The sequence below is a fragment of the Thermobifida halotolerans genome (assembly GCF_003574835.2).
Classification (GTDB): domain Bacteria; phylum Actinomycetota; class Actinomycetes; order Streptosporangiales; family Streptosporangiaceae; genus Thermobifida; species Thermobifida halotolerans.
On the sequence record NZ_CP063196.1, the window covers coordinates 4,416,900 to 4,474,570 of the forward strand.

At 68.0% G+C, this 57,671-nt stretch carries 48 protein-coding genes and 1 tRNA gene (2 of these 49 cut by a window edge); 26 read left to right on the forward strand and 23 right to left on the reverse strand.

The annotated features are described in order from the left end of the window. The 3 genes in view from NI17_RS19785 to NI17_RS19795 are tightly spaced (at most 53 nt apart) and all read left to right on the forward strand, a layout consistent with a single transcriptional unit that may run on beyond the window. Positions 1-104: the final stretch of a class I SAM-dependent methyltransferase gene (locus NI17_RS19785; RefSeq protein WP_068693904.1), read on the forward strand. 640 nt of this gene lie to the left of the window's left edge; the window shows 104 of its 744 coding nt (coding positions 641-744); the start codon falls outside the window, past its left edge; the stop codon is at positions 102-104. After that, entirely contained in the window at positions 101-1,645 is a 1,545-nt protein-coding gene (locus tag NI17_RS19790) for an FAD-dependent oxidoreductase (RefSeq protein WP_068693868.1), read from the forward strand. Before NI17_RS19785 ends, NI17_RS19790 begins: the two co-directional genes overlap by 4 nt. A 53-nt stretch (positions 1,646-1,698) precedes the next feature. Next, entirely contained in the window at positions 1,699-3,054 is a 1,356-nt protein-coding gene (locus tag NI17_RS19795; RefSeq protein WP_068693866.1) for an MATE family efflux transporter, read from the forward strand. A 21-nt stretch (positions 3,055-3,075) separates the two neighbouring features. Here NI17_RS19795 and NI17_RS19800 read toward each other — a convergent pair whose 3' ends face one another. The 7 genes from NI17_RS19800 to NI17_RS19830 all read right to left on the reverse strand — a co-directional run bounded on the left by NI17_RS19800 (position 3,076) and on the right by NI17_RS19830 (position 10,127). Beyond that, on the reverse strand, positions 3,076-3,852 hold the full coding sequence (locus NI17_RS19800; protein ID WP_199860201.1) for a peptidoglycan recognition protein family protein: 777 nt from the start codon (positions 3,850-3,852) through the stop codon (positions 3,076-3,078). A 289-nt stretch (positions 3,853-4,141) separates the two neighbouring features. After that, positions 4,142-4,588: a 50S ribosomal protein L9 gene (gene rplI, locus NI17_RS19805; RefSeq protein WP_068693862.1), complete on the reverse strand. Its 447-nt coding sequence runs from the start codon at positions 4,586-4,588 to the stop codon at positions 4,142-4,144. 25 nt (positions 4,589-4,613) lie between these two features. Continuing rightward, complete coding sequence (rpsR, locus tag NI17_RS19810; protein WP_068693860.1) at positions 4,614-4,850, reverse strand: 30S ribosomal protein S18; 237 nt, start codon at positions 4,848-4,850, stop codon at positions 4,614-4,616. Positions 4,851-4,912: 62 nt separating this feature from the next. Next, positions 4,913-5,485, reverse strand: a complete 573-nt coding sequence (locus NI17_RS19815) for a single-stranded DNA-binding protein (protein ID WP_068693858.1) — start codon at positions 5,483-5,485, stop codon at positions 4,913-4,915. Positions 5,486-5,546: 61 nt separating this feature from the next. Continuing rightward, on the reverse strand, positions 5,547-5,837 hold the full coding sequence (gene rpsF, locus NI17_RS19820) for a 30S ribosomal protein S6 (protein ID WP_068693856.1): 291 nt from the start codon (positions 5,835-5,837) through the stop codon (positions 5,547-5,549). A gap of 121 nt (positions 5,838-5,958) precedes the next feature. Beyond that, the gene (locus NI17_RS19825) at positions 5,959-7,329 is read right to left on the reverse strand and encodes a glycosyltransferase family 87 protein (RefSeq protein ID WP_119268187.1); all 1,371 of its coding nucleotides are present in this window, start codon (positions 7,327-7,329) and stop codon (positions 5,959-5,961) included. After that, positions 7,326-10,127 (reverse strand): transglycosylase domain-containing protein, encoded by a 2,802-nt coding sequence (locus tag NI17_RS19830; RefSeq protein ID WP_243597552.1) that lies wholly within the window; start codon positions 10,125-10,127, stop codon positions 7,326-7,328. The genes NI17_RS19825 and NI17_RS19830 overlap by 4 nt, the downstream gene beginning before the upstream one ends. Before the next feature lie 748 nt (positions 10,128-10,875). Here NI17_RS19830 and NI17_RS19835 point away from each other — a divergent pair. The 5 genes from NI17_RS19835 to NI17_RS19855 all read left to right on the forward strand — a co-directional run bounded on the left by NI17_RS19835 (position 10,876) and on the right by NI17_RS19855 (position 15,836). Beyond that, positions 10,876-11,451: a PadR family transcriptional regulator gene (locus NI17_RS19835; RefSeq protein ID WP_068693854.1), complete on the forward strand. Its 576-nt coding sequence runs from the start codon at positions 10,876-10,878 to the stop codon at positions 11,449-11,451. 93 nt (positions 11,452-11,544) lie between these two features. Next, on the forward strand, positions 11,545-12,624 hold the full coding sequence (locus NI17_RS19840; RefSeq protein ID WP_199860200.1) for an inositol-3-phosphate synthase: 1,080 nt from the start codon (positions 11,545-11,547) through the stop codon (positions 12,622-12,624). Positions 12,625-12,923: 299 nt separating this feature from the next. Further along, a complete protein-coding gene (locus tag NI17_RS19845; RefSeq protein WP_068693850.1) occupies positions 12,924-13,634 on the forward strand; it encodes a hypothetical protein in 711 nt (236 codons plus the stop codon). Between the two features lie 18 nt (positions 13,635-13,652). Beyond that, positions 13,653-14,957 carry an MFS transporter gene (locus NI17_RS19850; RefSeq protein ID WP_068693847.1) on the forward strand — a complete coding sequence of 435 codons (1,305 nt, stop codon included), beginning with the start codon at positions 13,653-13,655 and terminating at the stop codon, positions 14,955-14,957. Between the two features lie 66 nt (positions 14,958-15,023). Continuing rightward, entirely contained in the window at positions 15,024-15,836 is an 813-nt protein-coding gene (locus tag NI17_RS19855) for a hypothetical protein (protein ID WP_068693845.1), read from the forward strand. 33 nt (positions 15,837-15,869) lie between these two features. Here the strand turns inward: NI17_RS19855 and NI17_RS19860 are convergent, their stop codons facing one another. The 8 genes from NI17_RS19860 to NI17_RS19895 all read right to left on the reverse strand — a co-directional run bounded on the left by NI17_RS19860 (position 15,870) and on the right by NI17_RS19895 (position 23,737). Next, on the reverse strand, positions 15,870-17,096 hold the full coding sequence (locus tag NI17_RS19860) for a styrene monooxygenase/indole monooxygenase family protein (RefSeq protein ID WP_119268205.1): 1,227 nt from the start codon (positions 17,094-17,096) through the stop codon (positions 15,870-15,872). A gap of 43 nt (positions 17,097-17,139) precedes the next feature. Beyond that, complete coding sequence (locus tag NI17_RS19865; RefSeq protein WP_147417023.1) at positions 17,140-18,372, reverse strand: styrene monooxygenase/indole monooxygenase family protein; 1,233 nt, start codon at positions 18,370-18,372, stop codon at positions 17,140-17,142. A gap of 25 nt (positions 18,373-18,397) precedes the next feature. Next, a complete protein-coding gene (locus NI17_RS19870; protein WP_068693594.1) occupies positions 18,398-18,727 on the reverse strand; it encodes a hypothetical protein in 330 nt (109 codons plus the stop codon). A 16-nt stretch (positions 18,728-18,743) separates the two neighbouring features. After that, on the reverse strand, positions 18,744-19,340 hold the full coding sequence (locus tag NI17_RS19875) for a GTP-binding protein (protein WP_068693592.1): 597 nt from the start codon (positions 19,338-19,340) through the stop codon (positions 18,744-18,746). Then, complete coding sequence (locus NI17_RS19880) at positions 19,315-19,680, reverse strand: DUF742 domain-containing protein (RefSeq protein ID WP_068693590.1); 366 nt, start codon at positions 19,678-19,680, stop codon at positions 19,315-19,317. The genes NI17_RS19875 and NI17_RS19880 overlap by 26 nt, the downstream gene beginning before the upstream one ends. Positions 19,681-19,718: 38 nt before the next feature. Continuing rightward, positions 19,719-20,141: a roadblock/LC7 domain-containing protein gene (locus NI17_RS19885; RefSeq protein WP_068693588.1), complete on the reverse strand. Its 423-nt coding sequence runs from the start codon at positions 20,139-20,141 to the stop codon at positions 19,719-19,721. Next, positions 20,138-21,262, reverse strand: a complete 1,125-nt coding sequence (locus NI17_RS19890; protein WP_119268207.1) for a sensor histidine kinase — start codon at positions 21,260-21,262, stop codon at positions 20,138-20,140. Before NI17_RS19890 ends, NI17_RS19885 begins: the two co-directional genes overlap by 4 nt. A 996-nt stretch (positions 21,263-22,258) precedes the next feature. Next, positions 22,259-23,737: a CCA tRNA nucleotidyltransferase gene (locus tag NI17_RS19895; protein WP_068693586.1), complete on the reverse strand. Its 1,479-nt coding sequence runs from the start codon at positions 23,735-23,737 to the stop codon at positions 22,259-22,261. A 386-nt stretch (positions 23,738-24,123) separates the two neighbouring features. Between NI17_RS19895 and NI17_RS19900 the strand changes: the two genes are divergently transcribed. The 8 genes from NI17_RS19900 (at position 24,124) to trxA (ending at position 35,194) form a co-directional block, all read left to right on the forward strand. Continuing rightward, the gene (locus NI17_RS19900; protein ID WP_234402114.1) at positions 24,124-26,556 is read left to right on the forward strand and encodes a DUF6049 family protein; all 2,433 of its coding nucleotides are present in this window, start codon (positions 24,124-24,126) and stop codon (positions 26,554-26,556) included. A 111-nt stretch (positions 26,557-26,667) separates the two neighbouring features. After that, complete coding sequence (murJ, locus tag NI17_RS19905) at positions 26,668-28,395, forward strand: murein biosynthesis integral membrane protein MurJ (RefSeq protein ID WP_068693582.1); 1,728 nt, start codon at positions 26,668-26,670, stop codon at positions 28,393-28,395. A gap of 208 nt (positions 28,396-28,603) precedes the next feature. After that, complete coding sequence (murJ, locus tag NI17_RS19910; RefSeq protein ID WP_234402113.1) at positions 28,604-30,439, forward strand: murein biosynthesis integral membrane protein MurJ; 1,836 nt, start codon at positions 28,604-28,606, stop codon at positions 30,437-30,439. A 241-nt stretch (positions 30,440-30,680) separates the two neighbouring features. Then, positions 30,681-32,204, forward strand: coding sequence for a protein kinase family protein (locus NI17_RS19915; RefSeq protein ID WP_068693581.1), 1,524 nt, complete (start codon positions 30,681-30,683; stop codon positions 32,202-32,204). Beyond that, on the forward strand, positions 32,201-32,830 hold the full coding sequence (gene sigM / locus NI17_RS19920) for an RNA polymerase sigma factor SigM (RefSeq protein ID WP_199860174.1): 630 nt from the start codon (positions 32,201-32,203) through the stop codon (positions 32,828-32,830). Before NI17_RS19915 ends, sigM begins: the two co-directional genes overlap by 4 nt. Continuing rightward, positions 32,827-33,693, forward strand: coding sequence for an anti-sigma factor family protein (locus NI17_RS19925; protein WP_068693578.1), 867 nt, complete (start codon positions 32,827-32,829; stop codon positions 33,691-33,693). The genes sigM and NI17_RS19925 overlap by 4 nt, the downstream gene beginning before the upstream one ends. Before the next feature lie 179 nt (positions 33,694-33,872). Next, positions 33,873-34,805, forward strand: coding sequence for a thioredoxin-disulfide reductase (gene trxB, locus NI17_RS19930; protein WP_068693576.1), 933 nt, complete (start codon positions 33,873-33,875; stop codon positions 34,803-34,805). Positions 34,806-34,870: 65 nt separating this feature from the next. After that, positions 34,871-35,194 (forward strand): thioredoxin, encoded by a 324-nt coding sequence (gene trxA, locus NI17_RS19935; RefSeq protein WP_068693574.1) that lies wholly within the window; start codon positions 34,871-34,873, stop codon positions 35,192-35,194. Positions 35,195-35,415: 221 nt separating this feature from the next. On the opposite strand, the gene NI17_RS19940 is transcribed toward trxA, so the two are convergent. The 8 genes from NI17_RS19940 to rpmH form a co-directional block, all read right to left on the reverse strand. Continuing rightward, positions 35,416-36,375: a ParB/RepB/Spo0J family partition protein gene (locus NI17_RS19940; RefSeq protein ID WP_068693572.1), complete on the reverse strand. Its 960-nt coding sequence runs from the start codon at positions 36,373-36,375 to the stop codon at positions 35,416-35,418. A gap of 34 nt (positions 36,376-36,409) precedes the next feature. Beyond that, positions 36,410-37,243 carry a ParA family protein gene (locus NI17_RS19945; protein ID WP_234402119.1) on the reverse strand — a complete coding sequence of 278 codons (834 nt, stop codon included), beginning with the start codon at positions 37,241-37,243 and terminating at the stop codon, positions 36,410-36,412. A gap of 212 nt (positions 37,244-37,455) precedes the next feature. Then, positions 37,456-38,169, reverse strand: a complete 714-nt coding sequence (rsmG, locus tag NI17_RS19950; protein ID WP_068693570.1) for a 16S rRNA (guanine(527)-N(7))-methyltransferase RsmG — start codon at positions 38,167-38,169, stop codon at positions 37,456-37,458. Between the two features lie 251 nt (positions 38,170-38,420). Next, positions 38,421-38,915, reverse strand: coding sequence for a Jag family protein (locus NI17_RS19955; protein ID WP_199860175.1), 495 nt, complete (start codon positions 38,913-38,915; stop codon positions 38,421-38,423). A 175-nt stretch (positions 38,916-39,090) separates the two neighbouring features. Continuing rightward, positions 39,091-40,017 (reverse strand): membrane protein insertase YidC, encoded by a 927-nt coding sequence (gene yidC, locus NI17_RS19960; RefSeq protein ID WP_068693566.1) that lies wholly within the window; start codon positions 40,015-40,017, stop codon positions 39,091-39,093. Between the two features lie 26 nt (positions 40,018-40,043). After that, complete coding sequence (gene yidD, locus NI17_RS19965; RefSeq protein WP_068693564.1) at positions 40,044-40,361, reverse strand: membrane protein insertion efficiency factor YidD; 318 nt, start codon at positions 40,359-40,361, stop codon at positions 40,044-40,046. Next, entirely contained in the window at positions 40,358-40,801 is a 444-nt protein-coding gene (gene rnpA, locus NI17_RS19970) for a ribonuclease P protein component (RefSeq protein WP_084012825.1), read from the reverse strand. Before rnpA ends, yidD begins: the two co-directional genes overlap by 4 nt. An 84-nt stretch (positions 40,802-40,885) precedes the next feature. Beyond that, positions 40,886-41,029 (reverse strand): 50S ribosomal protein L34, encoded by a 144-nt coding sequence (gene rpmH / locus NI17_RS19975; RefSeq protein ID WP_083947952.1) that lies wholly within the window; start codon positions 41,027-41,029, stop codon positions 40,886-40,888. A gap of 798 nt (positions 41,030-41,827) precedes the next feature. Here rpmH and dnaA point away from each other — a divergent pair. The 10 genes from dnaA to NI17_RS20030 form a co-directional block, all read left to right on the forward strand. After that, positions 41,828-43,651 carry a chromosomal replication initiator protein DnaA gene (gene dnaA / locus NI17_RS19985; RefSeq protein WP_068693562.1) on the forward strand — a complete coding sequence of 608 codons (1,824 nt, stop codon included), beginning with the start codon at positions 41,828-41,830 and terminating at the stop codon, positions 43,649-43,651. Positions 43,652-44,422: 771 nt separating this feature from the next. After that, positions 44,423-45,565: a DNA polymerase III subunit beta gene (dnaN, locus tag NI17_RS19990; protein WP_068693561.1), complete on the forward strand. Its 1,143-nt coding sequence runs from the start codon at positions 44,423-44,425 to the stop codon at positions 45,563-45,565. Positions 45,566-45,628: 63 nt separating this feature from the next. Beyond that, positions 45,629-46,510, forward strand: a complete 882-nt coding sequence (gnd, locus tag NI17_RS19995; RefSeq protein ID WP_068693559.1) for a phosphogluconate dehydrogenase (NAD(+)-dependent, decarboxylating) — start codon at positions 45,629-45,631, stop codon at positions 46,508-46,510. A gap of 103 nt (positions 46,511-46,613) precedes the next feature. After that, positions 46,614-47,750 (forward strand): DNA replication/repair protein RecF, encoded by a 1,137-nt coding sequence (gene recF / locus NI17_RS20000; RefSeq protein WP_068693557.1) that lies wholly within the window; start codon positions 46,614-46,616, stop codon positions 47,748-47,750. After that, positions 47,740-48,261: a DciA family protein gene (locus tag NI17_RS20005; protein WP_068693596.1), complete on the forward strand. Its 522-nt coding sequence runs from the start codon at positions 47,740-47,742 to the stop codon at positions 48,259-48,261. Before recF ends, NI17_RS20005 begins: the two co-directional genes overlap by 11 nt. A 367-nt stretch (positions 48,262-48,628) precedes the next feature. Then, positions 48,629-50,566: a DNA topoisomerase (ATP-hydrolyzing) subunit B gene (gene gyrB / locus NI17_RS20010; RefSeq protein ID WP_084012824.1), complete on the forward strand. Its 1,938-nt coding sequence runs from the start codon at positions 48,629-48,631 to the stop codon at positions 50,564-50,566. Positions 50,567-50,623: 57 nt separating this feature from the next. Then, a complete protein-coding gene (gene gyrA / locus NI17_RS20015) occupies positions 50,624-53,152 on the forward strand; it encodes a DNA gyrase subunit A (protein ID WP_068693553.1) in 2,529 nt (842 codons plus the stop codon). 454 nt (positions 53,153-53,606) lie between these two features. Continuing rightward, a complete protein-coding gene (locus tag NI17_RS20020) occupies positions 53,607-54,038 on the forward strand; it encodes a DUF3566 domain-containing protein (RefSeq protein ID WP_234402112.1) in 432 nt (143 codons plus the stop codon). 164 nt (positions 54,039-54,202) lie between these two features. Then, a tRNA-Ile gene (locus NI17_RS20025) sits at positions 54,203-54,276 on the forward strand. Positions 54,277-55,338: 1,062 nt separating this feature from the next. Continuing rightward, positions 55,339-57,671, forward strand: the 5' portion of a protein-coding gene (locus NI17_RS20030) for a CRISPR-associated helicase/endonuclease Cas3 (RefSeq protein ID WP_068693549.1). It continues 586 nt past the right edge of the window; only the first 2,333 of its 2,919 coding nucleotides appear in the window; its start codon is at positions 55,339-55,341; its stop codon lies beyond the right edge, outside the window.

Consider the following 57,671-nt stretch of genomic DNA (forward strand, 5'->3'; position numbering starts at 1 on the left):
TCGGACTGCGGGAGGTCCGGGTGCTGCCCATGACCGGCTGGCAGACCGGGATCACACACACCTTCCTCGGCCGCCGCGCCCACGCGGGGGAGGACGTCTCATGAGGCCGCGCCCGCCCGGCCGCGATCCACGTGCCCGGTTTCTCGCCCCGCCACCGCCCACCGGGACGCCCCCGGACAGACGTCCCCACGTCGCCGTCGTCGGCGGTGGCATCGCGGGCCTGTCGGCTGCCACGGCACTGGCCGAACGCGGGACTGCCGTCACCGTCTTCGAACGCGACACCACCCTCGGCGGGCGGCTCTCCGGATGGGACACCGTCCTCGCCGACGGCTCCACCGTCACCATGAGCCGCGGCTTCCACGCCTTCTTCCGCCAGTACTACAACCTGCGTGCTCTCCTGCGCCGCGCCGATCCCGGACTGGACACGCTCGTCCCCCTGACGGACTATCCGCTCACGCACGCGGGCGGCGCCGTCGACGGATTCGCCGGGCTTCCCGCCGCCCCGCCGTGGAACGCGTTCGCCTTCGTCGCGCGCAGTCCCAGCTTCCGCTGGCGCGACCTCGCCGACGTCAACCTCGTCGCGGCCCTGGCCCTGCTGGACGTGCGCGTCCCCGACGTCTACCGGCGGTTCGACCACGTCGACGCGCTCGACTTCCTGGACCGACTGCGCTTTCCCGAATCGGCGCGGCACCTGGCACTGGAGGTGTTCTCCCGGAGTTTCTTCGCCGACCCGCGCGCGCTGTCGGCCGCCGAACTGCTGACCATGTTCCACATCTACTTCCTCGGCTCCTCCGAGGGACTGCTGTTCGACGTGCCGAACGCGCCGTTTCCCCGGGCGCTGTGGCAGCCGCTCGCCGCCCACCTGCGCTCCCTCGGCGTCCGCGTGCGTGTCGGAACACCGGTCGACCGGGTCGACGTGGGACACGGACGTCGCCACCGCGTCCACACGCCTGACGGAGCGTCCGAGCACGACGCGGTTGTCCTGGCCACCGACCTGCCCGGACTGCGCGCACTGGTCGCCGCCTCACCCGCGCTCGGCGGTCCCGCCTGGCGTCAGCGGGTGGCACAGCGCCCCAGCGCACCGCCCTTCCTGGTCTGCCGACTGTGGCTGGACCGTCCGGTGCGCGCCGACCGCCCCGCTTTCCTCGGCACCAGCGGGTACCCCACCCTCGACAACATCAGCGTCCTGGAGCGCTACGAGGACACATCGGCGGCCTGGGCGGCGCGCACCGGCGGCTCCGTCGTCGAACTGCACGCCTACGCGTTGCCGTGGAACGCCGAGGAGTCCGTGGAACGGGACCGACTCGTCGCGCAACTGCGGCGGGTCTACCCGGAGACGGCGGCGGCGCGTGTGGTCGACGAACGCCGCGAACTGCGTGCCGACTGCCCGCTGTTTCCGCCGGGCGACTTCACCGGGCGGCTCACGATCGCCACCCCCGACCCGTTCCTGGTGGTCGCGGGGGATCATGTCCGCGTCGACCTGCCCGTGGCGCTCATGGAGCGCGCCGCGACCAGTGGCCTGCTCTCCGCCAACACCCTGCTCGGCAGGTGGGGGATGCCGGGGCATGCGGTGTGGAGCGTGCCCGCCCGTGGACGGCTTCCCCTGGCCCGCCGCCTGCTGCCCGCACCGCGCCGGACGGCGTGACACCCCGCCCCGCCGGTCCACCGGTGCGCCGCAGGAGGTAGCGTGACCGGGTCATGGCACGTCCGATCAGCGCCGCACCGTTTCGGCACCCCCGGGACCGGGAGATCTTCCGGCTCGCTGTCCCCACCTTCTTCGCCCTGGTGTCGGAACCGCTGCTCCTGCTCACCGACTCGGCGGTGGTGGGGCGGCTCGGGACCGAGGCCCTCGGCGGGCTGGGGGTGGCCGGGCAGGTCCTGCTGACCTTCGCGAACCTGTGCATCTTTCTTGCCTACGGCACCACCGCCGCCGTCTCGCGCCGGTTCGGTGCGGGACAGCTCGCCCTGGGCGTCAGGCACGGTGTCGACGGACTGTGGCTGGCGCTCCTCATCGCCGCGGTCGGCATCGTCGTGGGCTGGCCGCTGGCTCCCGCGCTGGTCGACTTGTTGGGGGCCTCCGCGGCGGTCTCCCCGTACGCGCTCACCTACCTGCGGATCAGCCTGCTCAGCCTCCCCGGTCTGCTGGTCGTCATGGCGGGCACCGGTGTGCTGCGCGGCCTGCAGAACGCCCGTGTCCCGCTGCTGGTGGCGGTCGGCGCGAACCTCGGCAACATCGTGCTGTGCGTGCTGTTCGTGTGGGTCCTGGGCTGGGGTGTCGCCGGTTCGGCGTGGGCCACGGTGATCGCGCAGAGCGGAGGCGCGGCCGTGTACCTGGCGGTGGTGGGCCGGGCGGCACGGCGGCACGGCGTCTCGCTCGCCCCCACCCTCTCCGGTGTACGTGACGCCGCCGCCTCGGGCTTCGCGCTGTTCGTGCGGACGGTGTCGCTCCGGGTCGTGCTGGTGGTCATGACCGCGGTCGCGGCCCGGCTCGGCGACGCCGAGATCGCCGCGCACCAGGTGGTGTCCCAACTGTGGTCACTGCTGGTCTTCGCGATGGACGCCATCGCGATCGCGGGGCAGTCGATCATCGGACGCTACCTGGGCGCATCCGATGTTCCCGGCGCCCGTGAGACCACGCGCCGGATGGTGGAGTGGGGCGTGATGCTGGGCGCGGTGTTCACCGTGCTCGTCCTGGCGGTACGCCCCTGGGCGTGGATTCCGTTCACCGAGGCGCCGCAGGTGCGCGACCTGATCGTGGCCGCCCTGCTCGTCGTGGCGCTGCTCCAGCCGGTGAGCGGAGTCGTGATGGTTCTCGACGGCATCCTGATGGGCGCCGGTGACCAGCGGTACCTGGCCTGGGCGAGCCTGTGGACGATGCTGGTCTTCCTGCCGTTCGCGGCTCTGGTTCCGATGGCGGCGTCCCCGGGGTCCCCGAGCGGTCTGGTGCTGCTGTGGTCGGCTTTCGCCGTGTGGATGCTGGCCCGCGGAGTTTCACTGGGCGTGCGTGCCGCCGGAACCGCGTGGTTGGTGACCGGGGCCGGCGCGCCACGCTGACCCTGGTGTGCCGGGACCCGGTCAGTCCCTGAGGCGGGCCGACGCCATCAGGTCCGTTCCGTCCTGGACGGGTCCGTGGTAGTGCCTCATCGCCACCTCCCCCGTGGGAACGTCCGGAAACGACGGGATGTTCTCCTCCGGAATGTCGGGGACGCGGGGTGCGTGACGGCTGATCCTGGCCAGCCGCCGTCTCAGGACGGCCAGCAGGGCTGTCGTGTCCTCCCGCAGCCGGGGCAGGGCCTCGTACAGTCTGTCGCCGGGGCAGTTGGTGGCGTTGAAGTCGCGGTGGCCCACGATCGCCCTCCGCGGATCCAGGTCGTAGCACAGGCACAGCCAGGCGCACACGCTGACCAGAGCCTCCAGTAACGTGTCGGGAGGCGTGGCCGTCATGTAGTCGCCCTCGTTCTCGATGCCGACGGTGTGCGAGTTGTGGTTGGCCACGTGCGCCCCCAGCAGGTGCCTGCCGTCGAGGATGGCGGGCAGTGTGTTGTCCCGGCCCTCCATGACAACCCCGCCGCGGCTGATGGTGAACTGCTGACCGGCGTCGTTCCAGCCGTTGTGGTGCATGTGGTAGCGCTGGATCGACCGTGACAGCGCGAACGCCCGTTCCGTGGAGTAGTCGGTGACGTTGGGGGTGGCCGTGTGGTGCACCACGATGTGGTCCGGTCTGCGGTCCAGTATCCGACCGGTTCTCCAGGGTTTTCGGGCGCCCCAGTCCGCACGGGTGTACACGGGGGGCTGGCTCTCCGCCAGAGCGTCACGCGCTGTCGCCAGACCGAACACCCCTCCCAGAAGCATCCCTCCTGCGGCGAACGCGGCCCCACGGACCACGCTCCGCCTGTCCAGTCCCGTCCGTCCGGCGCACCGCTCGTGAGTCGACACCGAGAATCTGACCTTTCGCCTGGGCTGTTCCGTCCAGGAGTCAAGATAAGTGACTCACTGTAGTCAAATTCACACTTTAAGTAGTGATGGCGTGTCGTCAAGGAACGGTCAAACATCCGGATCCGCGCCCGGAAACCACGGGTCGCACACGGCGGAGGCCCCGACCCGCCGAAGCGGGTCGGGGCCTCCGGATTCGGATGTCAGCTCAGGCGCCGACAATCTCAAGAGAGACGGGGGCGTTGACCTCGGGGTGGAGGCGGACCTCCACCGTGTGGTCGCCCACCGACTTGATCGGGTTGCGGATCTGGATCCGGCGCTTGTCGACCTGGGGGCCGCCCGCGGCCTTGATGGCGTCGGCCACGTCCGTGGCGGTCACCGAGCCGAACAGGCGTCCGTTGTCGCCGGAACGCTGCGTCAGCCGCACCTTGAGGGCGCTGAGCTGGCCGGCGATCTGCTTGGCCTCGTCCAGGTTGCGGATCTCCCGGACGTCGCGGGCACGACGGATCGAGTCGATCTGCTTCTGGCCGCCGCGCGTCCACCTGATGGCGAACCCGCGCGGCAGCAGGTAGTTGCGGCCGTAGCCGTCCTTCACCTCGACGACGTCACCGGGGGCGCCGAGGCCGTCGACCTCATGGGTCAGAATCAGCTTCACGTCATTACCTCCTCGTCGGCCCCGGTCAGCGAGCGGTGCTGGTGTAGGGCAGCAGCGCCATCTCGCGGGCGTTCTTCACCGCCGTGGCGACGTCACGCTGGTGCTGCGTGCAGTTGCCGGTGACCCGGCGGGCGCGGATCTTGCCACGGTCGGAGATGAACTTGCGCAGGAGAGTGGTGTCCTTGTAGTCGATGTAGGTCATCTTCTCCTGGCAGAACACGCAAACCTTCTTCTTGGGTTTGCGGACTGGCGGCTTCGCCATCGTGGTGCTCCTTTGTCAAGAGCCCCGCAGGTCGCGGGGATGGTCGCTGAAACGAAAAATACCTAGAACGGCGGTTCGTCGGAGTAGCCTCCGCCGCCACCGAATCCTCCTCCGCCGCCGCCACCGGTGGCCCACGGGTCGTCCGCGGGAGGGCCGGACCGGGCGCCCTGGTTGCCGCCGTAGCCGCCACCCTGGCCGCCGTAGCCGCCGCCCTGCGGGGCGCCGCCGTAGCCGCCACCGCCGCCGAAACCGCCGCCCTGACCGCCCTGGCGCTGCGTCTTGGTCACCTTGGCGGTGGCGTTGCGCAGCGCGGGGCCGACCTCTTCGACGTCGACCTCGAAGACGGTGCGCTTCTCGCCTTCCTTGGTCTCGTACGAGCGCTGCTTGAGTCGCCCCTGCACGATGACGCGCATGCCGCGCTGCAGACTCTCGGCCACGTTCTCCGCGTACTGACGCCAGACCGAGCAGGTCAGGAACAGCGACTCGCCGTCCCGCCACTCGCCCGACTGACGATCGAAGACACGCGGGGTGGAGGCCACACGGAAGTTCGCGACCGCGGCCCCGCTCGGGGTGAATCGCAGCTCAGGGTCGTCGACCAGATTGCCGACGAGCGTGATCTGGGTTTCGCCTGCCATTGCTTGGCTCCGGATTCCTAGAAGGCGTGGGCGACGGGTGTGGTGCTGCGGCCGGAGAGGGTCAGTGGGCCTCGGGACGCAGAACCTTGGTGCGCAGGATGGCTTCGGTCAGGTTGAGCTGACGGTCGAGTTCCTTGACCGTGGCGGGCTCGGCGGTGAGGTCGACGACGGCGTAGATGCCCTCGGAGTTCTTGGCGATGTCGTAGGCGAGCCGACGCTTGCCCCAGACGTCCACCTTCTCCACGGAGCCGCCCTCGTCGCGGACGACCGACAGGAACTGTTCGAGCGACGGGGAGACCGTGCGCTCGTCAAGGCTCGGGTCGAGGATGATCATGACTTCGTAACGACGCATGGGCGTGCGTACCTCTCCTCTGGACTGTCGCGGCCATGGTCTTTCCATGGCAGGAGGGCGAGAGCCCGCGGCGCGAGCCGTGCTCGCGAGGGCTCCGATAGCCGAACAAAGGTCAAGGTTATCAGTTGTCAAGCTCGGAAACGCCGGTCATCGCGGAATCCACAGCAACCACGGCGCACACCCCGAGCAGGGAGACCAGCCTCCCGAAGGTGACAACCGCGTAGGCGGTCAGTCCGATTCCGACCCCCGCGTCGGGGTTCTGGTAGAACCACAGATAGTGCCAGATGCCGACGATGTACCCGATCTCGGCCAACTGCCAGATTCCGACCAGGGCGACCGCCACCGGCTGGAGTGCCCGGCGGCGCGGCCAGGCCAGCATCGCCAGCGGCAGCAGCCACAGCACGAACTGCGGCGACCACACCTTGTTCGTGACCAGGAAAGCCGCCACGACCAGGAAGAGCAGTTGCTCCACCGGAGGACGTCCCGGCGCGAACAGGATGAGCAGGGCGATCCCGACACAGGCCAGCAGCAGCGTCCCGGTGCCCACCAGGTTCACCCTGTCCAGGTCGGCGTAGGGGAACAGGTCGAACGCGCCGAGCACGTAGTAGACCGACCCCCAGTCGGCCCCCCGTTCCCGGCTGAAGGTGAAGAACTCGACCCACCCCTCCGGGCTGGCCAGATAGACGGGAAGGTTCACCGCCCCCCAGGCCAGCAACGCCCCCGCCAGTGGTGTCGCGAACCGGACGACCGCGTCCCGGCCGGCCCCGTCACGCACCAGGTCGCGGACCATGAACACGAAGAGCGGACCGAAGAACAGGAAGGGGTAGAACTTGGCGGCCACCGCCAGACCGATCAGCGCGCCCGCCGCCCACAGCCGGTTCCTGGCGTAGCAGGCGAGTCCGCCGACGGCGAGCGCCACCGCCAACAGATCCCAGTTGATGGCGAAGGTCAACACCGCGGCCGGTACCAGTGCCACGAAGACCCCGGCGAACAGCGCGGCCCGGAGGTCGAAGGGGCGCCGTGCCGGGACGACGCCGCCGCGGCCCACCAGCCAGCCGGTGCACACGACGGTGACGACCAGGCACACACCCATCACCGCGGCGGTGGCGTCGAAGTAGCCGTAGCCGCGGGCCAGCGGGTCGGGAAGCCACGACACCGCCCGGGCCAGCAGGTGCATGAGGACACCGGTGAGCACCGGGTACTCGACCGGCTTGTCCACATAGGGGACGGTTCCGGCGTCCAGTTCGTCCCGGTAGTAGAGCGCGAAGACGTCGCTGTAGCACAGCGCCGGGTACTGGCTGCCGTCCAGCCAGGCCCCACCGAACCGGCACCGGACCTTGCCCAGGTAGCCCAGCACAGCCCCGGTGAGTCCGATCCCGACGAGCCACGCCCAGACGGCGGGACCGGGAGAGGACACGGCGGGGGCGCCGACGGTCCGACCGTCGGCGCCCCCGGTTCCGGCCGTGCCGGAGCGCTGCGGGGAGGAGGTCACTCCTCGTCCCGGTAGTAGATCTGGTTGTTGCCCCAGCCGTTACCGGTCCTGATGGGCTCCTCCTCGTCGTCGTCATCGTCGTCGCCCGACGGGTCACCCGGCTCCTGGCCGCCCGGCTCATCCTCGTCCTGACACTCCGGCAGCCACCACTGGACGTCGCAGTCCGGCTCGTTGCCCTGTCCCGGCGGGGTGAACGACGGCGTGGCGGGCTGGGTCGGCTCCGTACTCGGGGTGGACTCGACCTCCTCCGGTTCCTCCGAGGCCGAGGGCTCCGGAGACGGGGTCGGCGCGTGGTTGCGCACCTCACCCCCGTAGACCGGCGGGGGGAACTCCTCGGCGGGAACGTCCTCCAGCACCCTGGTCATGTACGCCTTCCACAGCCGGGAGGGCATCTGACCACCGTAGATACTGGACTCGCCGGGAAGCACCAGCGGTTGGCCGTCGGTGCGGTGCAGGCCGACCGCGGTGGAGTACTGCGGCACGAAGCCCACGAACCACGCGGACACGGCGTTGTTGGAGGTACCGGTCTTGCCCGCCATCGGACGGCCGTCGTCCAGTCGGGCGTTGTGGTTGTCGGTGATCACCTGCTGCATCGCGTAGGTGGCGTCGGCCGCGGTGTCCGCGCCGAACGCCTGCCTTCCTCCGGCCTCCAGGATCTCGGCGTCTTTGGGCACCAGTTCCTCGCCGGTCTCGGTGTCCACGATCTTGGTGATCATGTGCTGGGGCATGTGGTACCCGCCGTTGGCGAAGGTCGCGAATCCGCCCGCCTGGTCGACCGCGGCGACCGACATGGTGCCCAGCGCGATGTTGGGGCCGACTTCGGCGGTCTCGGCCTGCTTCTCCGGGATACCCGCGGCCAGGGCGGTGTCGATCACCGCCTGCGGGCCGACCTCGATGGCCAACTGCACGTAACTGGTGTTGATCGAGTCCTTGGTGGACTGGATCAGGTCGACCGGACCGTAGCTGCGGTTGCTGTCGTTGTTGACCGGCTGGGCCAGACCCGGGAACTCCTTGGGGCTGTCGCCGTCGTAGGTGCTCTTGAGGCTGATCCCCTGCTCCAGAGCCGTGGCCAGCACGTAGGGCTTGAACGCCGACCCCGCCTGCTGGCGCTGCACCAGCGACTGGTTGGCGTACTGGGTGGGGTCCGGCCCGCCGTAGAACGCCTTGATCTCACCGGTGGCGGTGTCGACCGTGGCGATGCCGAACTGGGTCTCCGCGGGGATCTCCTGTCCGCTGCTGTTCAGGGTCTGCGCCTTCTGCTCCTCGACGACCTCTTCGGCGTACTTCATCCACTGCTCGTTGAGGGAGGTGGTGACCGTGTAGCCGCCCCGCGCGATCTGGTCGGGGGTCAGGCCGTAGCGGGCCTCCATCTCGCTGCGGACCGCCTCCTGGATGTAACCCCGGTAGCCCGCGTAGTTGTCGTCGTTCTCCATCGGCAGCGGCTCGGGGAACTCCAGCGCGTCGGCCTCCTCCTGGGTGAGCCCGCGCTCGGGGTCCTCCGCGTTCATCTCGACCAGGCCCTTGACCGTGTACTCCCAGCGCTCCTGGAGGATCTCGTACATCTCCGAACCGGGAACCGCGGTGCCGAAGTTGCCGGGCTGCTGGATGACCGTGCCGATGAAGGCGCCTTCGGCGGCGTCGAGTTCGCTGACGTCCTTGCCGAAGTACCCCTGGGCGGCGGCCTGCACCCCGATGCCGCGCCCGAAGTAGATGGTGTTGAGGTACTGCTCGAGGATCTGGTTCTTGCTCAGGTTCTGCTCGACCTTGAACGCGATCAGGATCTCGTTGAACTTGCGGACGGCCCGGTCGATGGCGGACGTCTCGTTGGTGGTCAGCGAGTCGTAGTAGTTGCGGGCCATCTGCTGGGTGATGGTCGAGCCGCCGCCCTGGGTGCCGCCGAAGAGGACACCGCGCGCGATGCCGATGGGGTTGATCGCGTTGTCCTCGTAGAAGCTGCGGTGCTCGGCGGCCAGCACACCGTCGACCACTGTCTGGGGCACCTGGTCGATGGTGACCGGGACGCGGCTGGTCTCGCCGAACTTGGTGGCCTCGGTGGTCCCGTCCTCGAAGTAGACGACGTTCGCCGCGAGTTCCGCGTCGGCCTTCGCCTCCAGCTCGGCGGGGGAGGGCGCCATCGAGTAGGCGACACCGATTCCGACCGCGCCGAGGATGAACAGCACGGCCGTGGTGATGAGCGCGGGCTTCCACGTCTTGGCGAAGAAGCGCTTGACGGGTCCCCGCTCGTCGTACTCGTCCTCGTCGTCCCGGGCGCGGCGGCGGCCGCCGGCGGCTCCGGAGCGGGCGGCGTTCGCACGGCGGCGACCGCTGTAGCCCTCGTCGTCGGCGCGGCGGCGGCGTGCCGGGCGCTCGTCGTCGGGACGGTCGTCGCCTCGGGCGCGCCGACGGCCCCCGGTTCCTCCGGCGCTCTCCAGCGCGGCCGTCTCCGCGGCGGCACGCCGCCGCGGCCGGTCCCCGTGGTCGTCGCCCCGGGCGCGACGACGCGGCCGCTCGTCGTGGTCGTCGCCGGCCCTCGACCGACGCGGCCGGTCCTCGTAGTCGTCCCTGGCCCGCGACCGACGCGGCCGCTCGTCGAAATCGTCCTGCGGCGCACGGGAGCGGCGTGGGCGCTCGTCAGCCCAGAAACCGTCGTCTTCGCGCGGCCTACGGCGGCTCGCCGCGGCGCGTTCGTCCGCGGCGTAGCCGTCGCGGCTACGCCTACCGCCGTTGCCGCGCGATCCACCGGCCGAGCCGTCGGCCCGGCGGCGACCGCCAGCACTCCGTCGTCTTTCGGTACTCACGCGTCCTCGTTCGTCTGTTGAAGGCCGACCGGCCTGGCGACTTCTTGGGGTGGAGGCAGTGGCCGCCCCCGGACCGCGGGGACACCGCGCTCCGTTCTCCCGCCTCCAGCCGTCGCCCGTGAACTCGGCCCGTGGCCGAAGGCGTTCGCGGGACGGGATCGAACCGGCTGCTGCCTGACCTCCTGTCGCTGACTGATCGGGGGGAGACTTCAGGACGACCGCGCTCGTGAACCGCTCGTACCGGCTACGAGCCGGCGGCCGTCACGGGTGGGGGTCCCGCGACGACCACGTGGTCGTTCCTCGTTTCGGCCGCTCACGTCTGCCGCGTGTGAGCGGTGGACCAGCCGCACCACCGATGTGTGGCTGACACCGGCACCGCAGAAAACGGCATGCGGTAGTCCTACTGGGGCGAACGTTACGTTAGGACGGTAACGCCGTATAGCACAACCCACGGGTGAGAGTACCCGGCCACGCCGAGTGGTGCATCGTTTTCCACAACCAGAGCGTGATCCGGAATGAGCGCCCCCCGTTGTCGGACGCCACGTCAGCCGCGTGGTTCTCGGCCGCCCGTGTCGGGCGGTTCCGCCTCCGAACAGACCCTCGACCACTGCCTGGGGGCTTGTCCGCCAGCCTGATATATCAACCAGATACACTCATAACTGCCCAAAGCATGTTGATGCGTGTACCTCTCCCCTTCGGGGTAGAGGATTTCACCATGTCTGACACACAGCCAGGGCGGGGGTGAGGGATGGGCGCGCGCCGGACGAGGGTGCTGGAACTCGCGGTACTGGGACTGCTGTACGAGACCCCACTGCACGGTTACGAGCTGCGCAAGCGACTCAACTCCGAACTCGGCTTCTTCCGCGCCTTCTCCTACGGATCGCTGTATCCGTGCCTGAAGGAGATGCTGCGCAGGGGACATATCTCACAGCACCCCGAGGACGCCGAGTACGGCCGACGCTCCCGGATCGTCTACCGGCTCACCGACGCCGGACACGAACGCCTGCACGGGATGCTCGCCGACGTCACGCCGGCGACCTGTGACGACGAGTGCTTCGGGGTGTACTTCGCACTGTTCGGGCACGCCAGATCAGAGCTCCGACTGCGCATTCTGCACGGCCGCCGTGACCGGCTGCGCTCCCGGTTGGAGGACCTGCGCACCCGCCTGGCGCGCACTCCCGGAACCGCCGACGACTACATGCGGGAGCTGCACCGCCACGACGCCGAGTCCGTGGAACGGGAGATCCGCTGGCTCGACGATCTCATCGCACGGGAGCAGCACCGCGCCGTCGTCTCCCCAGCGCAACCGGAACGGTCCGGGTGATCCTCTTCAGCCACCACCGCCGCACGCGGCACCCCGCAACGGGCATGCCCCGCGCACCAAGAGATTCGGAATCGACAGAAGGAGACCACTGCCATGGGTTCGGTACGCGTAGCCGTCGTGGGCGTGGGCAACTGTGCCGCCTCGCTCGTCCAGGGCGTCCATTACTACCGGGATGCCGATCCGACGTCCCGCGTGCCAGGCCTCATGCACGTGGAGTTCGGGCCGTACCACATCCGGGACATCGAGTTCGTCGCGGCGTTCGACGTGGACGCCAAGAAGGTCGGCCAGGACCTGGCGGCGGCGATCACGGCGAGTGAGAACAACACGATCAAGATCTGCGACGTCCCGCCGACCGGGGTGATGGTGCAGCGCGGTCCCACCTTCGACGGACTGGGCAGGTACTACCGGCAGACCATCGAGGAGTCCACCGAGGACGCCGTCGACGTGGTCGCGGCGCTCAAGGCCGCCCAGGCCGACGTTCTGGTGTCCTACCTCCCGGTGGGTTCGGAGGAGGCGGACCGCTTCTACGCCCAGTGCGCCATCGACGCGGGCGTGGCGTTCGTCAACGCCCTCCCTGTGTTCATCGCCTCCGACCCGGTGTGGGCGAAGAAGTTCGCCGACGCGGGCGTTCCCATCGTGGGCGACGACATCAAGTCGCAGGTGGGGGCGACCATCACGCACCGGGTGCTGTCGAAGCTGTTCGAGGACCGCGGAGTGATCGTGGACCGCACCTACCAGCTCAACTTCGGCGGCAACATGGACTTTCTGAACATGCTGGAGCGGGAGCGGCTGGAGTCGAAGAAGATCTCCAAGACCCAGTCGGTCACCTCCCAGATCCCGCGCGAACTCAACGCCCGGTCGGTGCACATCGGACCGTCGGACCACGTGCCGTGGCTGGACGACCGCAAGTGGGCGTACGTGCGCCTGGAGGGCCGTGCCTTCGGTGACGTTCCGCTGAACCTGGAGTACAAGCTGGAGGTGTGGGACTCGCCCAACTCGGCGGGGATCATCATCGACGCCGTGCGCGCCGCCAAGATCGCCAAGGACCGCGGCATCGGCGGCCCGATCCTGTCCGCGTCCTCCTACTTCATGAAGTCCCCGCCGGTGCAGTACTCCGACTCCGAGGCGCACGCCGCCGTGGAGAAGTTCATCACGGGTGAGGTCGAGCGCTGAGTCGGACACCGTCCGCGACGGCGTGACGCCGGGGTGAGTGGTCGCCCCGGCGTCAGTTTTTTTCGCCGGAAAAACCGAAATCTTCTTCGGAACCAAAATCGGACCCGTGCCATCTCATCAGGCGCAGGAAACCAGGAGACAGCAAGGTGTCAGTACCGTCACACTCCGCCATGTCCTCGAAATCCGAGGATTAACCGGAGAAACAGCGCAGGGTCTTTTCCTACCCACTGTGACCAGCGCCTTCCTGGTTTCAGGCGCTGCCCACAACGGGGCTTTCACTTGGAAGGGACGGCACGTCCGTGAACTATTCCCAACAACCTCCCTTTGCGCCGGGCCAGGGACCACAGTGGCAGGACGGCGGTTACCCCCCTCAGTACTCTCCCGTTCCTCCTCCGCCACCGCGCCGGAGTTCGGCGGGGATCGTCCTGCTCGCCGTCGGCGGTGTCGTCATCATCGGCCTGATCGTGGCGATCGTCATGGTGTTCGCCCTGGGCGGCAACCGCTCGGGCGGCGGCCAGGTGGCCGACTCCCCACGTCCCCAGGAGAGCACCTCCGAGCAGGCCCCGGACGTCCTCCAGGACGACTCCGAGTGGATTCCCGAGGAGATCCCCGAAGACGTCTCCGAGACCCCGAACGAGGAGCTGACCACCGGTGAGTTCCCCGGGGACATGGACGGCAGCTGGACGGGAACCATGACGCAGTACGACCCGGACGGCTACGTGGTGTCCACCTGGAACCTGGACGTCCACATGGTCGCCGGGGAGAGCCTCGGCGGAGCCGACCTGTACATGGACAACGGCATGACGTGCCGGTGGGACATCCTGACCACCTCGAACACCGAGGACACCGCCGACCTGGAGTACTTCACCATGGACGACGGCGACGGCACCTGCACCCCGTTCGGCTACCTCCACTTCATCGTGGACGGCGACAACCTGTACGTCGGCGTGGCCACCGAATGGGACAACGGCATGATCAGCACTGCGGACGGTGTGCTGACCAGGTACTGACCGGCCTACCCTGTTCGGGTGTCCTTCCACGGTGATCTGCGCGAGGTGCTGCGCGGCCCCCGGTTCCGCAGACTCTTCGGCACCCGGTTGGTCTCGCAGTTCTCCGACGGCGTCTACCAGGCCGGACTGGCCGGGTACGTCTTCTTCAGCCCCGAACAGCACACGACGGCAGGAGCGGTGGCGGCGGCCTTCGCCGTTCTGCTCCTGCCGTTCTCCATTGTGGGACCGTTCGCCGGAGTGTTCATCGACCGTTGGGCACGACGCCAGGTCCTCCTGTTGTCCTCCCTGGTCAAAGCGGGTTTCGCGGCGGCCACGGCCGGACTGGTGGCAGTCGGGTCGGACGGGGCGCCGTTCCTGCTCGCGGCGCTGCTGCTGCTGAGCGTCAACCGGTTCTTCCTCGCCGCGCTGTCGGCCGCACTGCCGCACGTGGTGTCGCGGGACCGACTGGTCATGGCCAACGCGGTCACTCCCACCTGCGGCACGGTGGCCGCGTTCCTCGGTGCGGGTGCGGGCGCGGGACTGCGCCTGGTGGGCGGGGACGGCTCCGGCGGCACCGCGCTGATCCTGTTCGGTGCGGCTGTCGGCTTCGCCCTGGCCGGACTGGTCGCCACGACGCTCGGCCGCACCGAACTGGGCCCGGACCTGGCCGCCGCACCTCCCCGGGTGCGGGCGGCGCTGAGCGGCGTCGTGGCAGGTCTGGCCGACGGCGCCCGGCACATCTGGCGGCGCGGTCCCGCCAGGGACGGCCTGGCCACGATCGCCGGGCACCGGTTCCTGTTCGGCGTCTCCACGATCATGACGCTGCTGCTGTACAACAACACCTTCACCGAGGGCGGTGTGGCCGGATTCGCCTCGTTCAGCGTGACGATGGCGGCCTCCGCCGTGGGTTTCCTGGTCGGCGCGGTCGCCACCCCGTGGGCACGGGAGCGGATGCGCGCACGGACGTGGATCGCCGCGCTGCTGACCGCCGGAGCGGGGGCGCTGCTGGTGTTCGGGCTTCCCTTCGACGCCACGGTGTTTCCCGTGGCGGGCTTCGCCCTGGGCGTGGTCTCCCAGGGGGTCAAGGTCACGGTTGACACGCTGGTCCAACGGCACATCGACGACGCCTACCGGGGCCGGGTCTTCTCCGTCTACGACATGCTCTTCAACGCCGCGTTCGTCGCCGCCGCGGCCGTCGCCGCGCTGACGGTTCCCCCGTCGGGGGTGTCGGTTCCGGTGGTGTTGGCGATGGCCGTCGGATACGGGGGGATGGCTCTGTGCTGGACTGTCCCGGAACGGAGGGGGACGGCCTCGGAGCAGGAATCCTCGGTTCCCGCCGAATAACCGCCAAAGGTTGTCAGGTTCGGTGTGGATGATTGCAGGTGTCGCGAGTCCACAGGAGGAGTTCCCATGTCCGCTCCCGATCGGCCGAACCAGCACACCGGCACGGTTGCCGGTGTTCCCTACGTGGCTCTGCCGCCCGAGGGCGGCACCGGGGCCGCACCCCTGATCGTCGTCTGGCACATGGTGGACGCGCCGCGTTCGGCCGAGGAGATGGCCGCCACGCTGCCGTTGACGGGGTCGGGCGCCTGGCGGGTGTTCGTGGACCTGCCACTGCACGGAGCGCGCACCCCCGACGACGTCGAGGCCGTCATGGGGGAGGCGCTCACCGATCCGCTGCTGAATCTGCACGTGCCGATCGTGCGACAGGCGGTACGGGAGTTTCCCGGGGTGGTGTCGGGGCTGCGCGAGGAACTGGGCGCCACGGGACCGCTCGGGCTGGTCGGCGGCTCGCTGGGCGGCGCGGTCGCGTTGACCGCGCTGGCCGAGACGGCGGTTCCGGTCACCGCGGTGGCGCTGGTCAATCCGGCGGTCACCGCGCGGAGCCTGGTCGCCGTCGCGGAACGCGAGTTCGGGATGGGCTATCCCTGGACGTCCGAGGCCGAGGAGGCCGCCGACCGGTGGGATTTCGTGGCCCGGGCCGCCGAGCTCGCCGACCGCGTCTCTCCTTCGGCGACGCTGCTGGTCAGTGGCGACCGCGACCACACCGAGTTCCGCCGTGACGCCGCCCTGCTGCGCGACGCTCTGGACGCCGCGTTCGTCACGGTTCCCGACCTGGCACACGCGCTGGTCGAGGAGTCGGACGCCGCCGTGGCCCCGCAGTCGCCGTATGCCAAGGTCGTGGACACGGAGTTGGCCGCCTGGTTCGACGCCCGGCTCTGAATCTCCCACGCAACCGCGTGGCGGGCTCTCCGGTCAGTCTCCGGCGGCCTCGGCGAGGAAGGCACGGGTGGCCTTCTCGTCACCCAGCCAGCTCATCATGTCGGCGGGATCGTTGAAGCCCTCGATGTACCGGTCGGCCACGGCCTGACAGGTGTTGGCCGCCTCGTACACCTCGCGGACGTGTGGTTCCCCCATGCTGAGGATCATGATCAGGTCGCTGTAGAAGGGGCGGGCGAACTCCTCGAACCGGGCGAAGGTGGCGCGCATGAAGTCCTCGTCGAAGGGACGGTCGCCGTGCTCCAGGATGGCCTTGAGGTAGATGTCGGCGCTGCGGCACTCGTTGTTGGCGTCCTGCCCGAAGCTGGGGGCGGTGACGATGAGGGTGTCGCCGATGCCCAGCACCCTGCCGCCCGACGGCAGCGTCGCCACCGGGTCCCGCACCAGCGGAACGGCGGGGTCCATGGCCACCGCCTTGGGATCGACGAGTTCGACGTCCTTGTACACCTCGTACAGGTGCGGCAGTGGCTCCCGCATCGCCTCCAGCATCAGGTCCAACTGCTGCCGGGGCCGCATCCGTGTCGGCCACGAGGCCATCGCGTCGGTGGTCGATCCGCCGATGCACAGCAGCCGGCAGGGGCCGTTGAGCGAGTAGCTGGGCAGACTGGTCAACTGGCCGACCCCCGGAATCCACCCACCGGACTGGATGTCGGTGTAGGGGTCGTCCTCGACCGCGGTGACGTAGGCGATCGACGCGAGGAAGCCGCTCATGCCGTACTGCGCCCACTCGTGGGTGACCGGGAACATCTCGGCCAGGCCGGACTGGCCCGCCGCGATGACGGTCAGGTCGTACATCGACACCAGGTAGTCCAGGTCGGAGGCGGTGACCGGATGGACGATCACCCGGCCGCCCATCCGCTCGAACAGGTCGAGCCACACCGACATCTTCACCCGCTCGTCCACCGACTGCGCGGGCCGTCTGAAGTAGCCGGTCCAGTTGTGGGCGGGACACCAGTCGCTCTCCTCGCCGGTGATCTGGCTGCCCCGGATGGAGGGAGCCCTGCCCTCCCACAGGTCCAGACCGTAGGCGCGCTCCAACTCCAGTTGGTCGCTGGTGAGCATCTGCACCGACACCGCACGACCGGAGGCGACCTCCGCGGCGGTGCGCGCGGTCATGATCGTGACGTCGTAGTCGTGCTGCAGCAGGCACAATCCGAGCTGCAGCCCCGACTGCCCCGCACCGACGATCAGAATCCTGCGCATCCTGTTCCTTCCCGCGTGTCCAACCCAGTGTTTCGCGCTCCGGTCAGCCTCCGGCGACCTCGGCGAGGAAGGCACGGGCCGCCTTCTCGTCGCCGAACCAGCTCATCATGTCGGCGGGATCGTTGAAGCCCTCGACGAACCGGTCGGCCACGGCCTGACAGGTGTTGGCCGCCTCGTACACCTCGCGAACGTGTGGCGGGATCGTGGTGATGAGGACGACCAGGTCGCTGTAGAAGGGGCGGGCGAAGGCGTCGAACTCGGCGAAGGTGGCGCGCATGAAGTCCTCGTCGAAGGGGCGGTCGCCGTGCTCCAGGATGGCCTTGAGGTAGATGTCGGCGCTGCGGCACTCGTTGTTGGCGTCCTGCCCGAAACCGGGGGACGAGACGATGAGGGTGTCGCCGATACCCAGCACCCTGCCGCCCGACGGCAGCGTCGCCACCGGGTCCCGCACCAGCGGAACGGCGGGGTCCATGGCCACCGCCTTGGGATCGACGAGTTCGACGTCCTTGTACACCTCGTACAGGTGCGGCAGTGGCTCCCGCATCGCCTCCAGCATCAGGTCCAACTGCTGCCGGGGCCGCATCCGTGTCGGCCACGACAGCATGGCCATCCCGTCGACGACCGGGCCGTTGATGCTCAGCAGCCGGCAGGGGCCGTTGAGCGAGTAGCTGGGCGTGCTGAGCAGGTGTCCGACCCCGGGAATCCACCCGCCCGTCTGGATGTCGGCGTAGGGGTCGTCCTCGACCGCGGTGACGTAGGCGATCGACGCGAGGAACCCCGGCATGCCCCGGCTGGTCCACTCGTGGGTGACCGGGAACATCTCGGCCAGGCCGGACTGGCCCGCCGCGATGACGGTCAGGTCGTACATCGACACCAGGTGGTCGAGATCGGAGGTGGTGACCGGATGGACGATCACCCGGCCACCCATCCGCTCGAACAGGTCGAGCCACACCGACATCTTCACCCGCTCGTCCACCGACTGCGCGGGCCGCCGGTAGTAGCCCGTCCACTCGTAGGCCGGCCCGCCGTCGCTTCCGTCACTGCTCAACCGGCTGCCCCGGATGGGGGGCGCCTCGTTCTCCCACAGGTCCAGACCGTAGGCGCGCTCCAACTCCAGTTGGTCGCTGGTGAGCGTCTGCACCGACACCGCGCGTCCCGACGCGAGTTCGCCCGCGGTGCGCGCGGTCATGATCGTGACGTCGTAGTCGTGCTGCAGCAGGCACAGGGCGAGTTGCAGCCCCGACTGCCCGGCACCGACAATCAGAATCCTGCGCATCCTGTCCCCCTTGTTCGTCACCGGTTCAGCTTCCGGCGGCCTCGGCGAGGAAGGCCCCGGTCACCTTCTCGTCGCCGAACCAGCTCATCAGGTCGGCGGGGTCGTCGAAGCCTCGGGGGCCGTCATCACGCGGACGGTGCCCCCGGAGCGGGGGCGCCTCGTTCTCCCACGGGTCCTGGCCGTGGGCGCACTCCCACTCCGGTTGGCCTCCCAGGGGGAACCGGACCGGTGCGGTGTGTCCGGACGCGGCCTCTCCCGTGGTGCGTTCGGTCATGACCGTGGCGTCGTCGTGTCGCGGCAGCTCCAGGGCCGACCGCATCCCCTGCCCGGCACCGACGATCGGAATCCCGCGCATCCGTCTCCCGGAGACGTCACCGGCTCAGCGCCGGATCGGCGTCGAAGTTCATGGTGTACTCCACCAGTTTCGCCAGAACTCCCGCCGACTGCCGCCGGTCGCGGGCGTCGAACACGACGATGGGCACGTCGTCGTCGAGGGCGAGGGCGCTGCGGATGTCCTCGACCGGATGCAGGGGCACGCCCTCGAAGTGGTTGACCGCGATCAGGAACGGCAGATCGGTGTACTTCTCGAAGTAGTCGATGGCCTGGAAGGAGTCCTCCAGACGGCGGGTGTCGACGATGATGACCGCGCCGATCGCCCCGCGGGTCAGGTCCTCCCACATGAACCAGAACCGGGCCTGTCCCGGGGTGCCGAACAGGTAGAGGATCAGGTCGCGCGCGATGGTGATGCGACCGAAGTCCATGGCGACGGTGGTTGTCTGCTTGTCGGGGGTCTTGGAGAGATCGTCGTAGGCCACGCTGGCCTGGGTCATGATCGCCTCGGTGTTGACCGGGGGGATCTCGGAGACCGAGCCGACCAGTGTCGTCTTGCCGACCCCGAAGCCGCCGGCCACGACGATCTTCGCCGACACCTTCTTGGGGGCGCTACCCGGCGATGGCGTGAAGCCCATGAAGAATCCTCTCCAGGAGTTCGGTGTCCGCCTGCGAACCGCTGCCGACGGTGCGGTGGATCTCCACCCTGCCCTGCTGGGCAAGGTCGCTGATGAGCACCCGTACCACACCGATGGGCAACTGGACCGACGTGGCGATCTCGGTGACCGACCGCGACTCGGTGCAGGCCAGGTAGATGTTCCGCTGCTCCGGCGTCATCCCGGCGAGACCGCCGGGGCCGGGATCCAACGCGGTGACGAGGGTCTCGAGCAGCAGGGGCAGGGAGGGTCGGGTCCGTCCCAGCGTCAGGGCGTAGGAACGGACCCGCCGACTCGCTCCCGGCGGTGGCGTGGGGATCATGCTGCGCGCCTTTCCCAGGTGGTCATCTTCGGCCGCCGTCAGTTGAGGATCGCTTCGCGGAGTTCACCGCGCAGTTTGGGGGTGAGCACGTGCCCGGTGTTCTCCACGAGCAGCGCCATCTGGTAGCCCACGATCTTCATGTCGCAGTCGCTGGCGGCCAGGACGGTCAGGCATGATCCGTCCCCGATGGAGGTCAGGAAGAGGTGGCCGCGTCGCATGCGGACGATGGTCTGCTCGAACTCACCCTGGTCGAACATGCGTGACGTGCCCTGGGCGAGGCTGAGCATCCCGCTGGCCACAGCGGCCAACTGCTCGGCCTCCTCGAACGGCAGTTGTTGGGAGCGCGCCAGCAGCAACCCGTCGGCCGAGACCACCGCGGCATGGTTCACGCCGGGAACGTCACGGACGAAGTTGTCGATGACCCAGTTGAACTTCTCTACCTCAGAACGGGAATCGGTCATTTCTCCATCGCTCTTTCTGCACCTGAGGTGCGGTTCCCCTCACTCCTGGCGGCGATCTCCTGGGCTGCCTCCGACTGTCCGCTGAGGAGCCCGTCCAGATCGGCGCGAATGCGTTCGGCGAAACCTGGTGGCTGACCCGCGTAGGGTTCGGGGGCGGCTTTCTGGGGATGCCTGCCGTGCACCGGCACCGTCTCCTCCGCTTCGTCCCCACGGTGGCGCGGGGGGTCCGCGGTGCGACGGCGTTGGGGGAGTTCCCACAGTTCGCCGCTGTTGGCGGTGGGTGCGGTGGATGGTTCCGGTCTGTCCCTCTGGGGCTTGGGCGGTCTGGTGTCGGCGGCCGCCCTGCGGTTTCGTTTGGACTCGCGGCGGGGCAGTCCGTTCGGTCCTTTCTGTGTGGTGGACGGAAGGCTGGGGCGGGGACCACGCTGACCGATGGGTGGGAGGGGCGATACTTCGGCCGGGGGGCGCACGGGTCGGGGAACGGCCGACGTCGTGGTGACCAGCGTGGCGGGAACGTGGACGTAGGCGGTGGTACCGCTGAAGGGGCGGGTCTGCAGTTGCACGTTGACGCCCTGGCGGGCGGCGAGTCTGCTGACGACGTAGAGGCCCATGTGCCGGATGACGTCCTCGCTCAGCTGTGGCGGGGTGGCGAGCCACTGGTTGAGCTGGTCCAGGCGGTCCTGCGGAATGCCGATTCCGTCGTCGATGACCTCGAGCAGGAGTGCTCCGTCCTCACTCATTCGCCCCCGGACGGAAACGGGAAGGTTGGCGGACGAGTAGGCGGTGGCGTTGTCCAGCAGTTCGGCGACGAGGTGGCTGAGGTCGTCGGCGGCTTCGGGAGAGATCGCCACGTCCTGGGGCAGTTCCTGGGAGCGGACCCGGGTGTACTCGCTGACCTCGGACATCGCGGCGCGGACGACGTCGAGCAGCATGACCGGTTCGGCGTGCTTGTTCTGTCCTCCGTGGCCCGCGAGGATCAGCAGGTTCTCACCGTTGCGCCGCATGCGGGTGGCGAGGTGGTCGATCTGGAACAGCACTTCGAGCTGTTCGGGGTCCTCTTCCTGGCGCTCGAGGCGTTCGACGAAGGCCAGCAGCGAGTCGACGAGCGTGAGATCGCGCATCGCCAGGGACGCCAGCGCGGTGGGCAGCAGGTTCTGGGGATCCTCCCCGGACGACTGCTGGGCGGCGGACCCGGGTCCGCTCCGCGGTTCGGCCGGAGCGGGCTCCTGCGTGGCCGAGGGGTCCGGGAAAACCCGTGTGTCGGGAGTTGCCGGGGGAGCTTCGGGGTGCGGCCGGGCTCCTGTCAGCCTGCGCCACCAGGACCTGAGACGTGCCTGGTTCCGGCTGCCCTCCTCAGCGCTCCTGGGCGAGGTTCCCGGCGGGTATGCGTCTCCTCCGTCGGAGGGTTGACCTGTCACGCCATCCCCTTACGCTCAGTGACACCACTTAGGTTCATCCAACCTTCCGGTCATCCTCTGCTTCTCAATGGAGACCCATTGTGCGGAAACGGGGCTACCGTGGGAAACAGGATGATGGGTGACCCTAGCAGGACTGATGGGATTTTTTCGAGAGCTGGTCGGGGAGCTTTCACCACGCGGGCCCTCCGGAGACGCCACCTCAGGAACCGAGATAACCCCAGTTCAGAGAGATGTTTTCAATTTATTCCGCAGTACGGAAAAGATATTCCATTTCTTGAATAGTCACGCTTCGTAACAAGAATCGCCCCGCCCTCCTGCCGCGCTCCTTCGAGAGCCCCGGAGGACGACCAGGACAGCGCACTCCCTCGCCTCACGTGATGGAGATCATCCTCAGGAAATGTCTTTCCAGCAAGAGGAGCCGGCACCCCGGTTCTCCCGCTCCACAGGTTCACAGCCTCAGCGATACTTCTTACTGGGAAGATCACAGAGCGCAAGGGCACAATAGGGAGAACACTGGTCAGTAACTCGTCTCGGTTCTCCACGCCCGCTCATAGGAGCGCTCCCAGAACCGGCTCGCCCCTCCGCGACCACGGGACTCCAACCCCTGTCCCGACATGCCACGGCGCAGGCGCATCCCGGACACGCGGCGCGGACCAAGGGGGGCATCCGCGATCCTGACCCCGCGATCCCGCGGGGCCCTCACTCCCGCTCGGCCGCCCAGCGGCGCAGCGCCTCGGCCGCGGCCTCCTTGCCCATGGGACCGTTCTCCAGGCGCAACTCCAGAAGAAACCGCCACGCCTGCCCGACGAGCGGTCCCGGACCGATCTCCAGGACCTCCTGGATCTCGTTGCCGTCGAGATCCGGACGGATCCTGGACAGCTCCTCCTCCTGCGCCAGCCGCTCGATACGCCGCTCGATGTCGTCGTAGGCGCGGGCCAACGCCGCGGCCTTGCGCCGGTTGCGCGTGGTGCAGTCGGCACGGGTCAGGATGTGCAACCGCGACAGCAGCGGACCGGCGTCGCGCGCATAGCGGCGCACCGCGGAGTCGGTCCACTCGCCCCTGCCATAACCGTGGAACCGGAGGTGCAGGGAGACCAGCTTGCTGACGTCGTTGACGACGTCCTTGGGGAAACGCAACGCGCTCAACCGGTTCCTGCTCATCGACGCGCCCACCACCTCGTGGTGGTGGAAGGTCACCTTGCCTCCCGGCTCGAAGGAACGGGTCTTGGGCTTGCCGATGTCGTGCAGCAGCGCGGCCAGCCGCAACACCAGATCGGGTTCCATGCCGCGAGCCCGCTCCAGGTCGACGGCCTGGTCGAGCACGGTCAGGGAATGTTCGTAGACATCCTTGTGCCGGTGGTGCTCGTCAACGGTCAGCTTCAGCTTCGGGATCTCGGGGAGCACGTACTCGGCCACCCCCAGGTCCGTCATCAGAGCCACACCGACCCGCGGATTCGGACTCAGCATCAACTTGGCGAGTTCGTCGCGGACACGTTCGGCCGAGACGATCCGCAGCCTCTCCGCCATCGCGGCCGCGGCGGCGCGCACCCCCTCGTCCAGGGTGAATCCCAACTGCGCCGCGAACCGCACCCCGCGCATGATCCGCAGGGGATCGTCGTTGAACGAGTCCTCGGGCCTCCCCGGCGTGCGCAACCTGCGGTCGGCCAGATCCGCCAGACCTCCGAACGGGTCCACGAACTCGCCGCCGGGCAGCCGCACCGCCATGGCATTGACCGTGAAGTCGCGACGAACGAGGTCCCCGTACAGCGAGTCGCCGTAGCTGACCTCCGGTTTACGCGACTTGACCTGGTACGACTCGCTCCGGTAGGTGGTGATCTCAACCTGCTGCCCGTTCTTGCGCAGCCCCACCGTGCCGAATTCGATCCCGATCGTCCACACCGCGTCGGCCCAGCCGTCGACCAACTCCAGGACGCGCTGCGGAACCGCGTCGGTGGTCAGGTCGATGTCGTGCACCGCACGCCCCAGCATCGCGTCACGGACGGGACCGCCGACGATCGCCAGTTCGTGCCCCGCCGCGGCGAACCGCTCACCCAGTTCGGCCACGACCGAGCCGACAGAACGCAACAGGGAGGCCACCGCGGACCGCTGCTCGTCCGTCAGCGTGACCTCGGCGGTCTGGGACTCAGGGGTTCGATCCGGAAGCGCACTGTTCGACACAGGCACAGAGACTAGGTGGCACACTCCACCATGGCGAATCGACCGCGCTTCCACTGCGGGGACGGCGGCACGGCATCCCCGTCACCTTCGGCGCCCGCGAAGTGGACCGGCCCGCCCAGCAACGCGGCCGCCCCCCTTCCGGTCCTGTCCGTCTTCTCTCATCCGCCGTCCCGGAAAAGTTCAACGGGTATCGTCGTTTCGGACGGGACGCGTTCTCCGACCGCGCCTGTTCTTCCTCCACGGCCGTCCGTGACGGTCGACGGAGAACGTCCCCATCGGGCTCTGTCCCGTGGTTTATCGCGACCGTTCGGGGACTCTTCTATTCTGTGGAGCCACCCGTGCGGCGACTCCAGCCGACCGTCCAACGATTCGGAAGAACCAGAGGCGTGCGTCGAATTGCTCACCTGGGCGCGGTCGTTGCCACCGCCCTGGCGGTGCTTCCGGCACTGACCCCGCTCCAGCCCACCCCCTCGGCCGAGGCCGCGACCGTGCCCGGAACCGCGACGGTCCTGCCGACCGAAGACGCTGAGCCCCCGGCCCTGGCCATATCCGAGATCGCCCCCAGGGCGGTCAGGGAGAAGGACACCGTCACGGTCAGAGGACTGGTCACCAACACCACCGACGCCCCCCTCAGCGACATCACGGTACGGATGCGCTACAACTCCTACCCGCTGACCGACCGGGACGCGCTGGAACGGCACGCCGACGGCTCCGCCACCGAGCCCTACCAGTCAGGCCCCTCGGCCACCATCGACACGGACCTGCCCCCCGGCTCCGCGATCTCCTTCGAGCTCGAAGCCGACGCCGAGGACCTCAACCTGCAGGGTGGATTCGGGGTCTACCCGCTGACCATCGACGCGACCAGCGGTCAGGAGGGGGAGCTCGGGAAGGTGCACACCTTCCTGCCCTACACCGGCACCGAGAAGACCGAGAAGCTCCGGGTCTCCTGGGTGTGGCCGCTCATGGACAGTCCCCAGCGCGCCGACGACGACACCTATCTCGATGCCGGCCTCGCCACGGAACTGACCGAGGACGGGCGCCTGGGCCGCCTGCTCACCACCGGCGCCCAGGACGGCGAGATCGACTCGACCTACACCGGCCCCACCTCCGTTCCCGACGACGAGGAAGCCACGGAGAGTCCGAACCCCGCCGCCTCCCCCTCGGCCAGTCCGTCCGCCTCCCCCACCGAGGCCCCCGACGCCGAGGCGCAGCCCGGTCCCACCCCGGAGGAGACCCCCAGCCCCGCCGACCCGGTGCCCATCACCTGGGCGGTCGACCCCGCGCTCCTCCACGACATCCAGCGCCTCGGCGAGAGCAGCTACTGGTCCCTGTCGAACGCCACCGAATCCGGTCCCGCCCTGGAGGAACACGAGGCCAGCATCGACGCGCAGGTGTGGCTGGCCCACGCGCGGCTGTGGCTGGCCGAGGACCCCCTGCTGGCCGTCCCGTACGCCAACCCGGACCTTCCCGCCCTGCTGGGCGCCGATCTCACCCGCGACGCCGAGACGTCGGTCGGACTGGGCAGGTCCACCGTGGCCGATCTCCTGGGCCGCGAGGCCGACACCGAACTCGCCTGGCCCGCCGACGGCGTCATGGACGAGGCCACCCGTGACTTCCTGTACGACAACGGCGCCACCACCTTCCTCCTCGACGAGTCGGCGATGCCCGCGCAGAACTGGCTCGGTCGCACCCCCACCGGCGCGGCCCCCCTGGAACTCCCCGGCGGCGAGGAGGGAACCGCCCTCGTCGTCGACAGCGACCTCACCCGGGTCCTGGGCGCCGACACCCACACCCCCGGTTCCTCCGTTCTCGCCGAACAGCGGTTCGCCGCGGAGACCGCGATGATCGCCGCCGAGGCCCCCGGCACCGACCGCACCGTCATCCTGGCGCCACCGCAGGACTGGAACCCCAGCGCCGACTACGCCACCGGACTGCTCGACGCCACCGAGAACCTGCCGTGGCTGTCCGCGGTCTCCCTCACCGACGTGCGGACCGACGCCGACACGGCCGAGGACCGGCAGGGTCTCACCTACCCCCGGAAGGCCGCCGACTCCGAACTCGACACCGACCACCTGGAGCGGGTGCGGAGCATCCGCCGCCAGGTACGGCTGTTCAACAGCGTTCTGACCGAGGACGAGGACCCGTTCCGCCCCGCGGTGCTGCGCCTGGAGTCGGCCTGGTGGCGCGGCGACGACGAGAACGCCGGGACCGTGCTGGACCGGGTGGACCGGGCCGTGCAGGAGAGCAAGGCCAAGATCCACGTCATCCCCGGTGACCCCATCACCCTGGCCAGCAAGAACGGCACCCTCGGCGTACTGGTCGCCAACGACCTCAGCGACCATTCGGTGACCGTCCACCTGTCGATCTTCTCGGAGAACTCCGAACGCCTGTCGATCGGCGACTACACCAAGTCCATGGAGATCGGTCCCGGCGGCAAGACCACCGTCTACGTACCGCTCTCGGCCACCGTCAACGGCCGCACCGTGCTGCACCTGAACCTGCACAACGCCGACGGTGAACCGATCACCGACGAGCAGACAACGATCCCGGTCAACGCCACCGGACTGGGCAGCGGGGCACTGGTCATCAGCGGTGTCGCCGCGCTGGTCCTGGTCACCGCCCTGACCCCGCGCGCCGTACGCAAGTGGCGGCGCGACCGCGCACGGAGCGCCGCGGTCGCCGGGGCGGGTCCGCTTCCCGACGAGGACGGACCGACCGCGGTCAGCGTTGACGGCGACGAAGACACGATGCACCACAATGGCAGGGATCAGACCAGTACCGGACGGGACGGGGAAGACGCCGAGGACGCCCGTTCCTGAGCCACGCGGCCTCAGAGACCGGCGCTGACATCCGCCACGACGAGACCTTCCCGCAACGACGCCGCGGCGTCGGCGGTTCGCCCGTCGACACCATCGAAAGGAGCCACGCCGGTGGCGACCGACATCACCAACGACAGCGACGACCACACCGACGACCCAGGGCGGCCCCCAACAGCCGACTCCGCCACCTCGGCGCCGTCGGACCAGGAGTCCTCGGCGCGGGGCGGCATGATGCGCTCCAGCATGGTCATGGCGGTCGGAACGATGGTGTCGCGGGTGACGGGGTTCTTCCGCACCGTCGTACTCGCCGCAGCCCTGGGCACCCAACTGCTCGGCGACGCCTACAACGTCGCCAACACCATTCCGTTCATCATCAACGACCTGCTCATCGGCGGTCTGATGGCGAGCGTGATCGTGCCGTTCCTGGTACGGCGGCGCAAGCTGGACACCGACGGCGGCAAGGCCACCGAGGACCGGCTGTTCACCGGCGCCGCGGTGCTGCTGCTCGTGGTGACCGCGGCCGCGATCCTCCTCGCCAGGCCCCTGATCCAGCTGTACGCGAGCGACTTCCTGCCCGCCCAGGCCGAGGTGTCGGTGTACCTGGCGCGGTTCCTGCTGGCGCAGGTCTTCTTCGTCGGGATGAGCGGCCTGATCAGCGCGATGCTGAACACCCGCAACAAGTTCGGCGCGCCGGTCTGGGCCCCCGTGCTCAACAACCTCGTGATCATCGCCGTCGGCGTGCTGTTCCTGCTCGTGGGAACCGGCGACTCGGTGGAGACCGTGACCACCGCCGACAAGATCCTCCTGGGAGCGGGCACCAGCTGCGGCATGCTCCTGCAGACGGTTGTCCTGCTGGGGTCGCTGTGGCGGTCGGGCTACCGGTGGCGTCCGCGGCTGGACCTGCGCGGCTCGGGGCTGGGCGAGGCGCTGCGCACGGCCGGTTGGATGTTCCTGTACACCCTCACCACCCAGTTGGGCTTCGTGATCACCTCCCAGATCGCCACCGGAGCGAACGTGGCGAGCGTGGAGAGCGGAGCGGACGCGGGCGCCGGGCTCACCGCCTACAGCTACGCCTACCAGCTCTTCCAACTGCCCTACGCGATCATCGCGGTCTCCCTGATCACGGTGCTGCTGCCGCAGATGAGCGCGTTCGCCGTCGACGAGCGGTGGGACGAGGTGCGCGCCGGGTTCTCCCGCACCCTCCGCGTCTCCGCGCTGGTCCTGGTTCCGCTGTCACTGGCGGTCTCGCTGTACTCCACCGAGGTCGCGGTACTGCTGTTCGCCCACGGCAACACCGGTGACAGCGACGCCGCGAACATCGGCAACGTCCTGATGGTCATGTCCCTGGGGCTGCTGCCCTTCACCGTCTTCCAGTTGATGCTCCGGGTGTTCTACGCGCTGGGCGACACCCGTACCCCCGCGTTCCTCGGTGTCGGCAACATCGCGGTGCACGGCGCGCTGGCGCTGGCCGCGTCCTGGCTGCTGCCGTCCCAACTGGTGGTTGTCGGTGTGGCCGGTGGATTCATGTGCTCCTTCCTCGTCGGCCTGCTCATCGGAGGTTCTGTCCTCAGCCGTCGGCTGGGCGGTCTGGACGGACGCCGCATCGTGGGCACGCTGGTGCGGCTGTACCTGGCGACCGTGCCCAGCGTCCTGGTCGGCTGGGGCGTCCTGGAACTGTTCCGGGGGTGGTTCGGACCGGGCCCGGCTGTCAACATCGGCGCTCCGGTGGTGGGCTGCCTCCTGGCGCTGCCGGTCTTCCTGCTCTTCGCCAGACTGCTGCGCGTGGAGGAACTGCGGTCGGCGACGGATCTGGTCAGGTCCCGCCTGCGCCGCGGCTGACCCCCGGGGAGGGTTTCCCACGCTCCGCGGAGACCGGGAACCCCTCCCCCCGGTGCTCCTACGTCCGTCTCCCGGACCCGGGTGACCCGCGTCTCCTGGTTACGGCGGGGCCCGCTGGCTACGATCGACTCTCCGAGCAGTCCTCTTCGCACCAGCTCCGCCCCCCAGCGGCAGGCCGGGTGGCCCCCCGAACAGGAAGCCCTCCACGTTGGTCAGTGAGAACACCGAACACTCACAGCGCGCCACCCGGCTGCTGCTGCCCGACGAGGTACTCGACGCCATCGAGCGCGCCGAACCGGAGAGCAGCCCCGAGTCCGGGCTGACCCCGCTGCGCGATCCCAGCGACATCGGCGACCTCGGCACCGCGGACCGCCCCGGTGAGGAGGGCGACGAGATCGGGGGCGCCGCCCACTCCGCGCCTCCGAACCTGATGCGTTCCAGCGCGATCATGGCCGTGGGCACCGTGTGCTCTCGGATCACCGGCTTCGTGCGGACCATCGTGCTCGCCGCCGCCATCGGCACCCAACTGCTCGGCGACGCCTACCAGACCGCCAACATGGTGCCGTACGCCGTCTACGACCTGCTCATCGGCGGTCTGCTGGCCAGCGTCTTCGTGCCGTTCCTGGTCAAACGCAAACAGCGGGACCCCGACGGCGGGGTGGCCACCGAGCAGCGGTTGTTCACCGCGATGCTGCTCGGACTGCTTCTCGTCACCGTCGTGGCCTGCCTGTGCGCACAGTGGTTGATCGCCCTGTACGCAAGCGAGTTCGAGGACCGCCAGTACGAGGTCGCGGTGGCCCTGGCGCGCTTCCTGCTGACCCAGATCTTCTTCGTCGGCGCGAGCGGGATCGCCAGCGCGATGCTGAACACCCGCGACAGGTTCGGCGCGCCGATGTGGGCGCCGGTGCTCAACAACCTCGTCATCATCACCGTCGGCCTGATGTTCCTCTTCCTGGCGGGTCCGAACCGCACCCCCGGGACCATCGCCCCGGGGGAGGTGACGCTGCTGGGCCTGGGCACCGCGCTGGGTCAGGTCCTCCAGTGCGTGGTGCTGCTGTGGGCGCTGTGGGCGGCCGGGTTCCGGTGGCGTCCACGTCTGGACCTGCGCGGCTCGGGACTGGGCGAGGCGCTGCGCACCGCCTCGTGGATGATGGTCTACATCGGCATCGCCCAGGCCGGCCTGCTGGTGACCACCAACGTGGCCACGCGGGCGGGCGCCAGGGCGGCGGCCGAGGCCGGCGGGGACGCGGCGGGTGCGGGGATCGCCGCCTACCAGTACGCGTCGATGCTGTTCCAACTGCCCTACGCGATCATCGCGGTGTCGGTGATCACCGCGCTGCTGCCCCGCATGAGCAGGCACGTCGCCGAGGGACGCAGGGACCTGGTGCGTTCGGACTTCTCCCGCGGCTTCCGGTTGGCCTCGGTGCTTCTGGTCCCGCTCTCCCTGGCCATGGTGGTCTTCGCGGTTCCCTTCTGCGTACTGGTCTACGCACACGGCAGCACCCAGCGGGAGGACGCCGTACTCATCGGGGTGATCCTGATGATCTTCGCGGTGATGATCATCCCGTTCACCCTGTTCCAGATGCAGATGCGGGTCTTCTTCGCGTTGGGTGACACCCGTGCGCCCGCGCTGCTGGCGCTCCCCGCCGAACTCGCGCACGCCGTGACCGCGGTCGCCCTGCTGTTCCTGCTGCCCGCCGACCGGATCGTGGTGGGGTTGCCGGTCGCCTACGGGCTCTACTACATCGTCGGAGCGGTCCTGGCGTGGCTGCTGCTGCGCCGCCGCCTCAACGGGCTGGAGGGGCGCACCACGCTGCGGACTTTGGCGATGCTGCACGTGGCGTCGCTGCCCAGCGTAGTGTTCGGTGTGCTGATGAACGTGGTCTTCGGGTCGGCTGAGCACGTCCTGGTGGCGAGTCTGCTGCCCATCCTGCTCGGTGGCCTGGTCGGCGCGGTCCTGTTCGTCTTCACCGCCAGAATCTTCAGAGTGACGGAAGTCACAATACTTTTGGAGATGGTACGTACCCGCCTGCTTGGCCGCTGATCACCGGGAACCCGGAAGACTGTGCGGACACTGGAAGGTCCAGCTTGTACAAGATGTTTCCGAATGTTCCCAACTCATGTCCTCCGGAAGGCGCGGTCAAGCGTCCTAGCATGGAACGGCGTGACTCTGCCCCAAAGTTCGGTTTCTTCTCAGCTGCCCGAAGGGAGGTCGGGGACAGGCGCTATGGCCCGGCAGCAGGGAGGACAGCCTCACGTCGGCCCTCCCGTCCGTCACTCCCGGTATGAGCACCTTCATGATTGAGCCCGGTGCGAGGCTCGCCAATCGCTATCGACTCGAAGAATTGGTGAGCGAGACCAGCGGAGCCTCACTGTGGAAGGCGACCGACGAGACTCTCGCGCGCCCTGTCGGAGTCTGGACGTTCGCCGACGGTTTCGGCCGTACCAGCGAGGCGGTTCGTGCTGCCCGCGCGGCCAGCCGTGTCTCCGACGCCCGTGTCACCCAGGTGTTCGACGCCGACGACTCCGGTGCCACACCGTACGTGGTCCAGGAGTGGATCTCCGGCACGACACTGTCGGACCTGCTGCGTGACGGTCCGTTGGAACCCGAGCGTGCGGCGGGTCTGGTGGCCGAGGCCGCGGAGGCGCTCACCACAGCGGCGCTCGCGGGAATCCACCACCTGTGTCTGACCCCGGACAAACTGGTCTGGAGCGTCGGCGGCGCGGTCAAGGTGATCGGTCTCGGTCTCGACGCCGCACTGCACGACGTCACCGTCCACGACCCCCAGGTTGTGGACGCCCAGGGTCTGGGTCGGCTGCTGTACGCCGCGCTCACCGCGTACTGGCCGGGGCCGGAGCAGACCGGTCTGCGGCCCGCTCCGGTCGTCTCGGGCCGCCCCTGCGAACCGAGCCAGATCACCGCGGGCATCCCCGAACGGCTCAACGAGATCGTCTGCCGTGCGGCCTTCCAGGCGAGCGGACGCGAGGGTCCCCTGCGCACCCCGCAGGAGTTCGCCGACGCTCTCGCCGACGTGCCGCGGGTGGTTCCGATCCCGATGGCCGAGACCGCTCCTCCTCCGCCGCCGCCACCGGCGGGCACCTCCCGCATCTCGGGACAGCTCGACGTGGGCGCGGCCGCACCGCCCCCTCCCCGGGCCCCCCGTCCGTCCCGCCGCCGTACCCCGCCGCCTTCCGGGGGCTCCCTGACGAACAGGATCCTGGTCGGAGCCGTGGCGCTGCTCGTCTTCGTCGCCGTGGTGATGGGCGCGTGGATGCTCGGCACGACCGTGGGCGGCAACGGCTCTGGAACGCAGAGCGCCGAGGTGCCCGACGGCAACGACGATGTCGAGCTGGTACCGCTCACCCCGGAAGAAGCGACCGGTTTCGATCCCGCTCCCGACGGCGACAACGACGAGCACAACGACAAGGCCCACCTCGCCATCGACGGCGACCCCTCGTCCCAGTGGAACACCGAGGGCTACAACAACGCCGAGTTCGGCAACTACAAGCAGGGGGTCGGCCTGCTCCTCGACATGGGCGCCGAGGTGGAGCTCCACGAACTGGACATCACCTTCGGCGGTGGCACCTACAGCGTGGAACTGTACGTGCGCGACGAGCCCGGCAGCGCTCCGGGCGAGGGTGACGATCCTGTCTGGGAAGGCTCTGGAGTAACCGGGGAGGTCCCCATTAAGCTGGACGAACCCGCTACCGGGCGGTACGTGGTGGTCTGGTTCGTCTCCCCCCTTTCCGAGGACGGCGGCAAATACCGGGGCACTGTCAACGAGGTCGAACTACGCGGAATTCAGTGAACACGGTGACCGACGCGGTTCAGGAGCTCCCCGACAAAGAACTGCTGTTCAGACACAACCAGGGTGACGAACACGCATTCAACGAACTGGTGAAACGGCATCGCGCGCGGCTGTGGGCGGTGGCGATCCGCGTACTGGGCGACCAGGAGGAGGCGTCCGACGCGCTCCAGGACGCTTTCCTGTCCGCTTTCCGCGGCGCCCACCGGTTCCGCGGCGAGGCGATGGTCAGCACATGGCTGCACCGGATCGTCGTCAACGCCTGCCACGACCGCCTACGACGCAGGATGGTCCGTCCCGCGGTCCCCACCGATGACACCGCTCTCGACGTCCTCTCCAACGAGCGTTCCGGGCCGACACCCGACCCCACCGGCCGAAGCGACACCACTCTCGACGTCCACGCCGCGCTGGAATACCTCCCCACCGAGCAGCGACTCGCCCTCGTCCTCGTGGACATGCTCGGCTACCGGGTGGACGAGGCCGCCAAGATCCTGGACGTCGCACCGGGCACCGTGAAGAGCAGGTGTGCCCGGGGTCGCGCGCGACTTCTCCCCTATCTTTCTCATCTCAGGAACCCTGGAGGCTCCCCAGACGTCCCATCTCCGAAAGGAGGTGGCAGGAGATCGTGACGTCTCATGTGGACCCCGAGACACTCGCGTTATTCGCCGAAGGACTGCTGGCTGAGGACGAGGAGCAGGAGGTGCGCGCCCGTCTCGCCGAGTCCGAGGAGGCCCGGTCGCAGCTGGCGGCACTGCGCGAAGTGCCGCAGATCCTGGCCTCCGCTCCGGTGCCGCCGATGCCTGACGGACTCATCCTCCGCATCGACGAAGCATTGCGGGACGAGGCGAAGAAGCATCCCGCCTCCTCCGGACCCGTGGCCACTCCGCCGGCTCCACCCGACGACAGCACGAAGGTGCGGCCGTTGCGCCGCTCCGGCGGCCCCGCCCGTTGGATGCCGTTCCTGGCCGCTGCGGCAGCGGCGGTGTTCGTGCTGGGGGCCGGTGCCGCTGTGGTCAACGGGCTTTCCTCCCCCGGCTCCGGCTCCCCCGGCTCCGAAACGATGCTCGTACCACCGGCGACGCTGCCTCCCGAGGCGGCTCTTCCGTACCGGCTCGCCGTGGTGTCCAGCGGCACCGACTACACCTCTGACGGCCTCGCCGAGCAGGGGGGCTCGGTGCTCGACCGTTCCGCCCTGGCCGACCTCGACGACGAACCCTCGGAGGACGAGCCTCTCGTTCCCAGCGACGACGAAGCCATCCCCGCAGAGGTTACCTCGTGCGCCGAAGCACTCGAAGGCGCCTACGGCACCGGCCCCACCCTGGTCGACATCGCCTCCTACGAGGGCGAACCGGCGTGGATCATGTTCTTCCCCGTGGCGACCGGCGACGCCCCGGACAGCTACGAACTCCGGGTGGCCGAACCGAACTGCGCCGACGTGGCGGATCCCACCTCCACGATCATCGACACGGCTGTCATTTCGACTGGTCAATAACATATGGACGACCTGGGTCGTTCCGGGCCGTTTCTCCGCGCGGAAACGGTCCGGTCGAGCGACACCGCGACTTCTCGCTCCACCGTGCTCCACGGGGAATCACGGACGCCTACCATCGGTTGAAGTGAACGTCTTTCCTGTCTCGACAACAGCACGAGTGCGCAAGGGGTCTGACCGCTGTGAGTGACGTCCGTAACGTGATCATTATTGGCTCGGGGCCTGCGGGTTATACCGCCGCTGTGTACGCGGCCCGCGCCGAACTGAGGCCTCTCGTCTTCGAAGGCTCCATCACAGCGGGTGGCGCGCTGATGAACACCACCGAGGTGGAGAACTTTCCCGGCTTCCCCGACGGGATCATGGGGCCGGAACTGATGGACAACATGCGCAAGCAGGCCGAGCGGTTCGGTGCCGAACTCGTCCCCGAGGACGTCACCGAGGTCGACCTCACCGTCACCCCGAAGGTGGTCAAGGTCGGCGACCAAACCTTCTACGCGCACACGGTGATCGTCGCCACCGGTTCCGGATACCGCAAGCTCGGCGTGCCCGGTGAGGACGAGTTCTCCGGTCGTGGCACCTCCTGGTGCGCCACCTGCGACGGCTTCTTCTTCCGCGATCAGGACATCGCTGTTGTCGGTGGCGGCGACACCGCCATGGAGGAGGCGACCTTCCTGACCCGGTTCGCCCGTTCCGTGACGATCATCCACCGCCGCGACGAACTGCGCGCCAGCAAGATCATGCAGGACCGCGCGTTCGCCAACGAGAGGATCTCGTTTGTCTGGAACAGCGAGGTGACCGAGGTTCTCGGTGACACCAAGGTCAACGCGGTCCGCCTGCGCAACCGGGTGACCGGTGAGGAGAGCACCCTCAACGTCAGTGGGCTGTTCATCGCGATCGGCCACGATCCCCGGGTGGAACTCTTCAAGGGCCAACTCGGCCTCGATGAGGAGGGCTACCTCAAGGTTGAGTCGCCCAGCACCAGGACCAACATCCCCGGCGTGTTCGCCTGCGGTGACGTGGTCGACCACAACTACCGTCAGGCCATCACCGCTGCGGGAACCGGATGCGCCGCGGCTCTGGACGCCGAACGCTATCTCACCGAACTGGCCGACTGAGCGCGGCTCTCGTCCGTCCCGTCGAACCGCTGTCCTGTCCCACCCCGAAGATGAGGAGCAGCCGAATGGCCAACATCCAGAACGTCACCGACGACACTTTCGAAGAGGTCGTGCTCAAGAGCGACCTGCCGGTACTGGTCGACTTCTGGGCCGACTGGTGCGGCCCCTGCAAGATGGTCGCTCCGGTCCTGGAGCAGATCGCCGCGGAGCAGGAGGGCAGGCTGACCATCGTCAAGCTGAACGCCGACCAGAACCCGGACACGGTGCGCCAGTACGGGGTGATGGGGCTGCCCACCCTCAACCTCTACAAGAACGGCGAGGTCGTGAAGCAGCTCGTCGGCGCCAAGCCCAAGCGCGTCATCGAGAAGGAACTCGAGGAGTACCTGTAGCACTCGGCCGGTCGGCGTGGTGTTTCACGTGAAACACCACTGTGCTTCTGGGCCGCGAGGTGCGTTCGTCCACGGTTGCCGGCAACCGTGGACGAACGCACCTCGCGGCCCTCTTGTACTTCTGCGGGAGGCCGGGTCGCCGACCTTCAGGAGTGCTCCCGAGACAGAACTCCCCCGGTGGTGGCAGCCGCACGGTGCGGCTGCCACCACCGGGGGAGCGATCAGTTGTCCGTTGCCACTCCGGGAGCCATCGTCGCGAGAATGCGTTCCAGGTCCTCCTTGGTCGCGAACTCCACGACGATCTTCCCCTTGCTTCGGCCCATGTTGACCTTCACCCGGGTGTCGAGGACGTCGGAGAGCCGGTTCGCCACCTCTTCGAGTTCCGGGGCGGTCTCCTTACGCGTCGGCTTACGACGCTTGGCGGGGGTCTCGACATCGCCGAGTGCGATGAGCTCCTCCAGCGCGCGCACGGAGAGTCCCTCCGCGACAATGCGGTGCGCGAGGTGATCCTGGAGTTCGGAGTCCTCGACAGCGAGCAGCGCCCTCGCATGGCCCGCGGTGATAACACCCGCCGCAACCCTGCGCTGTACGGCCGGGGAGAGGTTGAGCAACCGGAGCGTGTTGCTGATGTGCGGCCGGGAACGCCCGATCCGCTTGGCCAGCTCCTCGTGGGTTACACCGAAGTCGTCCAGGAGCTGCTGGTAGGCAGCGGCCTCCTCCAACGGGTTGAGCTGCTGCCGGTGCAGGTTCTCCAGCAGGGCGTCCCGCAGCATCTCGTCGTCGGAGGTCTCCCGGACGATCGCCGGAATCCGCTCCAGACCGGCCCGTTGGCTCGCTCGCCACCGCCGCTCACCCATGATCAGTTCGTACTTGACCGCGCCGCTCACGCTGCGGTTCACCCTACGGACGACAACGGGCTGCAGCAGTCCGACTTCGGCGATCGACGCCGTCAGTTCGGCGAGAGCCTCCTCGTCGAAGTGCTGCCGTGGCTGTCGGGGGTTGGGGAACACCGCGTCGAGCGGAATCTCCTCCAGATACGCCCCGTCGATGCTCCGGGGGTCGGAGGGCCGCTGCGCTTCCGGGGCTCCGTTTCTGCTGTTGCCCGCGGGGACCGCTGCCGGCGGTCCCTGCGGGATGAGCGCGCCCAGTCCTTTGCCAAGACCGCGCCGCTGTTGGCTCAACGCCGTCTCCCTTCAGCTCCCATAACGGATTCGCTCAACGGTTCTCCACGAGGCTCTGTGCCCGGAAGGCCAGTTCGCGAGCGGCATCCATGTAGGCCATGGCGCCGGTCGACGCCGGATCGTACGTCATCACCGACTGGCCGTAGCTGGGCGCCTCGGAGACACGGACGCTTCGCGGAATCATCGTCTTCAGGACCAGGTCGCCGAAGTGGCCCCGCACCTCCTCGGCGACCTGCGACGCCAGTCGGGTCCGACCGTCGTACATGGTGAGCAGGACCGTGGAGATGACGAGTTCCGGGTTGAGGTGTGACTTCACCAGTTCGATGTTACGCAGCAACTGCCCCACACCCTCGAGCGCGTAGTACTCGCACTGGATGGGAATCAGCACCTCCTCACAGGCGACCATGGCGTTGACCGTCAGCAGTCCCAGTGAGGGCGGGCAGTCGATCAGGATGTAGTCGAGATCCCTGGAGTCGTAGGCGCTGAAGGCCCGCTTCAGACGGGATTCCCTGGCGACCAGGGAGACCAGTTCGATCTCCGCGCCAGCCAGGTCGATCGTGGCGGGCACACACCACAGGTTGGGCACTTCCGGCACCGGCTGTGCCAACTCCCGAAGTTCCTCGTCCTCCACCAGGCAATGGTAGATCGAGCGGGCGTCCTGCATCCGCTCCATCCCCAGGGCTGTGGATGCGTTCCCCTGAGGATCGAGGTCGACGACAAGAACCCGGTTGCCGTGCATGGCGAGCGCCACCGCGAGGTTGACGGTGGTGGTCGTCTTGCCGACGCCACCCTTCTGGTTGGCCACGCTCATGACGCGGCACCGCTCAGGACGCGGCCACGTCTCACCCGCCCGCCCCCGCGCACTCATCGCGGCACGGGCGGCACGGGCTATCGGTGTGTCGAAGTCGGACCCAAAGCCTTCGCCGGTTCCCTCCGAGGGAGTGTTGGCGAGCGCGGTTTCACGTGGAACATGCGCACCGGACATGTCGACCTCGGCCGAGATGGCGCCGCTTCTCTCGTGGTAGAAGGTTTCACGTGAAACGTGGGTGCCATCGGAGTGGTTGTGGGGCACGAATGAGTTCACCTCTTCCGTCCGCGCTTCTTCCTACCGCCCGGCGTGCGTTGGGACTTGGACGGGGCCGCCTTGGTTCCGGCCTCAAGATCAGTCGTGACCGTGACGCGAACGACCGTGGTAGCTGGATCGACTTTACCGCCACCAACTCGAATAACGTCTGCGACGTTAGGACGCTGTTTGGACAAATCTTGGCGCGCGGCCGCCAACTCGTCCTCTGCCCGCTCCCCTTTCAGGGCGAGCAAACTCCCACCGTTACGCAGGAGAGGCAGTGCCCAGCCGATGAGCTTCGGCAGCGGAGCCACTGCCCGTGCTGTGACAAAATCCGCTTTCAGTTTCTTCCGGACCTCTTCAGCGCGCCCCCTGTGGACCGTGACATTGTCCAATCCGAGCAGGTCCACACACTCCTGGAGGAACACCGTTCTGCGGAGCAGCGGCTCCAGTAGCGTCACCGACAGGTCGGGGCGCAGTATCCCCAGCACCACGCCGGGAAGCCCTGCGCCGGAACCGATGTCGATGATCTCGGCACCCCGGGGAATCAACTCCTCGACCACGGCACAGTTCATCAGATGGCGCTCCCACAGCCGGGGAACCTCCCGTGGGCCGATCAGTCCGCGAGTCACGCCTACGTCCGCGAGCAGCTCGGCGTACCGCTGTGCCACCGGCAATGTCTCACCGAACAACTCCCGAGCCGCATCGGACAGGACGACATGCCCGGTCATCAGTCACCACCTTGGCCTCTACAGCGGAGCTATGAAGCGGAGCGAGCAACAAAAGGTCCACGAATCGACAGACCGGCAGCAGCACACCCCCCACGATCTTATGTGTGCCGCACTCCTCTTCTGGGTCGCAGCCCACAGCTTGGGACGCGGAAGGCTCCCCGGGGTAAGACCGGCGGGCGGAGAACCACAAAAAACCGGGTGCCGCATGTTTCACGTGAAACATGCGGCACCCGGTCTGGATGTGCGGTGGTTCAGTCCACCGGATAGACCACCACGTAACGGTTGGGTTCTTCGCCCTCGGACTCGCTGTGCAGTCCTGCCGCCGCGACGGCGTCGTGCACAACCTTGCGCTCGAACGGGGTCATCGGGCTGAGGGCCTTGGCCTTGCCTGCCTGCTTGACCTCGTTGGCGACCTCGGCTCCCAGCTTCCGCAGTGCTCTACGCCGGGATTCGCGGTAACCACCGATGTCCAGCATGAGCCGGCTGCGGGTGCCGGTGGTGCGATGGACTGCGAGACGGGTCAGTTCCTGGAGAGCCTCCAGAACCTCTCCCCGTTCCCCGATCAGTTCTTTGAGTGTCGCCCCCACGACGGAGACCAGGGCACGGTCGCCTTCGACGTCCATGTCGATGTCGCCGTCGAAGTCAGCGATGTCAAGAAGACCCTCGATGTAGTCGGCTGCGATGTCGCCTTCTCGCTCGAGTGCCTCAATGTCGATGGTGGCGGTCTCTTCCGGCTCCTCGGCCACCGCCACGGCGGCGCCGGAGTTCGCCCCGCCTCCGGTGTTGCTGTCGCTCACGACAAGCTTCTCCTTATGTCGCGGCCCTGTGCGTGGTCCGCTGCGGGATGCGTGTCAAGGGCTTTCGCCTACGCCTCCACACAGCGGACGGTTCACACAAGGATCTTCCAGGGACCCGCCGGACCTACTTACCGCCGGTCCTCTTGGACCTTGACTGCCTCTTCGGCTGCTTACGTTCGATCTTAGGCTGTTCCGGCTTCGCCGACGGCTGTTGCTGTCCGCGCTTCGCGAAGAGGCCCTTGCCCGTCACGGAGGGTTCGGCCCTGTCGCCTTCCTGGCTTCCGGGGGCCGGGAACCTGCGGTAGAGGAAGTGCTGCTGTCCCATGGTCCAGACGTTGGAGGTGACCCAGTAGATCAGGACACCGACCGGCATCGCCAGACCGAACAGACCGAACGCAGGCGCGAGATACATCATGATCTTCTGCGACTGCATCATGGGGTTGTCTTCCATGCCCGGCTGCTTGAGCGTGCGGTTCATGCTCTGGCGCATGGTCAGGAAGGTCGTGGTGCCCATGATCACACAGGCGAGGGCGATGATCACCTTGGCCATGATCGGATCGGCGCCGAACGCGGCCAGTTCGTCGGCCGAGGAGGTGAAGTGGGCGGCGATCGGCGCGCCGAAGATCAGGGCGCTCTGGGCGCTGTCGGCCAACTCCTGCGTGAAGCCGTACTTCGCCTGGCCCTCGGCCACCGTGCGGAGCACGTTGAAGAGCGCGAAGAAGACCGGCATCTGCAGCAGCAGCGGCAGGCAGCCCATGAGCGGGTTGGTCCCGCTCTCCTGGTAGATCTTCATCTGCTCCTGCTGCAGGCGCTGCTTGTCGTTCTTGTAGCGCTCACGCAGTTTCAGGAGTTGGGGCTGTAGGTCCTGCATCTTCCGCTGCGTGTGCATCTGCTTCACGAACAGCGGGATCATCAGGACACGCACGAGGACGGTCAGGGTGACGATGGACAGTCCCCACGCCCATCCGCTGTCTGGGTCGAGGAAGGTGCTGAGACCGGAATGGATCCAGACCAGCACCTGGCCGACGATGTTGTAGAGCCAGTCCAGCACCGGCTATCTCCCTTGGTTCTCTGACTTCACAGACCCGATGCTCCGGGCGAGGGCTCCCCGTCATCCCCGGGCTTCGTGTCACTGATCTCTGTACCGGTCCCGCCCCTGCGCGGCGGGACCGGATCGAGCCCGCCGGGGTGGAACGGATGGCATCTGCCGAGTCTGCGGATGGTCAGCCACAGCCCGCGCCAGGCCCCGTGAACCCGCAGCGCCTCGACGGCGTAGTTGCTGCACGAAGGATAGAAACGACAGACGGGCGGGAGGAGAGGGCTGATGAACCGCTGGTAGCCCCGGATCGGCAGGATCAGCGCCCTGGCCAGGTGGGTGGGTCTGTCGTGTGTCATTGGCTCGGCCGTTCTCCAGCTGCCGGAACGTTCGCGGTCGCGGCTCCGCGCGGTGTGCGGCTACGGCCCGCCGACCGTCCGCGAGGACGTGCCACCGCGCTCAGCGCACTGTCCAGCTGGGTTGCCAGCGCGTCGTATCCGAGAAGCGCGGATGCGGGTTTGGCCCGTACCACTAGCAGGCTACCCGCGCTCAGAGAGGCGATCCGATCGCGCATCAGATGGCGGAGTCGGCGCTGGACGCGCTTGCGGACCACCGCTCCTCCGACGGCCTTGCTGACGATGAACCCGACCCGGGGCGGTTGGGCCTCGTCCCGCTCGTCGCGGTGCTGCCGGGGAACGAACAGGACGACGGTGAGAGCGTCTCGACCGGCTCGGCGCCCCTTGCGCATGGTGAGGTCGAAGTCGGCACTGCGCCGCATTCGGTTGCGCGGGGACAGCATCGGATCGGAACACCCCCGGACACAGCAAGCGGACCGGCTGCCGAAGCGGGCAGACCGGTCCGTTGAACGTTTGACTGCTGACGCCTAGTGGCTGACGGTCAGCGCTTCGCGCCCCTTGCGCCGACGCGCGGCGATGATCGCGCGACCGGCACGGGTACGCATGCGCAGCCGGAAACCGTGGGTCTTGGCGCGACGCCGATTGTTCGGCTGGTACGTACGCTTGCTCACTGCTTAACTCCAGGGGCGTTCCGGAAGTACATACAACGGCGGACCGACTCGACGGTGTCGGTGGTCCATGTGTTCCTGCTGTTGCCGCGGGGACGCTCAGCTGGAACATCGCCCGCCCAGGTCGTCCCGCCATGAGCCTGTGGCGCGAGTCACGGGATGGCTCCCGGATCACGTGGCACGAACGCACAGACGGACGCCGACGTAAGCACAAAGAAGATACGGGCTGAACTTGCGCTGGTCAAATCGGCCGCGCTCACCCGAACCGGTCGGGCCGGAGTTATCCACGAACCGAGCGGTCTGTGGAAAACCTCTGTCCACAGGCTGCGAGTTACGCACAACGGGACCTAAGCTGTGGATAACCTCGACCACACGCGACGGCCGTCCCGTCCCTCCCTACCCCCCGGGAACGCCGTGATCATCGAGGTTGCCCACAGGGTTTCAACTGGGAAATGTGGACAACCACAGGCTGTGGACAACTCCACGGCAGGCTGTGGATAACGCAGTGGATAACTTGTGGACAGCAGGCAGAAGCTGTGGACTGCCGAGTCTCGGCACGGTCCGCACCGAGGAGGGAGACAGGAGCTCCATACACAGCAGGCTCCACAGAAATTGCCGAGTTACCCACAGAACACCGTTCGTAGTCACGTTTTGATCACTACGCTTCCCGAAGCTGTGGACAGACGGGAGGCGCCGTGTTTACCGGGACAATGGGTCGTCGTGTGACCCGTGCGATCCTCCCTGGAACGGGGACTCGGCCGGTAGGACACCGTTGGAAGGGGCGAAGCATGGAAGGCCGCCATGTCTGAGGGACAGATCAACCTCGCGATGGTGTGGTCGAGCGTGTTGGAGAACCTCGACAACAACAGCCTTCCTCCCCAGCAGCGGGCCTGGCTGCCACAGACCAGGCCCCTGGGGCTCATCGAGGACACCGCGCTGCTCGCCGCTCCCAACGAGTTCGCCAAGGAGATCCTGGAGACCCGACTGCGGCCGGCCATCAGCCAGGCGCTCTCCGCCGAGCTGGGCCGCGAGATCAGGGTCGCCGTCACCGTGGACCCGACCGCGGTCCCCCCGCCGGCGCCCACCGGCCCGGGTTTCGGAACACCGGAGAGCCGACGGCCCGGCTCCGAACAGGCCCCACCGCCCGGCTGGGACGGTCCCCCCCGCAACGACGCCGTCCGCCAATCCGCCTGGTCGCAGCAGCCGGCGCTGCTGCCCGACCCCTCGGACTCCTCCCGCTTCGACGAGTCCGGTCGAGAAGAGCCCGCTCCAGGACGGCAGTCCACCCCTTCCCACGGCCAGGACCTGCTCGCCGCGGGATGGGACGGCGCCCCGGGCGGCCGCGGCCTTCCCGACGCGGAGGCCGACCCCCGCTACCGAAGCTGGGACAGTGCTGCCCACTGGGATCCGCCCAACCGCTGGGAGACCCCGCGCTCCTGGGAGAACGCCCACCGCTCCGATCCCGGAAACCCCCCGCAGGACGCGGCGGGGGAACACGGTGCGCCCGCCGCGGACCAGCCCTCCGTGGCGCCTCCGCCCGGCGCGCCCGAGCCGGGGGACGCCTCCGCCGCGAACAAACCCGTCGGTCCCGGACGGCTGAACCCCAAATACACCTTCGACACCTTCGTCATCGGTTCCAGCAACCGTTTCGCGCACGCCGCGGCGGTGGCCGTCGCAGAGGCTCCGGCCAAGGCGTACAACCCGCTGTTCGTCTACGGCGGTTCCGGCCTGGGCAAGACCCACCTGCTGCACGCGATCGGCCACTACACCCAGCGTCTCTACGACGGCGCGCGCGTGCGCTACGTCAGTTCCGAGGAGTTCACCAACGAGTTCATCAACTCCATCCGGGACGGCAAGGCCGACGGTTTCCGTCGCCGCTACCGGGACATCGACGTGCTGCTGGTCGACGACATCCAGTTCCTGGAGAACAAGGAGCAGACGCAGGAGGAGTTCTTCCACACCTTCAACACCCTGCACAACTCCAACAAGCAGATCGTCATCTCCTCGGACCGGCCGCCGAAGCAGCTCGTCACCCTCGAGGACCGGCTGCGCAACCGGTTCGAGTGGGGACTGATCACCGACGTCCAGCCGCCCGAGCTGGAGACGCGGATCGCGATCCTGCGCAAGAAGGCCGCGCAGGAGGGGCTTGCCGCTCCCCCGGAAGTGCTGGAGTTCATCGCCAGCAAGATCTCCACCAACATCCGGGAGCTGGAGGGGGCGCTGATCAGGGTCACCGCGTTCGCCAGCCTGAACCGGCAGTCGGTCGACCTGCACCTGACCGGCATCGTGCTGCGGGACCTGATCCCCAGCGACGAGGTCCCCGAGATCACGGCGACGGAGATCATGGCGCAGACCGCCTCGTACTTCGGTCTGACCCCCGAGGACCTGTGCGGGACCTCTCGTTCCCGGGTCCTGGTCACCGCACGCCAGATCGCGATGTACCTGTGCCGGGAGCTCACCGACCTGTCACTGCCCAAGATCGGCCAGCAGTTCGGGGGGCGGGACCACACCACGGTCATGCACGCCGACCGTAAGATCCGCTCTCTCATGGCGGAGCGCCGTTCCATCTACAACCAGGTCACCGAACTCACCAACCGGATCAAGCAGCAGTCCCACAACATCTGAGCACTCCGCGGCCCGTGCTCCGAGCCGTCCCGCGGGTTTCTCCGGGAAGGGCAAAGGGAGAACAAAGACCGCGAGCCACCGCTGTGAGGCCGGTCACTTCATGGCGGCTCGTGGTCCGCGCCCACCTGTCCGCCTCCTGGTTCCGGATGTCCTCTAGCACATCCCAAGCTGTGGATAAGCCGTGGATAACCCTGGGGATAAACCACGATTTCCTGTGGACGCCCTGTGGACACGCTGTGTATAACCAGCCACGACATCCGGTCACCCGATGACAGGATCTGTGGGTAAAGTCGTGGATAACCTGTGGACGATCTGTGGATGACCTGGGGACAACCACCCTCCGTCCACAGCCGGACGACTTTTCCACAGCCGACATCCACAGGTTCTGTGGACAGAAATCTCTGTGGTGAGCTGCAGAAACAAGGGTTGTCCACAGTATCCACAGGCCCTATTACTACTGCGCCACATAAAGAGATCTCGTGGCTTCGTAAACAGGCTCGGCCCGTTTCTGTGGACAACGCCTCCCGGACCGTCGCTCCGACACGGCCGCCCTCCCCACCCCGCCAGACGAGAGCAGCAACCTCTGACAGGCCCCTCGACACGCGCACGTTCGGGTCCGAATCGGGGTACCGTTGTGAACTCACCCCCCTTAGCGCCCTGACCGACATCCCGACGCGGGTGGTCCCGTCCGTCGGCCTCAGGAACGCCGACACGTGCGACCCAGGGCGTCGGTCGGCGGTTTCGTGGTAGTCGAGGAAAGAGAGACCGATCGTGAAGTTCCGGGTCGAACGCGACGTGCTCGCGGACGCCGTCGCCTGGACCGCTCGCACCCTGCCGGTCCGGCCGTCGGTGCCCGTCCTCGCCGGAATGCTGCTGGACGCCGAGGACGACGGCGGACAGCAGCGGCTCAGGCTGTCCAGCTTCGACTACGAGGTCTCCGCCCAGGTGTCGGTCGACGTCGACATCGACGAGCCGGGCAGGACTCTCGTGTCGGGCAAGCTCCTCGCCGAGATCGTGCGCAACCTTCCTCCACAGACTGTGGAGGTCGGCACCGACGGAGCCAAGGTCGTCGTCTCCTGCGGCAGCGCGAGGTTCACGATCCTCACCCTCCCCGTGGAGGACTACCCGACCCTTCCCGCCATGCCATCGTTGACCGGATCGGTGCTCAGCGACGCCTTCGCCGCCGCCGTCAGCCAGGTCGCGGTCGCCGCCGGACGCGACGACACGCTGCCGATGCTCACCGGCGTCCGGGTGGAGATCGAGGGCTCCACCGTGACCCTGGCCTCCACCGACCGCTACCGGCTGGCCGTGCGTGAACTCACCTGGACTCCCGAGAACCCCGACGTGTCCGCGGTCGCGCTGGTGCCGGCCAAGACCCTCGCCGACACCGCCAAGTCCCTGACCGGCGGCGCCCAGGTGTCCATCGCCCTGTCCAGCGCCGACAACGGCGGAGAGGGCATGATCGGCTTCGAGGGCGGCGGTCGACGCACCACCACCCGACTGCTCGACGGAGAGTTCCCCAAGTACCGCAAGCTGCTGCCGGAGTCGTTCAACTCGGTCGCCGAGGTGCAGAAGGCGGAGTTCATCGAGGCGGTCAAGCGCGTCTCACTGGTCGCCGAACGCAACACGCCGCTGCGGCTGGCCTTCAGCGGCGGTCAACTGGTACTCGAAGCCGGCACCGGTGAGGAGGCCCAGGCGGTCGAGACGCTGGAGGCGTCTCTCGAAGGCGACGACATCCAGATCGCCTTCAACTCCACCTTCCTCCTCGACGGTCTGAACGCCATCGAGTCCGACGTGGCTCACCTGCAGTTCACCACCTCCACCAAACCGGCCATCATCACCGGCAAGCCCGCCGACGACGCGACCGCGTCGGACTACCGGTACCTGATCATGCCCGTGCGGCTGTCCGGCTGACCGAAGCCGCGAGCCGGTTCCTCCACCTATCCACAGACTGGGCACGAGTAAGGAAACACGAGCATGCAACTCGGCATGATCGGCCTCGGCAAGATGGGCGGCAACATGGCCGCGCGGCTCCGTGACAAGGGCCACGACGTCATCGGTTTCGACTTCGATCCCCAGGTGCGCGACGTCGGGTCGGTCACCGAACTCGTCGAGCGGCTGGCCGCGCCGCGAATCGTGTGGCTGATGGTTCCGGCCGGCGAGCCCACCCGGAGCAGCATCCGCGAACTCGGCGAACTGCTGGCGCCCGGCGACCTCGTCATCGAGGGCGGCAACTCCCACTACCGGGACGACCGCGAGCATGCCGCGGAACTCGCGCGGCGCGGTGTCGAGTACCTCGACGCCGGTGTCAGCGGCGGTGTCTGGGGACGGGAGAACGGCTACGGCATCATGGTCGGCGGCTCCCCCGAGAGCGTGGAGCGGGCCAGACCGGTCTTCGACGCGCTCACCCCCGACAATGGCGGAGGGTTCGTGCACGCCGGATCGGTCGGCGCCGGGCACTTCGTCAAGATGGTCCACAACGGCATCGAGTACGGCATGATGCAGGCCTTCGCCGAGGGCTACGAACTCATGGCCGCCTCCGGGATCGTCGACGACGTCCCCGGAACCCTCGCCAGTTGGCGCGAGGGCACGGTGGTGCGCTCCTGGCTGCTGGACCTTCTGGTCCGCGCCCTCGACGAGGATCCCGGGCTGGAGCGGCTGCGCGGGTACGCCGAGGACTCCGGCGAGGGACGCTGGACCGTCCAGGCCGCCGTGGACCACGCGGTTCCCGCCCCGGTCATCACCGCGGCCCTGTACGCCCGGTTCGCCTCACGGCAGGAGGACAGTCCGGCGATGAAGGTCATCGCGGCGCTGCGCAACCAGTTCGGTGGACACGCGGTGACCAAGGCCGAGGAATAGCCCCGCGGCGGTCCACAGTCTGTGGACGACACGGTCGCCCCACGCCTCCCGGGTCCGCGCACACGGCCGCGCGGACCCGGTCCGCTTCTGTAGGAGCAGCCAGATGTACGTCTCCCATCTGCAGTTGGCCGACTACCGGTCCTACGAGACCGCGTACCTGGAGTTGGAGCCGGGGATCAGCACCTTCGTCGGTCCCAACGGACACGGCAAGACCAACCTGTTCGAGGCGATCGGCTATGTCGCCACGCACGGCAGCCACCGTGTGGCCAACGACGCTCCTCTCGTCCGCAGGGGAGCACAACGGGCGGTCATCCGGGCGGCCGTGGTCCGGCACGACCAGCGCACCCTCATCGAACTGGAGATCAACCCGGGGCGGGCCAACCGCGCCCGGTTGAACCGCTCTGCGGGCACCCGCCCGAGGGACGTGCTGGGCATTCTGCGGACCGTGCTGTTCGCACCCGAGGACCTGGCCCTCGTCAAGGGAGACCCGGGGGAGCGTCGCCGATTCCTGGACGACCTGCTGGTCGCCCGGGCGCCCCGGTACGCGGGGGTCCGCTCCGACTACGAACGGGTGCTCAAGCAGCGCAACGCCCTGCTCAAATCGGCCTCGGCCCGGTACCTCAACCAGCGGAGCGAACCGGACCTGTCGACCCTGGACGTGTGGGACGAGCACCTGGCCGACACCGGCGCCGAACTGCTGGCGGCGCGCCTGACACTGGTGGCCGAAATGCAGCCGCTGGTCGCCAAGGCCTACGGTGAGCTCACCTCGTCCGGAGGACCGCCCACCCTGCACTACCGCTGCTCCGCGGTGCCCGAGGGGGGCACTGTGACCGCGGACCGTCCACAGCTTGTGGACGCCCTGCGCGGCGCACTGACCGAGGCGCGCCCCCAGGAGTTGCGGCGCGGGGTCAGTCTCGTGGGGCCGCACCGCGACGACCTGCAGTTGCGCCTGAACGACCTGCCCGCCAGGGGCTACGCCAGCCAGGGCGAGTCGTGGTCCTACGCGCTGGCGCTGCGGCTCGCCGGGTTCGAACTGCTGCGAGCCGACGGCGACGATCCGGTGCTCGTCCTCGACGACGTCTTCGCCGAACTCGACGCCGAGCGCCGACGGCGGCTGGCCGAGCACGTCCGCACCGCCGAGCAGGTCCTGGTGAGCGCGGCGGTGCCCGGCGACGTTCCCGAGGAGTTGTCGGGCGCGCGGTTCAGAGTCCGGGATGGAGTGGTGGAACGTGAACAGTGAGCACCGGCCGCGGCGGCCCGACTCCCCACAGCCTGTGGACGGAGATCCGTCCCCCAGCGGTCCCAGCGGTATCGAGCGGGCCCGTCAGGCCCTGGCCAAGGCCCGCGCCGAGGCCAGGGCCCGCGGCGCCGCCGCACCGCAGACACACTCCCGCAGACCCCGGCGCGGTTCCACGAGACGGCGCGGCGAACCGCAGTTGTTCGGCGACGCCGTGCGCTCCTGGCTGATCGAGCACGGCTGGCAGGAGCAGGTGGCCGTCGGCGGTGTCTTCGGACGCTGGTCCCAGATCGTCGGTGAGAGCCTGGCCGAACACGTGCGGCCCCAGACCTACGCCGACGGTGAACTGGTGGTGGCGGTCGACTCCGCGGCCTGGGCGACCCAGGTGCGCGCCATGTCCCCCCAGTTGGTGCGGCGACTCAACGAGGAACTCGGGCACGGAACCGTACGCGTCATCAGGGTCGCCACCCCGGGAAGCCGACGCGGAAACCGAGGTCAGTGGCGGGTGCGCTGAGGGCGGCCGGCCACCGCGGAACCGTTCCGCGACGATCGGACGGCGTTGTCCCGGGCGGACAGCACTGATTTGGTCGCGGAGTTCCCGCCAGGGCGGGGCGCGTGTGGGGACTCGGCTCCCGCTCCGTTCGTTCGTTGAAGGCCGTCACAGGGCCGCAGATGCGACTTTCAGGCCGTGCGCACGGTATCATGGAGGCAGTTCTATGGACGCCTCCACCGACAGGGACCGCACCAAGAGCGGGGTACCGGGAATCGGGGTCGCAGCAGCGTCTTGGCGGGGGCGTGGCAGCGCGTTTCGCCTGGGTCGCCGTGTGTCCGCCGATTGTCATGCGGCTGGTCGGCGTCCCCGGCAGGAGGGTGTTTCCAACTTGGCCTACGACGCGCGATCAATCACGGTTTTGGAAGGCCTCGAAGCGGTACGCAAACGCCCCGGCATGTACATCGGCTCCACGGGGGAGCGCGGGCTGCACCATCTCGTCTACGAGGTTGTGGACAACTCCGTGGACGAGGCGCTCGCCGGGTACGCGACCGCCATCGAGGTCACACTGCTGGCCGACGGCGGGGTACGGGTGGCCGACAACGGGCGCGGTATCCCGGTCGACCCGCATCCGGTGGAGAAGCGGCCCGCGGTGGAACTCGTTCTGACCACCCTGCACGCGGGCGGCAAGTTCGACAGCAAGTCCTATGCGGTCTCCGGAGGGCTGCACGGAGTCGGCGTCTCCGTGGTCAACGCCCTGTCCACCCGGCTCGAGGTGGAGGTCCGCAGGGACGGGTACGTGTGGACGCAGTGCTACGAGATGACCCAGCCGGTGACCGATCTCACCAGGGGCGAGTCCACCGACGAGACCGGTACCCAGATCACCTTCTGGGCCGACGGGTCCATCTTCGAGACCACCACGTACAACTTCGAGACGCTGTCCCGGCGGCTCCAGGAGATGGCCTTCCTCAACAGGGGACTGTCCATCACCATCCGCGACGAGCGTCCCGAGTTCGTCGGCGACTCCCCCGTCACGCAGACCTACCACTACGAGGGGGGCCTCTCGGACTTCGTCCACCACATCAACGCGACCAAGGAGCCCGCACACTCCACCGTCATCGCGTTCGAGGACTCCGGCGACGGCATCGCGGCCGAGATCGCCATGCAGTGGAACCAGTCGTACACCTCCTCGGTGCACACCTTCGCCAACACCATCAACACGGCCGAGGGAGGCACCCACGAGGAGGGGTTCCGCGCGGCCCTCACCTCGATCGTCAACCGGTACGCGCGCGACCAGAAACTGCTGCGTGACAAGGACGACAACCTCACCGGCGACGACATCCGGGAGGGTCTCACCGCGATCGTCTCGGTCAAGCTCACCGACCCCCAGTTCGAGGGGCAGACCAAGACCAAGCTCGGCAACACCGAGGCCAAGTCGTTCGTGCAGAAGGTGTGCCACGAGCACCTGCGGGACTGGTTCGACCGCAACCCCGGCGAGGCCAAGGACATCGTCACCAAGGCGAACCAGGCCGCGCGTGCCCGCATCGCCGCCCGCCAGGCGCGCGACCTCACCCGGCGCAAGACGCTGCTGGAGTCCACCTCGCTTCCCGGCAAACTGGCGGACTGCCAGTCCACCGATCCGGAGCGCTCCGAGGTCTACATCGTCGAGGGCGACTCCGCGGGCGGCTCCGCGAAGGGCGGACGCGACCCTCACTACCAGGCCATTCTTCCCATCCGTGGCAAGATCCTGAATGTCGAGAAGGCCCGCATCGACCGGATCCTCAAGAACAACGAGGTCCAGGCGATCATCACGGCGCTGGGCACCGGTGTCCACGACGACTTCGACATCGAGAAGCTGCGCTACCACAAGATCATCCTCATGGCCGACGCCGACGTCGACGGCCAGCACATCCGTACGCTGCTGCTCACCCTGCTGTTCCGCTTCATGAAGCCGCTCATCGAGGCCGGGTACGTCTACCTCGCGCAGCCCCCGCTGTACAAGATCAAGTGGGACACGCGCGGCACCGACGTGGACTACGCCTACTCCGACCGTGAGCGCGACGAACTGATCACCGCGGGGGTCGCGGCGGGCAAGAGGGACCCCCGGCCCCGCGACCTCGTCCAGCGCTTCAAGGGACTGGGCGAGATGAACCCGGGAGAACTGTGGGAGACCACCATGGACCCCCAGCGCCGGATACTGCTGCAGGTGACGCTCGACGACGCCGCGCAGGCGGACGAGATGTTCAGTGTGCTCATGGGAGAGGACGTCGAGTCGCGGCGCTCCTTCATCCAGCGCAACGCCCGGGACGTCCGGTTCCTGGACATCTAGCCCGCGCCTGACGTTCCGACGGCAGCGAACGACCCACCAGAAAAGGATCGACATCCAGTGACGGATGCGAACACGACTCCCGAGGCCTCCGAGAATTCCACAAGCCGTGTCGAACCGGTCGACATCCAGGTCGAGATGCAGCGCAGCTACCTCGACTACGCGATGTCGGTCATCATCGGCCGCGCCCTGCCCGACGTGCGCGACGGGTTGAAGCCCGTCCACCAGCGCGTGCTCTACGCCATGTACGACGGCGGGTACCGTCCCGACCGCGGTTACTTCAAGTGCGCGCGCGTCGTCGGCGACGTCATGGGTAACTACCATCCGCACGGCGACTCCGCCATCTACGACACCCTGGTGCGGTTGGCGCAGCCCTGGTCGATGCGGATGCCGCTGGTCGACGGCAACGGAAACTTCGGCTCTCCCGGCAATGACCCGGCAGCGGCCATGCGCTACACCGAGTGCAAGCTCGCGCCGCTGGCCATGGAGATGCTGCGCGACATCGACAAGGAGACCGTCGACTTCCGGCCCAACTACGACGGCCGTTCGCAGGAGCCCGTGGTTCTCCCCTCGCGGTTCCCCAACCTCCTGGTCAACGGTTCGGCCGGTATCGCGGTCGGTATGGCCACCAACATTCCGCCGCACAACCTGCGCGAGGTGGCCAACGGCGTCACCTGGTACCTGGAGCACCCCGAGGCCTCCGACGAGGAACTGCTCGACGCGCTCATCGCGCGGATCAAGGGCCCCGACTTCCCCACCAGCGGGCTCATCGTCGGTCGACGCGGCATCGAGGACGCCTACCGTACCGGACGCGGCTCGATCACCATGCGCGCCGTGGTCAACGTGGAGGAGGACGGGAGAGGCCGCCAGTGCCTGGTGGTCACCGAGCTGCCCTACCAGGTCAACCCCGACAACCTCGCGCTGAAGATCGCCGAGCTTGTCAAGGACGGCAAGGTCAACGGGATCGCCGACGTCAAGGACGAGAGCAGCGGCCGCACCGGGCAGCGACTGGTGATCGTCCTCAAGCGCGACGCGGTCGCCAAGGTCGTGCTGAACAACCTCTACAAGCACACCCAGCTGCAGGAGACGTTCGGCGCGAACATGCTGGCCCTGGTCGACGGAGTGCCCCGCACGCTCCGCCTGGACCAGCTCATCCGCCACTGGGTGGTCCACCAGATCCAGGTCATCGTCCGGCGCACTCGCTACCTGCTGCGCAAGGCCGAGGAGCGCGCCCACATCCTGCGTGCGCTGCTCAAGGCGATCGACCGGATCGACGAGGTCATCGCGCTGATCCGGGGCAGCGCCTCCGCGGACGACGCCAAGAGCGGCCTCATGAGCCTGCTGGCCATCGACGACGTCCAGGCGCGGGCGATCCTGGATATGCAGCTACGCAAACTCGCGGCGTTGGAACGCCAGCAGCTCACCAGCGAGTACGACGAGCTGATGGCGCAGATCACCGACTACAACGGGATCCTCGCCTCGCCCGAGCGGCAGCGCGGAATCGTACGCGACGAACTCGCCGAGATCGTCGAGAAGTACGGTGACGATCGCCGTACGCAGATCGTCCCCGACGAGGGCGACATGCGTATGGAGGACTTCATCGCCGAAGAGGACATCGTCGTCACCATCACCCGGGGCGGTTACGCCAAGCGCACCCGCCTCGACAACTACCGGGCACAGAGGCGCGGCGGCAAGGGGGTGCGCGGCGCCCAGCTCAAACAGGACGACATCGTCCAGCACTTCTTCGTGACGACCACGCACAACTGGATCCTGTTCTTCACGAACAAGGGCCGGGTGTACCGCACGAAGGCATACGAGCTTCCCGAGCTGGCCCGGGACTCCCGAGGGCAGCACGTGGCCAATCTGGTGCCGTTCCTGCCCGATGAGGAGATCGCCCAGGTGCTGGCGCTGCGCGACTACGAGGCAGCGCCCTACCTGGTACTGGCCACCCGTTCCGGTCTGGTCAAGAAGACCAAGCTGGAGGACTTCGACTCCGCGCGTTCGGCGGGCATCATCGCCATCAACCTGCGCGAGGACGACGAACTGATCGCCGCCAGGCTGGTCTTCCCGACCGACGACCTGCTGCTGATCAGCAGTAACGCCCAGGCGATCCGGTTCTCCGCGTCGGACGAGTCGCTGCGGCCGATGGGACGGGCGACCAGCGGCGTGATCGGCATGCGTTTCACGGAGGGCGACTACCTGCTCAGCATGGATGTCATCCGTGAGGGCGAGGGTGCCACGGACGTGCTCGTGGCCACCGACGGCGGCTACGCCAAGCGCACCCCGTCCGACCAGTATCCGGTGCAGAAGCGCGGCGGCAAGGGCGTGCTCACGGCCAAGGTCGTGGAGACCCGCGGCAGGCTCGTCGGTGCGCTGATGGTCGATCCCGAGGAGGACGAGATCCTGGCGATCACCTCCAACGGCGGAGTGATCCGCACCAAGTGTGCGGAGATCAAGCGGTCGCAGCGGGCCACGATGGGGGTTCGGCTGATGAACCTCAGCAAGGGCCACCACGTGGTCGCCATCGCGCGCAACGCCGAGGGTATGGACGACGAGGCCGAGAACGGCACCGAGTTCGACGTCGAGTAGTCTCTGCGTTTCACGTGAAACACGTCCACACGCGCGAGGGGAAGGTATTACCCGCCCCTCGCGCGTGACACTGGCCGGTCGGTGGCCGCTCTCAATAGAGTGGCTGTCTGTCATAAGCGACATTCGTCTCGTGGGGTTCGGCGCTGCTGGCCCGACCTCCCGGATTCCACTGTTATATGGAGAGTTCAGCGGTAACGTGGCTATGTCCGACAACGCGCAACGAGAATCCGCTGCATTGGAGTCGAGTGGCACCGGCTCCGAACAGAGCGAAACAGATGCCGCAACGACCACTGAGGTCGACGCTTCCGAGACCGAGACGTCCGAGACGTCCCCGGACTCCGAAACGGTGAGCGAGGCAGACGTCTCCGATGACTCTGCGGGCGCCGAGGAATCCGAGGGCGACGGGGACGCTGTCGAGACGCCGACCCCAGAGGCTGCACAGGGGGATTCGGGTATGGCAGCAGGAGCGGCCTCCGCGCCGGGCACCGGTGGCAAGGCTGTCAAGACGGCCCGCAAGGCGCACCTGACACTGAGCCGGGTCGAGCCGTGGTCGATGATGAAGTTCAGTTTCGTCATCTCCCTGGTCTGCTTCATCGTGCTGTTCGTGGCGGTTGCCGTCCTCTACACCGGGTTGTCCTACCTGGGTGTCTTCGACGCGGTGACCGAACTGATCTCGTCGCTGACCGAAGGCGACGACGGGGGAGACGACCTCAACCTCAACCCGGAGAGCTGGTTCTCGCCCACCCGGGTGCTCGGTTACACCGCCCTGATCGGGGCCCTGAACGTCATCCTCATCACGGCTCTGGCCACCGTCACCGCGATGCTCTACAACCTCGCCGCCGATCTCGTGGGCGGCCTCGACGTGACCCTGAGCGAAACCGAGTAGCTTCCTCTGCCTTGGGTCCGCGCTCCGCGTGGACCCAAGGCCCCCTGGGAACGGGTAGAATGACGGAGTCGGAAGGACACCGCTCCAGTGTCTTCCCGCTCTCACCCACCAGGGTTTTCGGTTCGCCCCACTCCCCTGGATGCGGTAGAGTTCCACACGAACAAGGGCGTATAGCTCAGTCGGTTAGAGCGCATCCCTGATAAGGATGAGGCCCCAGGTTCAAGTCCTGGTACGCCCACTTGTTTTTCCAGCTCAGAGCCTGGTTCTCCCCTGAGGGAGGCCGGGCTCTTGGTCGTTTGACCGTCATTTGACCGTGAGGACGGCCCGGAAGTCCCACTCAGCGGTCGCAGCGGAGTGCTGCCCGGCGGCTCTGGGCCGCACTGAAGAACTACCAGGCCGCCAACGACAACTCCACGCCTTCTTCCGAGCACGCTCCCCCGACCAACTACTGGCCACCGCCGCCCCGTGGACCAGTCCATCGATTCTGAAGGAGGAGAGCACCGAAGCGGTCCTGCCTCAAGGAGGCAGGACCAAGCGGACGGTCAAAGCTTCGGCTAACGAGAGATGAGGCTGTCGAAGAACTTGTAGCTTCCTCCCAGCACCAACAGGGCTGCCAGAAGGGCCTCAGCAGGATGGCGGCCTGCAATCCACGTGAGCGCTCCCACCACTGCTGAACAGAGGCCACTGAGAAGAACCAGAAGAACGAATCGCATGCTCATGGGGGTGGGGCTGGGAGGAGCGTCGGGAGAGGGCGCAGAGCAGGAAGGCGGGGGTGTCGTAGAGTGGCTCATGTAGTCCTTTCCAGCAAGATGGATTACTGACCTGAAGGGCCCTGGCTAGGCAAAGTGCAGGGCCCTTCTTGCTTGTCCGAGGGCAAGGAGATTCGAGCCTTAGCCCTCGCCAAGGCGACAAGAAGGCCAGAGGCTTCGCGCTTCCCGGAGGAGCGTACCACTCCGAGTACTCGCAAGCGAACCTCCTTCACGTGTCACGAGATCGTTCCCTCCTGTGGCCCTCATGTTTTTTGTGACACGAGATCGTTTATGCTATCCCCATAGGGGAGCGCATCGAAAAGAATCCTGGCCATGCCTGTTGCTCTAGAGTGCTCCCCGCGCACGCGGGGATGGTCCCGATCTAGTGTCTCGTTGCACATGCGGGCGAACATGCTCCCTGCGCATGCAGGGCTACAGGGTGAGGGAGTGAGCTCATGACAGGATCACTCCCTCACCCCAAGTTTCCCCACATTTGAGGAAATTTTCTGTTTGCGGCGCTTTCTCCCCTCTCATGCGGTGGAATGTTCCTCATGGCTTCCGATGACTCTCTGTCGCCTTGGCCGGGCGGACTGTCTGATGCCGCGCGGTCGGTATGGGCCAAGCACGACCGCGACATGGGCGGTTGGCTGCCGCTGTGGCGGCACATGGCTGACAGCGCCGCTGTGGCGGGGCGGCTGTGGGATGAATGGCTACCCCGTCAGGTGCGGCGACTGGTCGCCGACGCGCTCCCGGACGGTGCTGCTGATGCCCGGCGGTTGGCGGTGTGGCTGGCCGCGACCCACGACGTCGGGAAAGCCACCCCCGCGTTCGCCTGTCAGGTGGAGGAACTCGCCGGCACCATGCGCCGCGCCGGGCTGGACATGCCGCTGTACAAGCAGATGCCCGACCGCAAGTACGCCCCTCACGGCTTGGCCGGGCAGGTGCTGCTCCAGCAGTGGCTCACCGAACGGCACGGCTGGTCCAAGCGGGAGACCCTCCCGTTCACGATCGTCGCGGGCGGCCACCACGGGGTGCCGCCAACCCAGGCCGACATCAGCAACCTCACCCGGTACCCGGATCTGCTGCGCACGCCCCGCTGCGAGGACGTGTGGCGCGGTGTGCAGGACGAACTGCTCGACACCGCCGCCGCGGTCTGCGGGGTGGCGGAGCGGTTGGGCGAGTGGCGGCAGACCAGGCTGCCGCAGCCGGTGCAGGTGGTGCTGACAGCGCTGGTCATCGTCGCTGACTGGATCGCCAGTAACCCCGATCTCTTCCCCTACTTTCCCGACGGGTGCGCCACCGATCCCGAACGCATCGACACGGCCTGGAGCCGGTTGGACCTGCCCCGCCCCTGGCAGGCGGTGGAACCCGAGGAGGAGCCCGCGGCTCTGTTCGCCGCGCGCTTCGACCTGCCACCGGGAGCGGCGGTCCGCCCGACCCAGGAAGAAGCCGTGCGTCTGGCACGCGAGATGCCCGCCCCAGGGCTGATGATCATCGAGGCGCCGATGGGGGAAGGCAAGACCGAGGCCGCACTCGCCGTCGCCGAAATTTTCGCCGCCCGCTCCGGCGCTGGGGGCTGCTTCATCGCTCTGCCCACGATGGCCACCGGAAACGCCATGTTCCCGCGCATGCTCGACTGGCTGGGCCGTCTCCCCGACCAACGGGCCGAGCCAGGAGCGCACTCGGTGTTTTTGGCCCACTCCAAGGCCGCCCTGAACGAAAAGTACACCGAGCTGGCACGCCAGGGCCCCACCCGGATCGCCGACGTCGACCGCGACGGTGCGGAAGACGAGTGGCGATATCAAGCGGACGAACGGGTCGCCTCGGCGGAACTGGTCGCCCACCACTGGTTGCGCGGCCGGAAGAAAGGCATGCTGTCCTCGTTCGTGGCCGGCACGATCGACCAGCTGCTGTTCGCTGGACTGAAGAGCCGCCACCTGGCGCTGCGCCACCTCGCCGTGGCGGGCAAGGTGGTGGTGATCGACGAGGCGCACGCCTACGACACCTACATGAACTCCTACCTCGACCGGGTGCTGTCCTGGCTGGGTGCCTACGGCGTGCCGGTGGCGGTGCTCTCGGCGACCTTGCCCGCCCGTCGCCGCCGTGAACTCGTCGAGGCCTACACCGGTTCCACGGTTACCGACACCGATCTCGCTCAGGTGGAGAAGGCCGACGGCTATCCGCTGCTCACCGGCGCCGCTCCACAAGCGGCTCCGCGTATGTCTCTTCCCGCGGCCTCGGGGCGTGGCATCGACGTGCGCGTGGAGCGCCTGGACGACGACCTGGACGTGCTGGCCGACCGGCTGGACGAGGAACTCGGGGAAGGCGGTTGTGTCCTGGTCGTGCGCAACACGGTCGACCGGGCCCACCAGGCCGCCCAGCGCCTGCGTCAGCGCTTCGGCAGTGACCATGTGACCGTCGCCCACGCCCGTTTTGTGGACCTGGACCGGGTGGAGAACGACGCTGCACTGCTGGCCACGTTCGGCCCTCCGGAGAAGGTCGCGGAGGCCGGCGGAAAGCGCCCCGGAAAGCACATCGTGGTCGCCAGCCAGGTGGTGGAACAGTCCCTCGACGTCGACTTCGACCTGCTGGTGAGTGACCTCGCGCCGGTCGACCTGCTGCTGCAGCGAATGGGACGCCTGCACCGCCACCAGCGCGGCGAGGAGCAGAGCGAGCGTCCGGCGCGGCTGCGCACCGCACGATGCCTGGTCACTGGAGTCAACTGGACGGCGGAGGTCCCCGAACCGGTCCGAGGGTCCCGTCTGGTCTACCGGGACTATCCGCTGCTGCGCTCCCTTGCGGTGCTGGAACCCCACTTCGCGGGAACCGCTCAGACAGGAGGCACGGTCCGGCTGCCCGATGCCATCAGCCCGCTGGTGCAGGC

Bases quoted from the DNA above. Each gene is read 5' to 3' on its own strand.
- dnaA (WP_068693562.1), top strand. From the start codon at position 41,828: ATGTCTGAGGGACAGATCAACCTCGCGATGGTGTGGTCGAGCGTGTTG.
- yidD (WP_068693564.1), bottom strand. From the start codon at position 40,361: ATGACACACGACAGACCCACCCACCTGGCCAGGGCGCTGATCCTGCCG.
- NI17_RS19800 (WP_199860201.1), bottom strand. From the start codon at position 3,852: ATGCTTCTGGGAGGGGTGTTCGGTCTGGCGACAGCGCGTGACGCTCTG.
- trxA (WP_068693574.1), top strand. From the start codon at position 34,871: ATGGCCAACATCCAGAACGTCACCGACGACACTTTCGAAGAGGTCGTG.
- NI17_RS19880 (WP_068693590.1), bottom strand. From the start codon at position 19,680: ATGATCCCCACGCCACCGCCGGGAGCGAGTCGGCGGGTCCGTTCCTAC.
- NI17_RS19860 (WP_119268205.1), bottom strand. From the start codon at position 17,096: ATGCGCAGGATTCTGATCGTCGGTGCGGGGCAGTCGGGGCTGCAGCTC.
- rpsR (WP_068693860.1), bottom strand. From the start codon at position 4,850: ATGGCGAAGCCGCCAGTCCGCAAACCCAAGAAGAAGGTTTGCGTGTTC.
- NI17_RS19795 (WP_068693866.1), top strand. From the start codon at position 1,699: ATGGCACGTCCGATCAGCGCCGCACCGTTTCGGCACCCCCGGGACCGG.
- NI17_RS19915 (WP_068693581.1), top strand. From the start codon at position 30,681: ATGAGCACCTTCATGATTGAGCCCGGTGCGAGGCTCGCCAATCGCTAT.
- NI17_RS19885 (WP_068693588.1), bottom strand. From the start codon at position 20,141: ATGACCGATTCCCGTTCTGAGGTAGAGAAGTTCAACTGGGTCATCGAC.
- rpsF (WP_068693856.1), bottom strand. From the start codon at position 5,837: ATGCGTCGTTACGAAGTCATGATCATCCTCGACCCGAGCCTTGACGAG.
- NI17_RS19875 (WP_068693592.1), bottom strand. From the start codon at position 19,340: ATGGGCTTCACGCCATCGCCGGGTAGCGCCCCCAAGAAGGTGTCGGCG.
- rsmG (WP_068693570.1), bottom strand. From the start codon at position 38,169: ATGACCGGGCATGTCGTCCTGTCCGATGCGGCTCGGGAGTTGTTCGGT.
- NI17_RS19945 (WP_234402119.1), bottom strand. From the start codon at position 37,243: ATGAGTGCGCGGGGGCGGGCGGGTGAGACGTGGCCGCGTCCTGAGCGG.
- NI17_RS19840 (WP_199860200.1), top strand. From the start codon at position 11,545: ATGGGTTCGGTACGCGTAGCCGTCGTGGGCGTGGGCAACTGTGCCGCC.
- NI17_RS20020 (WP_234402112.1), top strand. From the start codon at position 53,607: ATGGCAGCAGGAGCGGCCTCCGCGCCGGGCACCGGTGGCAAGGCTGTC.
- gnd (WP_068693559.1), top strand. From the start codon at position 45,629: ATGCAACTCGGCATGATCGGCCTCGGCAAGATGGGCGGCAACATGGCC.
- NI17_RS19790 (WP_068693868.1), top strand. From the start codon at position 101: ATGAGGCCGCGCCCGCCCGGCCGCGATCCACGTGCCCGGTTTCTCGCC.
- NI17_RS19835 (WP_068693854.1), top strand. From the start codon at position 10,876: ATGGGCGCGCGCCGGACGAGGGTGCTGGAACTCGCGGTACTGGGACTG.
- NI17_RS19865 (WP_147417023.1), bottom strand. From the start codon at position 18,372: ATGCGCAGGATTCTGATTGTCGGTGCCGGGCAGTCGGGGCTGCAACTC.
- NI17_RS19815 (WP_068693858.1), bottom strand. From the start codon at position 5,485: ATGGCAGGCGAAACCCAGATCACGCTCGTCGGCAATCTGGTCGACGAC.
- NI17_RS19855 (WP_068693845.1), top strand. From the start codon at position 15,024: ATGTCCGCTCCCGATCGGCCGAACCAGCACACCGGCACGGTTGCCGGT.
- NI17_RS19890 (WP_119268207.1), bottom strand. From the start codon at position 21,262: ATGCGCGATCTCACGCTCGTCGACTCGCTGCTGGCCTTCGTCGAACGC.
- recF (WP_068693557.1), top strand. From the start codon at position 46,614: ATGTACGTCTCCCATCTGCAGTTGGCCGACTACCGGTCCTACGAGACC.
- NI17_RS19870 (WP_068693594.1), bottom strand. From the start codon at position 18,727: ATGCGCGGGATTCCGATCGTCGGTGCCGGGCAGGGGATGCGGTCGGCC.
- rnpA (WP_084012825.1), bottom strand. From the start codon at position 40,801: ATGCTGTCCCCGCGCAACCGAATGCGGCGCAGTGCCGACTTCGACCTC.